Source organism: Derxia lacustris (assembly GCF_002105195.1).
In the GTDB taxonomy this organism is placed as follows: domain Bacteria; phylum Pseudomonadota; class Gammaproteobacteria; order Burkholderiales; family Burkholderiaceae_E; genus Derxia; species Derxia lacustris.
Genome location: NZ_MUHU01000026.1, coordinates 1 through 55,612, shown reverse-complemented (window position 1 = coordinate 55,612; position 55,612 = coordinate 1). Strand labels below are relative to the sequence as shown.

Below are 55,612 nucleotides of genomic sequence, written 5' to 3'. Positions count from 1 at the left end.
TGATCCCGGACACCACATTGCGCAGCAGATCGACGCCGGTCGCGCCGTCGGCCCGGTTGACCAGCAGATAGCTGGCCGCATACACGGCAAATCCGGCCAGCCCCAGGCCCCAGGCGGCATTCGACAGCCGGCGCGTGAGCCAGCCGCGCTCCTGCATCAGCCGCAGGCTGGCGCCGAGCAGAAACGCGTCGAACTGGCAGACGCTGGCGGCATACACGCCAAAGGCGCGCTCCAGCGGCGTGGGCAGCGCGTCGGCGATGGCCAGCGCATAAAGCCAGCGCAGCGCCGGTCCGCAGGCCGCCAGCAGCAGAAACACCGCCAGCCGGCGGCGCGGCGCCAGCGCCATCAGCAGCAGCGGAAACAGCAGATAGAACTGCTGCTCGACGCTCAGCGTCCACAAATGGCCAAACGCCGGCCAATCGGCCGGGCCGGGCCAGAAGGTGAAAATCATGTGCCAGTTGAAAACGAATGCCAGCAGCCAGGGCAGATTGCCGAATTGCGCCGCCTGACCTTCGGCCAGCATGAATGGCAGATTGATCGCCACATAAAGCAGATAGACCGGCACGATCCGCACAAAGCGGCGCCAGAAGAAATCGCCGACCGCAGCGGCATCGAGCGGCGCAAATCCGCTGGCATTGCGATACAGGCTGTGCGAGATCACATAGCCCGAAATGCCGAAGAAGATCCACACGCCAATCCAGCCCATCGGCAGCAGATGGCAATGCTGGGCAATCACCATGGTCATGGCCACTGCGCGCAATCCGTCGATGGCGTCGAGGCGGGAAACCGGGCCGGCTGCTGTCATGAGTTGCAATCGATCGATCGAATTGCCGGCAATTCGGCGCGCGAATGCGCACCGCCAATTGCAGGCGGCGCGATGCTGGCCCGGCCATTGGCGCGGCGCCGCTGCAATCCGTCACGCCCGGCGCCGACGGGCGGCGGAAATTCGCGATCCAGAACAAGCCCGCCCGGCGCCGCATTGCGGGACATGTCAGTGGGCGCACGCCATCGCCACCGCGCCGCGAAACCGCCAGAACCCGCCGGTCCGCCGGCCGGCACAGCACTAGTGGCTGACGGCGCCGGGCCGGCGCGCTACACCGGTGCCGAGCCATCATGCAAGCCACCGCCCACACCCCGCCCCAGAACCTCGTCCCGGTCCGCTCGGCCTGGCCGAAGCGAATTGCGCGCAGCCTGTACTGGCAATTGCTCGGGCTATTGCCCGACCGGCCCTATCTGGCGCTGCGTTACCGGCTGCGATTCGGCCAATGGCCCAATTACCGCAAGCCGGCGCATTTCAATGAATTCACCCATGCCTACATGCTGCGCGCGCGCGATCCGCGCATGCGCACGATTGCCGACAAATATCTGGTGCGCGGCTTCATCGCCGAGCGGGTCGGCGAACGCTATCTGGTGCCTTTGCTCGGCGTCTGGGATTGCCCGGCCGCGATTCCGCTGGAGCGATTGCCGCGACCGCTGGTGCTGAAGGACACGCTCGGCTCGGGCCGCAATATCGTCATCCGCAATGCCTGCCCCGAAGCCATCCGGCGCGCGCGGATTGCGCTGGCCGACTGGCAGCACGCGCCCTATTGGCATCGCGAGCGCGAATGGGCCTATGCCGGCGGCCGCTCGCGGGTGATTGCCGAACCGCTGCTCGACGACGGCGTGCATGAATTCCCCGACGATTTCAAGCTCTATCTCATCGGCGGCGAATTGCAATTCATCCAGGTGGACCGCGACCGGTTCGGCAATCACACGCGCAATCTGTATTCGCCCGATTGGCAATTGCTGCCGGTGCGCATGACCAAGCCGCAGCGCCCGGCCGATGCGCGCCCCGCCGCGCTGGCCGAGATGATCGAGGTGGCGCGCCGGCTCGCCGAGGGCTTCGAGTTCTTGCGGGTGGATTTCTATGCGCTCGGCGGGCGGCTGCTGATCGGCGAGCTCACCAACTATTCGGGCGCCGGCTGGGAGCGCTTCGATCCGCCGGAGTTCGCGCTCAGGCTGGGCGACCGCTGGCGCGCGGCGCAGGCGGCAGGCCGGTCGCCCGGGGCTTGAGCCAGCGCGCGAGCCGCCGCTCGACCGCACGATGCACGACCCAGCCGAGCGCCACCGACGCGGCGGCCAGCACCGCGACCGCCGCCCAGGCCAGCGCCGGCCGGCCCGCTCCGCTGCCGGCGCGCTTGACCGCGACCGCCGCCGCAATCATCACGAAGGGATGGCTGAGGTAGAGCGCATAGGACGCATCGCCGAGCGCCACCAGTGCCCGCCCGAGCGGCCGGCGCCTGGGCGCGATGGCCAGCCCGGCCCACAGCGCCAGCGCCGCCGGCAGGCCCCAGCCCCAGACGCGCGCGCCCGGCAGCAGCCCGGCCGTGCCGTCGGCCGGCAGCATGGCGGCGGCCAGCGCCAGTGCCGCGAGCGCCGGCAGCAGCAGCCAGCTGCGCGCGGGCCTGCCGGTGAACATGCCGGCGGCGGGCGCATCCGGCGCCGACACGCCCGGCTCGGCCGCCGGCGCCACGCGCCACAGCAGCGCCACCGCCATGCCGAAGGCGAATTCCAGCGGCATCGGCGACGCCAGCACCGACCACGGCGCCACGCCGGCCGCACCGCCAATCGCGCGCGCAATCGCAAACACCGTCAGCAGCGAAATGCCGATTCCCGCCATTGCCGCACGCCGATTGCCGAGGCCGATCCAGAGCGCGAACACGCAATAGAAATAGATTTCGAATACCAGCGTCCAGGCCACGCCCAGCACCGGATTGCCGAGCGGCAGCAGACTGAATGAGGCGGCCAGATTCCAGCCATTGGCATCGATGCTGCGAAATGCCAGTCCGCTCGCATGCAGCAGCAGAATTGCGCCGGTCACCAGCCAATAGAGCGGATACACGCGCAGCGCCCGCCGCAGCAGAAAGCGCCCGCCCGCGCCCGGCGCGCCGAACTGCGCCCAGCCGGTGTGAACCATGATGAAACCGCTGATCGCGAAGAACACGTCGACGCCGGCGGCGCCCAGCAGCGTGAGCCACACCGGCGGCGCGGCGGCACCGAACAGCGGCAGGCATTCCTCGATGGCATGGTGAATCACCACCGCCAATGCGGCGGCAAATCGCAATATCTGCACGCCGTCGAGCGTGGCATTGCGCGGCAAGGGCTTGCTATTCATTGGCGCGGCGGCTTTCAAAAAATGGCCGGCGCAAATGAAAATGCCGGCGCAATCTGCACGGCCAATTGTGCAAATCGCGCCGGCAATTCCGGCAGCGGGCTGGCGCAATTGCGCCAGAAACCGCAAACAATCAGCCGGAAATCTGCACCACCACCTTGCCGAAATGATTGCCCGAAGCCAGATGCCGATAAGCCGCCTTGGCCTCGGCAAACGGGAACACGCGGTCGATGATCGGGCGAATTCCGGCATTTGAAATGAGCCGGTTCATGTCCTCGAACATGGCGCGGCTGCCGACGAAGATGCCGGCCAGCTTCTTGGCGCCGCCGATCAGGGCCAGCGGATTGGCCGCGCCGCCAAAGCCGCTCACGCCGCCGATGATGGCAATCGTCCCGCCCATCTTGGCCGCCGCCACCGAGCGTTCGAGCGTGCCCTGGCCGCCCACTTCCACCACCAGATCGACGCCCTCGCCGCCGGTCGCGGCCAGCACCGCGTCCTGCCATTCGGGCGTGCTGCGGTAGTTGATGCCGACATCGGCGCCGAGTGCCTTGGCGCGCGCCAGCTTGTCGTCGCTGGACGAGGTGATGACGACCTTGATGCCGGCCGCCTTGGCCAGTTGCAGCGCCCAGATCGACACGCCGCCGGTGCCGAGCAGCAGCACGCTCGCGCCCGGCTTGAGGCCGGCGGCCACGAACAGCGCATTCCACGCGGTGACGGCGGCGCAGGGCAGCGTCGCGGCTTCGAGAAAGCTGAGGTGCTCGGGGATGGCGACCAGCGAGTGCTCGGGCACGACGGCCTGCTCGGCCAGCATGCCGTCGTCGGCGCCGCCAAAGGAGCCGGCGATGCCGGCCGGCGTCTGCGCGCCGCTGACCCAGTGCGGGAAGAAGTTGGCGCAGACGCGGTCGCCGAGCTTGAAGCGGGTCGCGCCCGGGCCGGTCTCGATGACTTCGCCGGCGCCGTCGGAGCAGGGGATGACCGGGGTTTCGCTGTGCGCGAAGTAGCTGCCGGTGGCGACCATCAGGTCGCGGAAGTTGAGCGAGGCGGCGTGCAGCTTGAGGCGGACTTCGCCGAGGGCGAGCGGGCGTGGGGTTTCGGTGCTCGGCGCGAGCGCGTCGATGCCGGCGGCGAAGGGGATGCGGTAGGCGTTCATGCGGTCTCCTGGAGTTCTGGCCGGCAGGCGGCGCCTGACGGCAGCGCAGGCTAGCCGGCGACGGCACCGTGGCGCCAGCCCCGCGCTCCACCCGCGCAAACGCCGGCGCTCACATCGGGTAACCAACTGCAAACCGCCGGCACAAGCGCCGCATAAATGCGAAAGCACAGCGAAATTTTTGTTTGCGCCGACCGCCGACCGACCGGCATCCCGGCGCGCCCTTCACGAGGTTCAGATGGACGATTTCGCCAGCGCCACGATGCTGCGACTGCTGCTCGGCGCGATGCGCCGCCGGGGCATGCGGCTGCCCATGATTCCGCCCGCGGGCAGCCTGGCGTCGCTGGCGTCCAAGCGCGCGGTGCTGCTGAGCGCGGTCGCGCAGAGCGGGCCGGCCATGCTGATCGAGCTGGCGCGCGACATCGACGTGGTGCGCGACGAGCCGATCCATCAGGCGCTGGCCTGTGCCGACGATCCGCTCGACCTGATCCGGCGCTGGCAGCGGCTGGAGCAGTACGTGCACTCGGCGCACCGGGTGGCGGTGCTCGACTTCGACCGCAGCCAGGCCGAGCTGGCGCATGTGCCGCGCACGGCGGCGGGCGCGGCGCCGCATCCGTTCGAGAACCTGGTGGTGCTGGGCGTGCTGATCGGCGCGGTCGAGAGCCTGGGGCTGGGCCCGGTGCAGGCCGAGATCGATGGCGTGCCGGTGCATCCGCAGCCCGATGCCGCGCGGCTGTCGGATCTGGTCGGCGCCGCCCGCACCGGCCGCTGGCGGCTGCGCTGGGACGACCGGCCGGCGGACCGGCGCGGCGCGGCGCGCCAGGCCCAGTGCCCGCCGCCCGACCTGTGCGACACCCTGCCCTGGCCCGAGCTGGCCCGGCGCATCGCGCGCAGCGTGCTGGCCGATCCGGGCGCGCCGCAGCGGCTGGCCGATACCGCGCGCACGCTGGCGCTCGCCCCGCGCTCGCTCCAGCGCACGCTGGCGCGGTACCGGCTCAGCTTTACCGCCGTGGTGGCCGAGGCGCGCACCCGCGCCGCCGCCTGGTGGCTCATCAATTCGTCGATCGAGCTGGCCGAGGTGGGCTTCGTCTGCGGCTTCAGCGACCAGCCGCATTTCACGCGCGACTTCCAGCGCCGCACCGGCATCACGCCGGCGCGCTACCGCCAGATGGGCAACGGCCGCGGCGACCGCATGCCGGTGCGCGAATCGGCCGGGCTGGCGCTGGCCTGGTGAGCCGGCGCGCCCGCTCCGGCCTCAGTCCTCGCGCAGCCACACCTGGGTGCGGCCGAGCAGCGCAAAGCCGATGAAGCCGCGCACCTCCAGCCGCCGGCCGTCCGCGCTCTCGGTGAGCCGCAGCGAATAGACCTTGCCCGACTTCGGGTCGAGGATGTCGCCGCCGCTCCAGGCCGCGCCGTCGGCATCGCGGCGCAGGTTGCGGATGATGGTCAGTCCCTCCAGCGGCTGGTCGCGGCGCTCGTCGGCGCACTTGATGCAGACCGGGCTGACCGGCGCGACCAGCAGCTTCTCGATGCGGCCCGACAGCCGGCCGTCGGCCTCGGTGATGCGCACCAGCGAGCGCGGCTGGCCGGTCTCGTCGTCGATGGTCTTCCACAGCCCCACCGGCGTGGCCTGCGCCGCCGTGGCGGCCATGAGCAGCGCGGCCAGCGCGGCCGTCCTTCGCATCGCGTTCACCATGTCTTCAGCACCCGGTAGACCACCGACGGCGCGACCCGCGCCATCACCTTGAGCAGCCGCGTCTTGCCGATGTAGATCTCGTCCTCGTCGGCTTCCAGCCCGGCCACGATGGCGTCGGCCACGTCGGCCGGCGCGATCTTGCCGCTGCCGCGCCCGGCGGTCATGCGCGTGGCCACCAGCGGCGGCAGCGCCTCCACCACGCGCACCTGCGGCGATACCGACTCGACCTGATAGCGGAACGAGCGCGTGAACGAGCGCAGCGCCGCCTTGGTCGCGCAGTACACCGGCGAGCTCTTCTTGGGCGCCAGCGCCAACCCGGTGGTGATGTTGACGAAGGCGGCGCTGTTCTGGCGCTGGAGCAGCGGCAGCAGCGCCGCGCACAGCAGCAGCGGCGCCTGGAAGTTGAGCGCGATCTCGTCCTGGCTGGTCAGCTCGATCTGCGGCACCGGCGTGGTCGGGAAATCGACCAGATGCTGCACGCCGGCGTTGTTGATGACGATCGACAGGTCGGGATGGCGTGCCTGCACCTCGGCCACCAGCTGGGCCCGGCCGGTCGGCGTGGCCAGGTCGCAGGCCAGGAAGTGCAGGCGCGGCAGGGCCGGTGGCCGGACCGGCGCATGGCGCGCGCAGGACAGCACCTCGCAATCCAGGTCGAGGAATTTCTCGACCAGCGCCTGGCCGATGCCGGTGGTGCCGCCGGTGACCAGCACCTTGCGTCCGTCAATTCGCATGCAGGGTCTCTTTCATTCGTTTCATCACCAGTTCGCAGACATAGCCCGATGAGCGCACCGCCGCGCCGGCATGCTCGCCGGGCGGATGGGCGGCGGCGCCGGCGTAGTAGATGCCGGTGCGGGCGCAATGGTTGGCCGGCTTGGCGAAGCCGGCCGGCGTGATGACCGGCGTCACCCGCGAGTCGAGCCCGTGGCGGGCGCGGAAATCGGCCGGCGCCAGCAGCGTGGCGCCGCGCAGCTGGCCGGTGATGCCGGGCAGCAGGGTTTCGAGCCGCAGCAGCACGAAGGCACGCGCCAGCTGCTGCACGCGCGGATCGTCCTCGCGGCCGGCCGGCAGGTAGAAGTAGACGTTGGCGGTGCGCACGCCGCCCTGGTCGCCCAGGTCGCTCGAAAAGAAATGGAAGCCGAACTCGGTCGGCAGCCGGCCTTCGTAAAGGTCGCGGAACCAGTGGCGGATGTCGGGCGGGTAGTAGACGTGGGTGTGGATGCCGGCCGGCAGCGCATGGCGCGAGTCGATGCGCAGCAGCAGCATCGACAGCGCCAGTCCGGGCGCGAACCGCTCGGGATGGTGGCCCGGCTTGGGCAGGGTCGACACGACGATGTCGGCGGCCAGCGGCCCGCCGGTGGTCTGCACCAGGTTGCGGCTCGCGTTCTGGTCGATGCCGAGCATCTCGCAGCCGAGCAGCAGCTGGCCGCCCAGCGCCAGGAAGCGGTCGCGGAAGGCATCGGCCAGCGCCTGCGGTCCGCCGACCGGCGTGATCGGCGTGGCATAGCCGTAGCCGTAGTGGAACTCGTCGTCGAGCGCATCGAGCCGGAAGCGGTCGGGCGCGACGCCCATCAGATAGGCCGGCAGCATCAGCAGGTCGGCGGCGCGCCCCGAGATGCGGCAGTCGTCGATCAGCTCGACCAGGCTGCCCGGCCGCAGATGGCCCGCCGCGCGGGCCCGGCGCAGGCCGCGCACATAACGCAGGATCGCGCCGGCATGCGGCAGCAGTCCGGCCACGGTGCGCAGGTCGGGCGGCAGGCGGTAGTTGCGCTCGCCGGTGAAGATGCGCGTGGCGCTGCGCTCGAAGCGATGCTCGATGCCGAGCTGGGCCAGGTCGCCCAGCAGGCCCTTGCCGAAGTCGTTGCAGGCGATGACGTAGCGATAGCCGTCGTCATGCAGAAAGCTGCCGCACAGGCCGCCCACGCGGTCGAGCCGCTCGATCAGCACCACCGCCAGGCCGTGCTGCTGCAGGCGGATCGCGGTGGCCAGACCGCCCAGTCCGGCGCCGATCACCACCGCGTCGGCGCTGGCCGGCATGCCGCTCTCGGCGCGCTTCATGACGCCAGCCCGAAGCGCTCGACCAGATGGTCGGCGGTGCGCAGCGCCAGCGCATACAGCGTCAGCGTGGGGTTGACCGAGCTGCCGGTCACGAACTGCGAGGCGCCACCCACGTAGACGTTGTTCAGCCCGTGCACCTTGCCCCAGCGGTCCACCACCGAGCTGCGCGGGTCGTCGCCCATGCGCATGCTGCCGGCCAGATGGGCCTCGAACGGCGTCGGATTGAGCCGCACCGTGCCGGCGCCGGCGGCGCGGAACACGCCGGTCAGCGTGGTACGCGCGGCATCGAAGATGCGCAGATCGTTGGCATGCCACTCGTAATGGATGCGCGCCTGGGCCTGGCCGTTGGCATCGCGCCGCGTGGCCGACAGCGCGACCCGGTTGTCGCGTACCGGCAGCCCCTCGCCGAACACCACCGCGAACAGGCTGCGGTCGTAGTCGCGCATGGCGTCCTTGAGCGCCTGCCCCCAGAGCCCGCGCAGCGGATCGACCGCCATCACGCCGGCGCCCGAGCCGTTGAGCGACTCGATCGCATAGCCGCCCACATAGCCCGCGCCGGGCGCCGGATAGGCCCGGTCGAGCGACACCACGTTGCCCATGTTGTAGCCGACGCCCGCATTCACGCAGTCGGCGGTCACGCCCATGCCCACCAGCCCCACATGGCTGAACAGGTTGCGGCCGACCTGGTCGCGGTCGTTGCCCAGGCCGCGCGGATGGAAGGCGTTGGCCGAGTTGAGGAACAGCCGCGGCGTTTCGAGCGGGTTGTTGCAGACGAGGAACAGCCGGCCCTGCACCGAGCGCCGGTTGCCGCTGGCCAGATCGAGATAGTCGACGCCGGTCACGCTGGCGCCGTCGCGGCCCTGGGTCAGCCGCAGCACCTCGGCCTGCGCCACCAGCTCGATCCGGCCGCGCGCCAGCAGCGGCGCCAGCAGCGCGCGATCGGCCTGGAACTTGGCATCGATGCGGCAGGACGAGCGGCAGTAGCCGCAATGCACGCAGGCGGCACGGCCGCCGCCGGCGCGCGACGCGACCGCCACCGGCCCCGCGCCCGAGCGCAGCGACTGGCGCCGCAGCCCGAGCCGCAGCAGCCGCGACGAGCGATAGAAATCGAAGGCCGGATTGGGATAGGCGCGCCGGCGCTGCTCGGCCCAGGGCAGCGGTGCGCCGGCCACGCCGATCTGCTCCTCGGCGCGGTCGTAGTAGGGCGCCAGATCGTCGTAGCCGATCGGCCAGTCGGCCAGGCTGGCGCCCGGCACCGCGCCGAAGGTGGAGCGCATGCGGAAGTCGTGGCGCATGAAGCGCAGGCAGACCGAGGTCCAGACCAGCGAGCCGCCGCCCACGCCCTGGCCGAAGTTGGGCGCGCCGCCAAAGGCATTGCCGGTCACCTCGTACTGCGAGTTGGGCCAGGCGCGCTCCCACAGCGCCAGCTCGTTCTCGACGAACTGGGTCGCATGGCGGGTGAAATGCCGGCCCTTCTCCAGCAGCAGGATGCGCAGGCCGCGACCGGCGAGCCGGTCGGCGAACACGGCGCCGGCAATCCCGGCGCCGACGATGACCACGTCGTAGACGGGGCGCCCGCCGGCGCTGGCGGCGACGGGCTGGAAACGATCGAACTGGGTCAGCGATTCCGACATGAATGACCTCGGATGACAGGCATCAGCCGGCGCTCGGCGCGCGGCACGGAACTGAATCGGGATCGGGATGGCCGCCGCTGTCGACGCTCGGGCCGGGCAGGCCGATGTCGAGATAGGCGGCCGGCTGGGCGTAGTAGTGCAGGACGGTCAGCGCGCGGATGCCGCCCCACAGCGGCGCGAATGCGGCCTCGGTGGCGACGACCTCGGTCAGCGCCGTCTGGCGCGCCGCGTCGAGCGCGGCGAAGCCGATGCCGAAGGTCTGCAAGGCCAGCGCATCGACGGCGGCCAGGCCCTGGCTCACGGCGCCGCCGCCGTCGGCGGACCGGGCCAGCAGGCCCGCCGCCACGTAGTCGGCCGAGCCGAGCGCGAGCGCCGACGGCGACCGGTCGGCCGGCACGATGCGCCCGACCAGCGCCGCGACGATGGCGTACTCGGCGGCAGTCAGCGCAGTGGTGGCGGTGGCGGCCGCCGTCGGCAGGGCCGGCAGCACCGCGCCCAGGCCGCCGGCCAGCAGAAAGCCGCGGCGCGCGAGTCTTGTGCTCATGTCAGGCCTCCTGTGCCGCGAGCTGGCGTCCGGCATCGACTGCCACCGGATCGAACCGCCGCGCCACCGCGAGGTAACTCGAACGCAACTTGACGCGCTGCACCTTGCCGCTCGGCGTGACCGGGATCGACTTGGGCTCCAGCGGCACGATCTGCCGCACCGTCAGCCCGAGCCGGGCGATCAGCGCCTGGCGGATGCGCTCGTCGCGCGGCCCGTCCTCGGGCGCCTCGACGGCGCGGCGCTCGTAGAACACGACCAGGCCGGCATCGTCGGCGGCTGACTCGGTATCGATCTGCACGCAGGCCACGCGCGCCACGCCGTCGCAGGTCTCGCGCACCACCGCCTCGATGTCGTAGGGAAAGCGGTTCTCGCCGTTGAGCACGAACATCTCGTCGGTGCGGCCGAGGATGACGAGCCGGTCGCCGACCAGCTCGACCACGTCGCGGGTGTCGTAGAAGCCGTCGGCATCGACCAGCGACACCACCTGGCCGCCGACCAGCGCGGTCTGCGCCACCGAGTCGCCCCGGATCAGCAGCGCGCCGTCCTCCGGCCGCACCCGCGCCTCGATGCCATCGACCAGCGGCCCGCAGGTCACATGGATCGCGTCGCCGCGGCAGACGCGGGTGTAGCCGGCCAGCGGCGGCTCGATCGACACCGCGAGCGTGGCCTCGGCCAGCCCGTAGCACGGCGACACCACGCCGGCGCGCAGCCCGTGCGGCGCCAGCGCCCGCTCGAAGGCGGCGATGCTGGCCGGGCGCACCGGCTCGGCGCCGACGCCGAACCATTTCATCGACGACAGATCGGGCACGGCGCGGCCCGGATGCAGCCGCCGCACGATCATCTCGTAGGCGAAGTTGGGCATGCTGCACACGGTGCCGGCGTGCTTTTCGATGAGCGTCAGCAGCTGTACCGGGCGGCGCACGAACATCGCCGGCGGCATCAGCACCAGCGGCATCGCGTTGTACAGCGAGAGCAGGAATTTCCCGATCAGCCCCATGTCGTGATAGAGCGGCAGCCAGCTCACCATGCAGTCGCGGCGCGCATCGATGTCGAGCCGGCTGCCGATCGCGGCGAGGTTGGCGAGCAGATTGGCGTAGCTCACGCGGATGCCCTTCGGCGCGCTGGTACTGCCCGAGGTGAACTGGATGAAGGCGATGTCCTCGGCGTCGAGCGGCGCCGGCTCGGCCCAGTCGGCGCCGGGCTCGGCCGGCAGCAGGCGCAGCAGCCCGGCGCTTTCCACCAGCCACAGATGCGGCGCCCGCACCTCGGCCAGCGCGCGCACCGCCGCCGCCTCGCCGCTGCCGTGCAGGTAGTGGCGGAAGTGCGGCAGGATCGGGCCGATGCGCTCGTCGAAGCGCGCCGGGCTGGCCAGCGCATGGCGTGGCGGCAGCGGCACCGGCGTGGCACCGAGCCACATCAGGCCCAGCCACACCAGCGGGAAATGCGACGTGGTCTCGGCGCTCAGCAGCACCGCCTCGCCGCGCCGGATGCCGAGCGAGGCCAGCACGGTGGCCATGCGCGGCGCGGCGGCGGCCAGCTCGCGGTAGCCGAGCACGGCCGGATTGGCGTCGCGGTCGGTCTGCACATGCACGCCGCGCTCGCCGGCGTCATGCAGGCGGCGCCAGAAATCGGCCAGTTCAGCACGCGGCGGCATTGGCTTCTCCGGTGGCATGCAGCGGCGCCAGGGTGTCGAGATGCAGGCCGACGGCATCGACCAGATCGCCCACGCTGCGAATGTGGGTGGCCGAATCGAGCGAAATGATCATGTCGAATTCATCCTCGATGGCGGCCATCAGTTCGATCAGTCCGATCGAATCGAAACCCAATTCGTCGACCAGCAGTTTCGACGGCGTGACCGTCTTGCGGACGCGCATGGCGCCGGCAACGATTTCGATGACGCGATTCTGGAAAGCCATGATTCGAGTCTCCTCAGGAACGAAAGTCGGGGAAATGCCGGCGGAATACGTCGAGCGCGCGATCGAGGTCCTGCTGGCGGTGCGTGGCGATATAGCTGGTGCGAAAGCCGGCGGCCGATTCGGGCACGGCGGGCGGCCCGACCGGATTGACATAGACGCCGGCCTGCATGAATCGCTTGTAGGCCGACAGCGCCAGCGTGTAATTGCCGAAGATGACCGGCACGATTTGCGCGCCATGAAACGGCGCGTTGTAGCCGATGGCCCGCAATGCGCCGGCCATGTAGGCGGCCTTTTCCAGCACCGCGGCGCGGCGCTCCGGTTCGCGCCGGACGATGTCGAGCGCCGCCAGCACCGTGGCGATCACCGAGGGCGGCAGGCTGGCCGAGAAGATGTGGCCGCCACCGTTGTGCTTGAGGTACTCGATCACCGCGCGCGAGCCGGCGACATAGCCGCCGAGCGCGGCAAAGGCCTTGCTGAAGGTGCCCATCACCAGATCGACCTCGGCCTCGACGCCCTGCAACTCGGCCACGCCACGCCCGGTCGGTCCGAGCACGCCGACCGCATGCGATTCGTCGACGAACAGCCGCGCGCCGTGCTGGCGCGCCAGCGCCGCGATGCCGCGCAGATCGGCGATCGTGCCCTCCATGCTGAACACCGAGTCGGTGACGATCATCCGGCGCCGGCCGGCCGTGCGTTCGAGCAGCTTGCCCAGGTGGGCCAGCTCGGCATGGCGGTAGATGAGGCAGTCGGCGCCCGACAGCCGCACGCCGTCGAACAGGCTGCGGTGGTTGCGCGCATCCATCAGAACCACGTCGCCCGGGCCGCACAGCGCCGACAGCGCGGTGAGATTGGTCTGGTAGCCGGTGCTGCACAGCGCCACCGCCTCGCGGCCGAGGAAGCCGGCCAGCTCATCCTCAAGCTGGTTGTGGATGTCGAGCGTGCCGTTGAGCAGCGGCGAGCCTGAGCAGCCGCTGCCGTAGCGGTCGATCGCCGCCTTGGCGGCGCGCTTGACGCGGCTGTCGTCGGCCAGCCCCAGATAGGAATTGGTGCCGAGCAGCACCCGCTCGCGCTGATCGGAAAAGGTGATGACCGAATCCTGCGCGCAATTGAATTCGGGATAGAGCCCGTAAATGCCGCCGAGCCGCATGGCATTGACGCGCTGGTAATTGCCGACGCGCTGGAAGATGTCGGACGACGGCGCCGGATTCTGATGCTCGCGAATCATGCGTTCGAATGCCGGCAGATCGGGGCAATGCGTGCCGAGGCGATTGCCGGCACTGTGCAGCGTGTTGTCGGGCAATTCGATGGCATCGGTGAGCAACCGGGCCAGAGTGGCGCCAAAGCGCGCATCGCGGCAATGGCGCACGAAATAGGCGAGCGGCCTGATTTCGGCGCCGAGCGTCATCTTGGGCGTGTAGTTGGTAATGCCCAGCTCGAGCCGCGAGCGCCCGAGCGCGATTGCGCGCGCCACCGACAGCACGCTGGCGGCGCGATACAGATTGGCCTCGCGGTAATGCTCGAAGTCGTAATCGACGCCCCAGTCGAGCATGGTGTAGTCGTCGGCGCCGATCAGATTGAGCATGAAGCCGATCAGTTTTCCGCGCTGCCGGAAGACGATGGTTTCGCTGGCGCCGCGCAATTGGCTGGCGCATTCGGCAAAGAAGGCCGGCGTGAGCTGCTCGCGGCTGTAATCGGCGGCACGCGCATTCACATTGCTCCAGAGCCGGCCGAATTCCTCGGCCAGATGGCCGTAATCGCCGAGCACTTCATGGGTGATGCCGAATTTCTCGTCGAGCCGCAGGGCGTTGCGGAATTTCAGCCGGGTCTTGCCGTCGAGGCAGGCCAGGTAATCGTCGAGCGAATCCCAGCGCAACGGCAGCACGGCATTGGGAAAGCCCACGCTCGGCGCATAACCGAGTGGCGCGAGCGCGGCGCGGTATTGCGCATAGCGTGCCAGCGGAATGTCGCGGATCAGGATGAAATCGGCGCCGTGATGGGCGGCGAGATTGCCGAGTTCATGGTCGAGCTGGTCGATCACGCTGTCGAGCAGCGCATCGCTGGCCAGCGCCAGGCCCTCGCCAATCATGGTGAAGTAGCCCAGTTCGACGATCCGGAACTTCATGAAGTCCGGAAACCATTGCTTGACGGTGGTGCGCGCCAGCGCCGGCAGCTTGGGATCGAAAGTGGAAAAGTCGGTATCGCAGACATAGGCATTGGCATGCGCCACGACCACGCCGCCAAACCGGAAAGTCAGGTAATAGGGCGTGATGTCGTTGACCCGGGCGCGCTCGACCACGGCAAGAAACTCGGGCCGCATCGGCGTGGGAATCGGAAATGCCTCGCCCCAATGGGCCGGTATCAATTCCTCCTCGCCCACATGCAATTCCACCTGGAGACGGCTTTTTTCTGTCATGGAACTCCCCTTTCTCGCACGGTCCGGCGCATGAATCGATGCCGGGCAATTGCCCGATCGCCGGATTGCGGATCGATTGCGATCGCCGGTCGATTGCAGGCCATGCTGAGTGGGGAATGGCGGGCTGTCTTGAATAACCGCGCCAGTTCGCGCGGCCTGCGATCTGGCGCAAGAGCGCGGCGATGCGGCCGGCACAAAAGCGAAAAGGCCGGCCAGCGCTCACGCGCTGGCCGGCCTCGGCAAACGGCCGCGTAACGCGGCGCTCAGGTCTGGCGCGACTGCGCCTGCGTGACCACGCTGCCCGGCGGCAGGCTTTGCGTGACCCAGACATTGCCGCCGATGGTCGAGCCCTTGCCGATGACGATGCGGCCCAGCACGGTGGCGCCGGCGTAGATCACCACGTCGTCCTCCACGATGGGATGGCGCGCATTGCCCTTGACCAGCGAGCCGTCGTCGGCGGTCTCGAAGCGCTTGGCGCCGAGCGTGACCGCCTGATACAGCCGTACCCGCTCGCCGAGGATGGCGGTCTCGCCGATCACCACGCCGGTGCCGTGGTCGATGAAGAAGCTGCCGCCGATGCTGGCGCCCGGATGGATGTCGACCCCGGTCTGCGAATGCGCGATCTCGGCGATCACGCGGGCCAGCAGCTTGGCGCCGAGCGTGTAGAGCGCATGCGCGACGCGGTGATGGATGATGGCCCGCATGCCGGGATAGCTCAGCAGGATCTCGGCAGTGCAGGTGGCGGCCGGATCGCCCTGGTAGGCGGCATGCAGGTCGCTGACCAGCAGGCCGCGAATCTCGGGCAGGCGCGCGGCGAAGGTGGCGGTCACGCGGGCCGCGTCGCGGGCGATGGCGTCGTCGGCCACGTCTTCATGGCCGGCGTCGAACATCAGGCCGCGCCGCACCTGCTCGCGCAGCAGGCTCAGCGTCTCGTTGAGCGTGTGGCCGACGAAGAAATCGATGCTCGCGTCGGTGAGCACGCGACGGCCGAAATGCGTGGGGAAGAGCGCGCAGGCCAGGCCGTCGAGCACGCGGATCAGCGCTTCGCGCGACGGGTATTCGCGGATGCGGCCACGGTGGCGGATGTTGTGCGTGACTTCGCGCGAGTCGCGCAGCCGGGCGACGATGTCGCTCAGGTCCCATTGCGGGAAGTCGGTTCCGTTCGAATCGGTCGGCGTATCCATCGGCATCTTCTTGTGCTCTTGCGTGGGTCGGAGGTGCGGTCGCGCACGGCGCCGGCAGGCCCGGCGCCGGGGCATGACTTTACGCCGCGTCGGCGCCCCGCCCGGCCTGCGCGCCGCGTTCGCGCCATGCGGCCAGTTCGCCCAGATCGACGATGGTGAGCAGCGCACCGAGCGGCTCGCCGCCGGCATCGAGCGGCAGCGGGCGACGCCGCAGCGCGACCAGCCGGCTGCGGCCGGCCGGCAGCGCGGCGCGATACACGCCGCCCTCGTAGCGCGGATCGGCGATGCGGCGCGCCGGCTGGGCCTCGGGCGGCAGCGGCTGGCCGTCGGCATCGAGCAGGCTGAACTCGCCGGCGGCCAGCCGCGCCTCGTCGCAGCCGAGCAGCAGCGGCGCGGCGCGGTTGCCGGCCAGCACGCCGCCGGCCGAGTCGAACATCACCAGGCCTTCGGGCACGGCGTCGAACAGCGCGCGGTAGCGCGCCTCGCCGGCGCGCAGCAGGGTTTCGAGCCGCATCCGCTCGGTCACGTCGTGGACGATGGCGTAGAGCAGCGGCCGGCCGTGCATCTCCAGCGCGCCGGAGTAGACCTCGACCTCGCGCGTGCGGCCGCTGGCGAGCCGGTGCACCAGCCGCAGATGGTTGCGCCGCTCGCGCCGGGCGGCGTCGAGCTCGCGCGCCATCGCCTCGGGCGTGAGCGGATTGAGCGCGGCGATGTTCATGGTTTCGAGCGTCGCGCGCGGATAGCCGTAGAACTCGGCGGCGGCCGGATTGGCGGCGACGATGGCGCCGTCGACCGGATCGATCAGCAGCTTGACCGAGCGGTTCTTCTCGAACAGGTTGCGATAGCTGGCTTCGCTCTCGGCCAGTCGCAGCTGCTGGGTGCGCATGCTCAGCAGCAGCGTGACGACCACGACCAGCAGCACCAGCGTGAGCCCGGAACCGGCCAGGGCGCTGCCGCGCGCGCGCTGGGTGGCGGCATCGGCGAGCGCGAGCGCGCTCGATTCGGACAGCGCGACCACGGCGGTGAGCGGCAGGCCGTCGAGCCGGCGCCAGGCAAAGATGCGCCGGTCCGGATCGACCGTGCTGGGGCCGGCATACACGCCGCCGGCCGGCGCGCCGGGCAGCAGATAGGGCCGGTCGGGCGGCAGCGTCTGGCCGAGCACCGCATCGAGATCGACGCTGCGCGCCATGAAGGCGCCGTCGTCGCGGATCAGGCCGGCCGAGCCGTCGCCGTCGAGCCCGAGCTCGGCCATGCGCGCCGACAGAAAGCGCGGCGAGACCGACAGCACCAGCACGCCCGCCAGCTGGCCGTCGCGGCGCCAGGGGCGCGAGAACTGGATGCTCCATTGCCCGGTGGCGCGGCCGCGTATCGGCGCGCTCATGAACATGGCGTCGTGCCCGGGATCGAGATGCACGCGGAAATACTCGCGGTCGGCCAGATCGACCATGGGCGCGTCGGGCAGCGTGGTGTAGAGCAGCCGGCCGCGCGCATCGATCACGCCGATCTGGTGGATCGCGCCGGGCGGGAACATGGCGCCGACCACGCTGGCGGCGGCGGCGAATTCGCGCCGGTTGGCCAGGGTGCGGTCGCGCAGAAAGCCGAGCGCGAAATCGACGCCGCCGAGCGTCGCGCCGAGCTGGCCGGCGATGGCATTGGCGAGCCGCTGGGCGCCGGCCTCGGTCTGCGCCAGCGCTGCGGCGCGCAGCCGCTGCGACGAGGTTTCGAGCAGGCTCCAGTACAGCCCGATCAGCAGCAGCGTGACCGCCACCACCGCCGCGATGGCCAGATTGAAGCGGCCCGGCGTCAGTCGCGCGAGCCGGGCCAGCGGCGGCGGTGACGCGGCTCTCATGGATGCCGCTCGCCGGCGCGGCGCGGGCCGGCCAGCGGCAGCTCGACGCGGAAGGTGGTGCCGGCGCCGGGCTGGCTTTGCACGCAGATGCGCCCGCCGTGGGCCTCGACGATCTGGCGCACGATGAACAGCCCCAGCCCCAGTCCGCCGGTGCCGCCGTCGCCGGTGGCACGCTCGAACGGCTCGAAGATGCGCGCGCTGTCCTCGGCGCGGATGCCGATGCCGTGGTCGCGCACGCTGAGCACGGCGCACTCGCCCTGGCGCTCGAGCGCGATGGCGACCGGCTGGCCGGCGCCGTAGCGCAGCGCATTGGTCAGCAGATTGGTCGCCACCTGCTCCAGCCGCATCGCATCCCAGTGGCCGACGATGCCCTCGGGCGCCAGCAGCGTGCAGCCGCCGACGCCACGCAGCGGCTCGGCGAAGCGCTCGACCACGCGGCGCAGCAGCGCGCCCAGATCGGTGGCGGCCGGCTCGATCGACAGCCGGCCCGAGCGGATGCGGGTGATGTCGAGCATGTCGTCGATCAGCCGCGCCAGGCCGTCGACCAGCTCGGCATCGCTGGCCAGCATGCGTTGCAGCTTGTCGGGCGTGAAGGCGGCGAGATTGCCGCGTTCGAGATGGCGCGCGCGCAGCTGGCCTTGCAGCCGCAGCGCGGTCAGCGGCGACTTCAGCTCGTGCGAGGCCATCGCCATGAAGTCGTCGCGGATGCGCACCGCGAGCTTGAGCTGCTCCTGGGTCTCGCGCAGCTCGGCCAGCAGCGCTTCCTGCTCGGCCTGGCTGCGCCGCAGCGCCTCCAGCTGCTCGCGCAGCGCCAGCCGCTGGCGGTACAGCTCGATGAAGACATTGACCTTGCTGCGCACCGCATGCGCATCGAGCGGCTTGTGCAGGAAGTCGACCGCGCCGGTCTCGTAGCCCTTGAAGGCGGCATTCAGCTCGCGCCCACCGGCGGTGACGAAGACGATCGGAATGTGCTTGCTGCGCTCGGCGCCGCGCATCAGCTCGGCCAGCTCGAAGCCGTTCATGCCCGGCATCTGCACATCGAGCATGGCGAGCGCGAAGTCGTGCCGCAGCAGCAGCTCCAGCGCCTCGTCGCCGGAGCGCGCACGCAGCACCTCCAGGTCGTCGCGGCGGATCGTCGCCTCGAGCGCGACCAGGTTCTCGATGCGGTCGTCGACCAGCAGCACGCGGGCGCGCGCCGCCGGTGGCGCGGCGAACAGGTGGGCAGACGGTGGGGCGTTCATCGCATCACTCCAGCGCCGCCAGATAGCGGCCGATGTCGGCGGCGGGCAGCACCGCCGCGGGCGTGAACCGCGCGAGCGCGGACTGGGGCATGACCGGCATGCGCGCATCGGCGGGCGCCTGCACCACGGTCAGGCCGCCGGCGCGCCAGACCGCTTCGAGGCCGGCGGCGCCGTCGTCGTTGGCGCCCGACAGCAGCACGCCGATGGCATCGGCGCCGAGCGCGCTGGCGGCCGAGGCGAACAGCACGTCGATCGACGGCCGCGAGAAATGCACCGGCGCGTCCAGGTCGAAGGCGAGGCAGCCGTCGCGCCCGATCAGCAGGTGGTAGCCGGGCGGCGCAAAGCGCAGCGCGCCGGCGCGCAGCGGCTCCTTGTCGAGCGCCTCGGCCACGTCGAGCGCGACGCGCGGCGCGAACACCTCGGCCAGCAGGCTCGGCTGGTCGGCCGGCAGATGCACGACCACCGCCACCGCCAGCGTCGCCGGCAGCTCGGGCAGCAGCGCGCCGAGCGCCTCGATGGCGCCGGCCGAGCCGCCGAGCACCACGGTGCGCGGCACGCCGGGCAGCGCATGGCGCGGCACGCGCGGGCGGTGGGTCAGACGATGCGGCGCCATCGTCGTCACACCCGCCGAAAGATGCGCGCCGGCGCGTCGAAGGTTTCGAAGGCGCTGGCGAGCGCGGTGAACTGCACCGTCTCGCGCGCGCCCAGGCCGAGAAAGCCGCGATGCACGAGCGAATCGCGGAACAGCCCGAGCGCACGCTCCTGCAACGGCCGGTTGAAGTAGATGAGCACGTTGCGGCAGGAGATGTAGTGCAGCTCGGAGAACACGCTGTCGGTGGCCAGACTGTGGTCGGCAAAGGTGATGTTGCGGCGCAAGGCCGGATCTAGCCGGGCCGCGTCGTAGGCGGCGGTGTAGTAGCTGGCGAAGTCGGCGCCGCCGCCCGAGGCGCGGTAGTTGGCGGTGAACAGCTTGATGCTCTCCAGCGCATAGATGCCGGCTTCGGCGCGCTTGAGGCTTTCGGGATTGATGTCGGTGGCATAGAGGATGGCGCGGTCGAGCAGGCCTTCCTCCTTGAGCACGATGGCGAGCGAATACACCTCCTCGCCGGTGCTGCAACCGGCCACCCACAGCTTGATCGACGGCCAGGTGCGCAGCAGCGGCACCACCTCCTGCCGGAAGGCGCGGAAGTAGGCCGGGTCGCGGAACATCTCGCTCACCGGCACGGTGAGGAATTGCAGCAGCCGCGCAAAGCAGCCGGCCTCGTGCAGCACCCGCTCCTGCAGGCCCGACACGGTGCGGCAGCCGAAGGCCAGCAGCGCCTGCCGCACGCGGCGCCGCAGCGAGGCCGGCGAGTAGTTGCGGAAGTCGTGGTTGAACTTGCGGTAGATGGCCTCGACCAGCAGTTGCAGCTCGATGTCGAAATCGTCCTCCGGATAGACGAAATCGTCGGCGCTGGGCGGGGCGGTCTGGCGCGTCACAGCCGGTCCACCTTGGGCATCCACACGCGGATCAGCGAGATCAGCTTGTCGAGATCGACCGGCTTGCTGAGGTAGTCGTTGGCGCCGGCGGCAATGCACTTTTCCTGGTCGTCGCGCATGGCCTTGGCGGTCACGCCGATGATCGGCAGACGGGCAAAGCGCGGCTGCTGGCGGATTTCGCGCATGGCTTCGTAGCCGTCCATCACCGGCATCATGATGTCCATCAGCACCAGATCGAGGTCGGGCTGGGCGTCGAGCCGGTCGAGCGCCTCGCGGCCGTTGCGCGCAATCACCACGCTGGCGCCCTTGTGCTCGAGCGCGCTCGTCAGCGCAAAGATGTTGCGCACGTCATCGTCGACCAGCAGCACGCGCCGGCCCTCGAAGGCCTGCTCGCGGTTGCGCACCGCGCGCAGCATCTGCTGGCGCTCGGGCGGCAGGGTCTTTTCCACGCGATGCAGGAACAGCGTCACCTCGTCGAGCAGCCGCTCCGGCGAGCGCGCGCCCTTGATGATGATCGAGCGCGAGTAGCGCCGCAGATCGTCCTCCTCCTCGCGCGTGAGCACGCGGCCGGTGTAGACGATGACCGGCGGGAAGGAGCAGATGTCGCCCTCGGCCATGCGGCGCAGCAGCTCGCGGCCGGCCATGTCGGGCAGCGTCAGGTCGACCACCATGCAGTCGAACACGGTGTCGCGCAGCGCCGCCAGCGCTTCCTCGGCGAGCGCGACGGCGGTGATCTGCACCTCGTCGTCGCCGATCAGCCGGGCCATCGCGTCGCGCTGGGTGGCGTCGTCCTCGACCACCAGCACATGCTTGATCTTCTGCGCCAGCTTGCCCTCGATGCGGGTGAACATGCCCTTGAGCGCGTCCCGGTCGGTCGGCTTGAGCACATGGCCGATGGCGCCCATCTGCAAGGCGGTCTGGGCATTGTCGAGCGCCGACACCACATGCACCGGAATGTGCCGGGTGGCGCCGTCGTGCTTGAGCTGCTCCAGCACCGTGAGGCCGGAGTGGTCGGGCAGCTTCATGTCGAGCAGCACGGCGTCGGGCAGATGCTCGCGCGCATCGGCGATGCCGTCGTCGGCGGTCTCGGCCAGCAGGCAGTTGAAGCGCATCTCGTGCGCCAGATCGAACAGGATGCGGCCGAAGGCCGGATCGTCCTCGATGACCAGCACGGTGCGGGCGCCGGCGTCGAGCCGGTCGCGGTCGTCGACGGGGCGCGCGCGCGGCGTCGTGTCGAGTGCCGGCGCGGGGGTATCGCCATGCGCGCGGCCGAGCCGGGCGGACGGCGCGGTGGCAGCGTCGCTCGCGGGGGCCGCCGCGGCGCCGGCGGGCGCGGTGCCGAGCGCCTCGGTCAGCGCGGCCAGCTGCCCGGTGCGCAGCAGCGGATCGGCCGGAACGGCGTCGGCAAGGTCGAGCGGCAGCGTGAGCGTGAAACGGCTGCCCTGCCCCGGCGCGCTCTCCACGCCGAGGCGCGCGCCGAGCAGCCCGGCCAGCTCGCGCGAGATCGACAGCCCCAGGCCGGTGCCGCCGTACTTGCGGCTCACCGTGCCGTCGGCCTGGCGGAAGGCCTCGAACACCGCCGCCTGCTGCTCGGGCGGAATGCCGATGCCGCTGTCCTCCACCGTCAGCGCGATGCGGCCGTCGGGCGCCGGCGCCGCCACCAGCCGCACGCTGCCGGCGTCGGTGAACTTGCAGGCGTTGGCGAGCAGGTTCTTGAGGATTTGCTGGAGCCGCAACGGATCGGTCACCAGGCTTTCGGGCAGGCCGGCGCGCAGCTCCAGTTCGAAGGCCAGCCCCTTGGCATCGGCGATCGGCCGGAACAACTGTTCGAGCTCGCCCAGCAGTCCGGCCAGCGCCACCCGCTCGGGCCGGATGTCGAGCTTGCCGGCCTCGACCTTGGACAGGTCGAGGATGTCGTTGATGAGATTGAGCAGGTCATTGCCGGCGGTCACGATCGACTCGGCGAAGCGCACCTGCTCCTCGTCCAGATTGCCGCGCGGATTGTCGGCCAGCAGCCGCGCCAGGATCAGCGTGCTGTTGAGCGGCGTGCGCAGTTCATGGCTCATGTTGGCGAGGAACTCGCTCTTGTAGCGGCTCGCGCGTTGCAGCTCCTCGGCGCGCGCCAGCAGCTGGGCCTGGGCCTCGCGCAGCGCGGCATTGCGCTCGTCGAGCTGGCGCTTCTGCGCATCGAGCAGCTGGTTGCGCTGGTCGAGCTGCTCGTTGTTCTGCTCCAGCTCGGCCTGCTGGTTCTCCATGCGCGCCTGCGATTCGCGCAGCACCCGCGACTGCTCCTCCAGCTCCTCGTTGGCGACCTTCAGCTCCTCCTGCTGGGCCTGCAATTCCTCGTTGAGCCGCTGGGTTTCGGTGAGCACGTCGTGCAGCCGCTCGCGGTAGATCGCGGCGTCGATGGCGCGGCCGATGCGGCCTTCCACCGTCTGCACGAATTCGTCGAAGGCCTCGTGCGGCGGCTGCATGAAGCCCAGCTCGATCACCGCGTTGACGCCGCGGTCGCCGTGCGCCGCAAACAGCCGCAGATGGCGCGGCGCCGCGCCGCCGAGCGCCGAGGTCACGCGCAGATAGTCGTCGGGCAGCGCATCGAGCGCGCGCGGTCGGCCGTCGGCGGCGGTCTGGCCGATCAGCCCGGCATTGCGCACGATGCGCGCCGGATGCGCCGCGTCGGGCGTGAAGGCATGCACCGCCACGCGGTCGAAGTGGACCAGATCGCGGCTGAGATAGGCCGCGCCCAGCGTCGCGCCAAAGCGCCGTGCAAAGAAGGTCAGCACCTCGGCGGCGACGGATTCGGCCGTGCGCTCGCCGGCCTTGGCGGCGGCCAGCTCGGTCTCGCCGCCGCTCATCCAGGCATCGCGCTCCAGCGCCCGGGCATGGCGCGCGGCTGCGTCGAGGCTGGCGCCGTAAAGCTCGGCCAGGCTGCGGATCTGGCGCCGGCCATTGAGCGCCAGCCCGACGCCCGACAGCAGGCCGATCAGCAGCGTGGCCGCCACCGCATAGGTGATGGTGGCCGAGGCCTGGGCATTGCGTTGCTCGCGCATCGCCTCCTCGGCGCCGATGAGGCCGGCGAACTCGGTGCGCATCGCATCCATCATCGTCTTGCCGCGCTCCGACCGGACGAACTCGGCGATGCCGTCGAAGGTGGCGCCGTCGCGGCGCTGCGCCACCACCTCCTCGGCATACACGACCCAGCGCCGGTGCAGGTCGGCGATGCGGTCGATGCGCGCCGCCTGCTCGGCATCGCCCACGGTGAATTCGCGCAGCGCCGCCAGCTGGCCGTCGAAGCCGGCGCTCGACAGCGCATACGGCTCCAGAAAGTTGCCGACGCCCGTCAGCAGATAGCCGCGCATGCCGGTCTCCGCATCGATCAGCAGCTTCTGCGCCGCATTGGCGCGCGCGATGGTCAGGTCGGCATGCTCGACCCAGCGCGCCATCGACAGCATGTAGAACACGATGCCGAGGAAGACCGCCGAGGTGAGCGCCGAGACCAGCAGCGGCAGCCCGACGTTGCGCGCCAGCACGCGGGCAAACGCCGCCTGGTGCAGCGCGGGAAGGGAAGATGAAGTGGACGTCATGGGCCTGAAGCGGCAGGTGGCTGCATCCGGCATTTCAGCCCGGTTCGGGCAAACGTCATCGAGTGTTGCAAATGGCGTTGCAGCAGTGCGCATCGCGTTTGCAACTCTTTTTCGGGCCGGATGCCGATGGGATAAACCGGCGCATCGCTCCAACGCAGCCCCGCATCCCCCATGGCATCTGTCAGCGCAACCAGTCCCTTTCCCGCTGCCGCGCCCGCACCGGCCCGCACGCCGGGCGACCTCGCGCTCGTCGTCATGGCGCGGCTGGCGCCGGTGCTGCGGCACGACCTCAACAACCTGATGACGGTGCTCAAGCTCGACCTGAGCGGCGCGCGCGCGCGGGCCCGCCGCGCCGCGCTCGACACTGCCCGCGTGACCGTGCTGCTCGACTCGCTGCACGACGGCCTGGCCCGGCTCGCCGAGGCCCAGGCGCGGCTGGTGGCCTGGCTCGATGCCGCGCCGGCGCCGGTGGCCGTCGGCCCCACGCTGGCCGAGCTGGCCGAGCTGTTGCAGGGCGCCTGCTCGCTGCGCGGCCGCAGCCTCGGCGTGGCGGCGCACGCACTCGAACGCAATGCCGGCGCCGAGCGCCATGCGCTGCGGCTGCTGACGGCGGCGGCGGTGCTCGCCATCGTCGACGGCGCCTGGGCCGATGGCGGCATCGAGCTGGATGCCGACAGCCGCGATGCGCGCATCGTCGTGGTGCTGCGCCGGGTCGCCGACGGCGCCGCGCGCGCCTTGCCGCTGGCACCGCCGCCGCGCGAACTGCGGCTGCTGCTCGACGATGTGGCGGCGCTCGCGCGCGACTGCGGCTGGAGCCTGGCCGCCAGCGCCGACGAGCTGCGTCTGACCGGTCCGCAGGGCTGACGCGACGGCGCGTTTCTCCGCGCGTACCGCAGGGTTTTTCGCGCGCATTCCGTGCCAGCCGGCGCCGGTTCGCGCCTGTGGAAAACGCCGATGGCAGCGCGCCGGCGATCCCCCCAATCTCGCCGTTCGCACAGGGCGGGACCGCTTGGTTTCCGCCGTCAAATCGCTACGTGCCCGGCGTGCGCCCGGGCCAGGGGCCGCCGGCATGGCCGGCACCGATAGCGGCGTGCGCTTCCCCCATCCCCAGCGTTTTCACCCCCGCCCGACCGCTCGGCCCGGCCGGCGGCTGCGGGCATTCCTGATCGGGAGACAGCCATGATTCGAGACGTGCAGGACATCCTCGACCTTTACGCGCACCACGGCTCCGCCCCTTATGGCGCCGAGACAGTCAGCCACCTTCAGCACGCCTTGCAGACCGCCACCCTGGCAGAAGAGGCAGGTGAAATGCCGGAAATCGTCGCCGCCTGCTTCCTGCACGACATCGCCTCGCTGCAACGTCTGCTGCCCGACGGCGCCCGCTCGGCCGAGGCCACCTTCGAGCAGCTCGCCGAGCTGTTCGAGCCGGCGGTGCTGGAGCCGATCCGGCTGCATGTGGCGGCCAAGCGCTACCTCTGCCTGGTCGAGCCCGACTACCGGCATCAGCTGTCGATGCCATCGCAGATGAGCCTCGACGAACAGGGCGGCCCGATGACCGCCAGCGAGGCCGAACGCTTCCTGCATGAAGAGTTCGCCTATGACGCGGTGCGCCTGCGCCGCTACGACGATCAGGCGCGCAAGCCCGACATGCAGACGCTGTCGCTGCATCACTTCGGTCGCGTGCTCGACTCGCTCGCCACGGTGGCGATGCGCTGAGGCCGGGGGCGGCGCGCTGCGCCGCCCAACCGGTAACAAGCTTCAACTTGTGCGTCGCCGCCGCTGCGGCGAGCATCGCGCGCTCGGCGGGCCGGTCCTCGGCCCGCCACCGACGACAGGTTGCGCCACGACGCAGCCGCCGGAGACGAGCCATGCCCGATGCGACGGCCAACGCGCCCGCGCACTTCACCACGCCGCGCGCCCTGCCCGGCATCTTCATCGTCCTCTGGAGCACCGGCTACATCGCCGGCAAGCTGAGCCTGGCGCATGCCGGTCCGCTCACCGTGTGCGGCCTGCGGTTCGCGCTGGTGGCGCTGATCCTGGGCGTGGCGGCGGTCGTCACCCGGGCGCGCTGGCCGCGCGGCCGCGAGCTGCTGCATCTGGCCGTCACCGGGCTGCTGGCGCAGGCGGTGCATTTCAACGCGCTGTACTACGGGCTGACGCTGGGCGTGTCGGTCGGCGTGTCGGCGCTCATCATGGGGATGATGCCGATCGCCACCACCGTGCTGGCCGCGCCGCTGCTGGGCGAGCGCACCACGCCGCGCCAGTGGCTGGGGCTGGTGGCCGGGCTGGCCGGCGTGGGGCTGGTGGTGGCCAACAAGATCGACACCGGCCATGCGCCGGTGGCCGCCTATGGCGTGATCGTGCTGGCGCTGGCCGGCTTGTCGCTCGGCACGCTCTACCAGAAGCGCTTCTGTGCCCGCATGGACCTGCGCAGCGGCGCCTGCGTGCAGTACGTGGCCGCCGCGCTGGCCACGCTGCCGCTGGCGCTCGGCCACGAGGGGCTGCAGATCGACGGATCGGCCGGCATGGCGGGCACGCTGGGCTGGCTGGTGGCGGTCAACTCGCTGCTGGGCGCGACGATGCTGTCGATGCTGATTCGCGCCGGCAGCGCGGCCCGGGTGGCGAGCCTGTTCTATCTGGTGCCGGGCGTGGCGGCGGCGATGGGGCTGGCGGTGTTCGGTGAACGGCTGGCGCCGCTGGCGCTGGCCGGCTTTGCGGTGACGACCGGCGCCGTGTGGCTGTGCACGCGGGTGAAGCTGCCGGCGCGCTGAGGCGACCGCGCTGGCGGGCCGGCGGCGCAACGACGGCACGACACCGACCCGCACGAACCGGCCCGGGCTTGATTGCGCGCAACGGCACCGCGCCCGCGCGCGCGGATGCTGCGCGCTCCTCCGCATTCCCGCCGCCGAGCCGCCGCCATGACCTACTTCTGCAACCTGGACGACCGCCAGAAATGGAACTTCGTCGCGATGCGCGTGCGTTGCGCGCTGCATCCCGAGCATCCCGAAATGATCGACCAGTACGTGCAGGTCGCCGGGCTGATGGTGCGGTTCGGCAAGCTCGACCCGTGGGAAGCCGCCGCCACCGCGACCCGGGTGCTGCTCGATACCGCGGTCGACCGCGAGCTGCCCGCGCACTGGCGCGCCCGCTGCCGCGCCAACCTGCCCGAGCAGCTCGACCGCATGGCCGCCATCGCGCTCACGCCCGGCCAGCGGCAGCTGGCGCATGGCCTGCGCGAGCGCGCCGGCGTGGTGCTCAACTGAGCACGGTCGGCGCCGGCAGGCCGGCCATCCAGCCTTCCACCGGATCGACCCGCGCCGGCAGGCCCCAGTCGGGCCGCAGCGTGGCTTCGGCGGCTTGCAGCGCGCACAGCAGCGCATCGAGCCGGTCGCCGCTGCCGTCCTCGATCAGCGCCGCCGCCTCGGCCGCCGGCAACCTCAAGCGCACCGCCAGCCCCAGCCCGCCGGCGCAGGCCGCCGCCAGCAGCTGAGCCCGCACGCCGGCGCGCTCGGCCGTGTGCCGGCGCCGGTCGTCGCTCTTGTAGCTGGCGCGCGTGAGATGGCGCGCCAGCACGCCCGGATAGGCCTCCAGCGCCACTCGCGCCGGATCGCCGCCGTCCAGCCCGAGGCCGGGCAGGCTCACGCCGGCCGCCATCAGCCTTGGCACGCCGGCATGCAGCATCCAGGCAACCGGCGGATTGACCCATTTCATCGACGGACTCGATCCGGCCACGCGGTCGACCGCGCGGTGCGCGAACTTGCCGCCGGCCGGCCGCGCGGCGCAGAACGCGCGAAAGCGCTCGCGCAGCTGGGCGCGCGGAATCGCGCAGCTGTGTGCCATGAGCGCGCGCCAGTCGCCCTCGGCGGCGCCGGGCCAGCCTTCGGCCAGCGCCAGTTCGCGCGGCCAGCCAAACGGAAAGTCGAAGCCGCCGACCCAGGGCCCGGGCGTCGCCAGCAGCTGCTCGAAGCCGTCGAGCGTGGGCAGTTCGTCGATGCGCTCCAGCACGAACAAACCGCCCGCGCCGAGCCGGCCGCGCGCCGCGACGATGGGCTTGCGGCGGCTCGGCGCCGAGCTGAAATCGACGCCAAGAAGCAGAGGAGCGGAACTGGAATCGGTCATGGCGGCGAAAGGCGGAATCGGCCGGGGCGGCTTCGACTTGGGTGCGGCGCGGGCCACAAGTTCCCGCGCGGGCGGCGCGCGGGCCGGCGGCGCAATTCTCGCCGGCCGCAGCGCCGGGCTGGCTGGGCAATTGCCCGCAGCCCTGCGCGCGGCCTGATGTCGGTCGGCCGGGCCGACACGTCGTGTTACTTTTGGCCGATGCCCTTTCGCTCCGTCAGCGCCCTGCGGCGCCTCGCCCTCGGTCTCGCCTGCCTGGCGATGCTGATGGCGGCGCTCGCGCCGACGGTGTCGCGCTGGCTCGCGGCGCAGGCCGAGGCGCCGCTGCTGGTGGAGGTCTGCCGCGCCGACGGCAGCCGCAGCGAGCCGGTCTGGCTGCGCGCCGCGCCGGCCGAGGCCGACCACTCGCACGACAGCCACGGCGCGCTCCAGCTCGATCATTGCGGCTATTGCGTCAACCCCGCCGGCGGTCACGGTCTGCTGCCGCCCGCGCCCGTCTTCGCCCTGTTCGGCCCGGCCAGCCATGCGCTGCCGGCGCTGTTTCTGCACTCGGCCCAGCCGCTGCCCATCTGGCGCTCGGCCAATCCGCGCGCCCCGCCCCTCCTCGCCTGATCCGCTCCCGTCCGTCGTAGTGCGCCCGGCCTGAAGGCCCCGGCGCGCCACGACTGTTCGCGTCCGCTTTCAGTCGAGGTTTTCCATGTCCGTCATCTCCGGCCGCAAGGCCGCGCAGGCGCTCGTCGCCGGCGCGCTGCTGGCCACTGCATCGCTGGTTGTCCATGCCGGCGGCGGCTTCGCGTCCGCCGCCTTTCCGCCCGACGAACCCTTGCGGCTGGCCGCCGCCGGCACGTCCGCGGTCGCGCCCGGCGGCACCGCCTCGGCCGCCGCCGCGCACATCGCCGTCACCGACGCCTGGGTGCGCGCCAGCGTGCCGGGCCTGACCGCCACCGGCGCCTTCCTCACCCTCACCTCGGCCACGCCGGCGCGGCTGGTCGGTGCCGCTTCGCCGGCCGCCGCCAGCGTCGAGCTGCATGAATCGATCGAGGAAGCCGGCGTGAAGAAGATGCGCCCGGTCGCCGCCATCGACCTGCCGGCTGGCACGCCGGTCAGCCTCGCGCCGGGCGGCTTTCACCTGATGCTCAACGGCCTCAAGGCGCCCGCCGCCGAGGGCGCGACACTGCCGCTGACCCTGCTGATCGACGACGGCAGCACCCGGCGCCAGATCGAGGTGACGGCCACCGTGCGCGCGCTCACCACGCCCGCCACCGATTCCCCGCATCAGCATCGCCACTGAGAGTTCCCATGAATCTGCGTCATTCCCTGGCCGCCAGCCTTGCGCTGGCCGGCCTGCTCGCCGTGCCCGTCGCGCAGGCGTCCTGCGGCTCGGCGTTCTGCCTAGTCAACACCGATTTTGCCGTCCAGGGCGCCTGGCTCGACCACGGCTGGCGCGGCGATCTGCGCTACGAACTGGTGCAGCAGAACCGGCTGCAACGCGGCGCGTCGACCATCGCGCCGTCCGATCTGGAAGACAGCAGCGAGGTCGAGCAGCGCACCCGCACCCAGCGCGTGACCGCCAGCCTCGACTACGGCTTCGACGCCCACTGGGGGCTGTCGCTGCAACTGCCCTTCATCGACCGGGTGCACGACCACCTGGCCGACGGCGCGCCGGTGAACTGGCATTTCCGCAAGCCCGGCGATGCGCGGGTGACCGGCCGCTGGCAGTCGGCGCTGCTGGGCGACACCGCCAGCGCCGGCAGCCTCGGGCTGATTGCCGGCGTCAAGCTGCCCACCGGCAGCACCGATGTGCGCAATGGCGACAACACGCCGGCCGAGCGCGCGCTGCAACCCGGCACCGGCACGACCGACCTGATCCTGGGCGGCTACTGGCGCGGCCTGCTGCCGCAGACCGGCCTGAGCTGGTTTGCGCAAGCCCAGCTGGAGCAGGCGCTGAACCGGCATGACGAGTTCAAGCCCGGCCACAAGCTCGGCCTCGATCTGGGCCTGCGCGCCGACCTGGGCGCGGTCGCGCCGATGGTCCAGCTCAACTGGCAGCAGCGCGCCCGCGATGCCGGCGCCGCCGCCGAACCCGACAACTCGGGCGGCCGCACGCTGGCCCTGAGTCCCGGCCTGTCGGCGCCGCTCGCGCCCGGCCTTCAGGGCTACGGCTTCGTGCAGATCCCCGTCGCCAGCAATGTCAACGGCGTGCAGCTCGCGCCGCGCTGGGCGCTGTCGCTCGGGCTGAGCCAGCGCTTCTGACACCGCACATCACATCGAATCAGGAACACCGCATGAACACCCTTCGCCACGCCAGTCTCGTTCTCGCCACCACCACGCTCGCCAGCCTGCTCGCCGCCTGCGGCGGTGGCGGCGACGGCGGCAGCGTCTCAAGCGGGCCGCAGACCGTGACCATCGCCTTCGACGCCATCGCCAACGGCAGCCCGGCGCGCTGCGGCAGCACGCTCGGCTCGCTCGGCAGCCCGGCGGTCGCGGCCACGCTGCGCGACCTGCGCTTCTACGTGTCCAACGTCAGGCTGGTGACCGCCAGCGGCACAACCGCGCCGCTCACGCTCGCCGGCAACAGCTTCCAGGGCAGCGGCGTCGCGCTGCTCAATTTCAACGACGGCAGCACCGCCGTGTGCGGCGGCAGCGCCATGACGCTCAACGCCAGCATCACCGGCACGGTGGCGGCCGGCAGCTATACCGGCATCGAGTTCGAGGTCGGCGTGCCCGAGTCGGTCAACCACACCGACTACGCCGCCGCCGCCGCGCCGCTGAACGTGGTGGCGATGGCCTGGTCGTGGCAGTACGGCCGCAAGTTCCTCAAGATCGAAGTCGATCCGGCCGGCGGCATCGCGCGCCCGAGCGGCACCGCCACCACCTGGTACACCCACCTCGGCTCGACCGGCTGCGCGGCCGACAGCGCCAGCAGCACCGGCTACACCTGCACCAACAGCAACCGCATGCCGGTCAAGCTCGCGAGCTTCAACCTCGACTCGCAGAAGGTGGTGCTGAACCTGAATGCGCTGTTCGCCAACACCAATCTGGCGCTGGATCAGGGCGGCGCCGCCGGCTGCATGTCGGGCAGCACCGATCTCGACTGCGTGCCGATCTTCGCCAACATGAAGATCGACCTGGCGACCGGCGCCCCGGTCGCCGGCGGCAGCACGAGCCAGGCGCTGTTCATCGCGGCGAGCAAGTGATGGGCGGCGCGCATCCCGACATCCGGGCGCGCGCCGGCAGGCCGGCCGCGCAGCTTGCTGCGGCCGGCGCGCTGGCGCTGCTGCTGGCCGCGTGCAGCGCCGGCGGCTCGGGCGGCAACGGCGTCGCCCACAGCCATGCCACGCCCTCGATCCCGGCCGCCGCCGGCCTGCCGCAGATGGTGGTGCCGGCCGACAACCCCTACACCGAAGCCAAGTTCGAACTCGGTCGCGCGCTGTTCCACGACACCCGGCTGTCGGGCAACGGCACGCAGAGCTGCGCGAGCTGCCACGAGCAGGCGCGCGCCTTCACCGACGGCCGGCCGCAGGCGATCGGCTCGACCGGCCAGACCCATCCGCGCAATGCCCAGCCGCTCGGCAATGCGGCCTTCCATGCCACGCTCACCTGGGCCAATCCCACGCTGGTCACGCTCGAACACCAGATGGAAGTGCCGCTGTTCGGCACCGATCCGGTCGAGCTCGGCATCACCGACGCCAACCTGGCCGAGGTGCTGGGCCGCTTTGCCGCCGACGCGCGCTATGTGCAGCTGTTTGCCGCCGCCTTCGGTGGCGGCAGCGAGCAGATCGGCATCGGCAACATCATCAAGGCCATCGCCAGCTTCGAGCGCGGCCTGACCAGCGCCGACTCGCGCTACGACCGCTATCTGGCCGGCAAGGCCACGCTGAGCGCGGCCGAGCTGCGCGGCATGCAGCTGTTCATGGGCGAGAAGGCCGAGTGCTTCCACTGCCACGGCAGCTTCAACTTCAACGACCAGATCCGCTACGTGGGCCAGGGCTCGGTCGAGACGCCGTTCCACAACACCGGCCTGTACAACCTCGGCGGCACCGGCGCCTTCCCCTATCCCAACCGGGGGCTGTTCGAGTTCACGAGCAAGGCCGCCGACATGGGCGCCTTCCGCGCCGCCAGCCTGCGCAATGTGGCGCTCACCGCGCCCTACATGCATGACGGCAGCATCGCCACGCTGGAGGAAGTGCTCGACTTCTATGCCGCCGGCGGTCGCAACATCGCCAGCGGCGCCCATGCCGGCGATGGCCGACTCAATCCGTACAAGAGCGACCTGATCGGCAACATCGATCTCACCGCGCAGGACAAGGCCGATCTCGTCGCCTTCCTGCGCACGCTCAGCGACGACACGCTGGTGACCAGCGCGCGCTTTGCCAAGCCGGCCTGGCTGCCCTGAACGCCGCCGCGCCGGCCCGACTCGCGGCCGGCGCGGCGGCATTCAGCCCCGATGCAGCAGCACCTGCAACACGAAGCTCGATCCGATATAGCCGAGGAACAGCAGCGCGAAGCCGGCCAGCACCTGACGCATCGCCACCCGGCCGCGCCAGCCGAAACGCCAGCGCCCGAGCAGCAGCACCGCGAACACCGCCCACGACAGCAGCGAGAACACGAACTTGTGATCGAGCCGGAATGGCTGGGCAAACATCTGTTCGTAGAACACCAGCCCGGTGACGATGCTGGCCGTAAGCAGGCCGAAGCCGACGAAGATGCTGCCGAACAGGATGCCTTCGAGTTGCAGCAGCGGCGGCGCCAGCCGCAGCAGCGCCTCGAAGCGGCGGCCGCCCGGCGCCACATGCAGCAGCCGGTCGAGCACGAAGATGCCGCAGGCATAGATGGCCGACACGCACAGCACGCCATAGGCCAGCATCGCCAGCAGAAAGTGGATGCCGAGCAGCGGCGTATAGCCGGCCTCCAGCCGCAGCACCGGCGGCGGAAAGGCCAGCAGCAGCAGCGTCGACGCCAGCCCGAGCGGGAACATCACCACGCCAAACAGGTTGACCGGCAGGAACAGCTGGTTGACCAGCTGGGCCGCGCAGCCGACCAGCACCATGAACGAGATGGCGGCGGCAAAGTTGAACCACAGCTGATGGCCGGCCAGCATCACGGCGAACAGCACATAGCCGTGGCCCAGCACCACGGCCAGCTCGGCCAGCCGCAGCCCGATACCCAGGCGCGGCGGCGGCGGCAGCGCGGCCAGGACGGCGGCGGGCTCGGCCGCGCCGGCGCGCGCCACGAAGCGCCACAGCAGCACGGTCAGCAGCAGATAAAGCAGCGCGACGAGGGAGAGTTCGGCGATCGGCATGCCAGGGGCTCGATGAAGTCCGGTGAGGGAAAAATGCCGGCGCCGCAGCTGCCGCGCCGGAGAAGCGCCGAGTTTGACACCGACCGCCGCCGACGCCCCGGCACCGGTCGCAGACGCCGGCCGCAGACGCGACAACGGCGCACCGTGCCGAAACACGGTGCGCCGTTGCGCAATGCGCCGACCCGACGGGCCGGCCGGCGGAAGGCTTACTCGACGCCGTTGTCGCGCTGGCGCGCGAACACGGCCTTGCGGATGCGCTCGTTGATCGACACCGGATCGGCATCGACCTTGCGCTTGGCAGCCGTCAGCGCGGCGTTGGCGATCGCGGCCTCGTCGTGGCGCAGCGGAATGCGGCCAGCGACATGGGTCGCGCCCGGAACGGCGGCACGGATCGCCTGACGGTTCGGGTGCTCGCCGATCTCGACCAGCGCGCCCGCTTCGGGCACGCCATTGAGACAGACGAAATCACCGATGACCTCGACCTTGCGGCCGTCGGCCGTCAACTTCACGAACGTGGCTTCGCCGCTGATGGGCATCGGCGTGATTTCGGTCGGGGTCGTCATGATTTACGCCTTTTCGCTGTACTTGGCCCAGAACTCGGCCTGGTTGACATAGGCACCGATGGCCAAGGCCTTGAACTTGTTGGACACGCCGCACTTGTAGCACTTGCCGCTCATGCTGAAGCCCTGGTCCGAGCAGAGATGGTCCTTGGTCTGCTGGCAGCCGGTGGCGCCGCATTCGCACTGGAACACCGTGCCGCGGCAGGTGTCGTTGTAGCTGCCCTTGCGCGTGCCTTCGCACACGACGAGGGCCGCGCCCTCGGGGGTGGTCCTGGTATCGACCAGCGTCTTGTAGGTGGTGGTGGCCATCTTCGTGCTCCCGGGATGCCTGAGTGAGTTGAATCGGAGTTCGCGCCATGTCGCGATGTCGCTGCATCGCGCTGTTTCCGGCGGCGGCGCCGTGCTGTAGGTTTTGAAGCCAACCCGACAAATCCCGGCGCCGCCTGCCGTTTGCAGCCGGTTTCAGCGAAAACCGTGCCGTCGCATCGCGCCTCCTTGATCCGCCTCAAGCCATGACCGCCCCGCCTGTGCCGCCGCACCCGCCCGCCGAGGGCCTCGACGAGGCCGCCTGGGTCGATGTCATCCACAAGATGGACGAGGTGTATTCGCGCCTGATCGAGGATGAGATCGCGCTCGAGCAGAAGAACGCCGAGCTGGAGGAATCGCACCGCTTCATCTTCAGCGTGCTGAGCGCGATGAGCGATCTGGTGCTGGCCTGCGCCGAGAACGGCGAGATCCAGGACAGCAACGATGCGCTGCGCGATCTGGTCGGCCGCAGCGAGGCCGAGCTGCGCGGCCGGCGCATGGCCGAGCTGCTGGCGCGGCCCGACGACGAGGCCGCCGTGCGCGCGCTCACGCACAGCGCGGCGCTGGCCGGGCCGCGCGCGGCGCGCGAGCCCGTCGAACTGCATCTGCGCGATGCCGCCGGCAATGCGGTGCCGGTCGAGGTGCATTGCTCGTCGCGCTTCGACGCCAACGGCCAGCGCTCGGGCTTCGTGTTCGTCGGCCGGCCGGTCGGCGAGCTGCGCCGCGCCTATCAGCAGTTGCAGGATGCGCACAACGCGCTCAAGCAGACCCAGGCCCAGCTGCTGCACTCCGAAAAGATGGCCTCGCTCGGCCGGCTGGTGGCCGGCGTGGCGCATGAGCTGAACAATCCGATCAGCTTCGTGCTCGGCAATGTGCATGCGCTCAAGCGCTATTGCGAACGGCTCGGCGACTACCTGGCGGCGCTGCATGCCGAGGTGCCGCCCGCCGAGGCCGAACGGCTGCGCGCCCATCTCAAGATCGACCGGACGCTGGCCGATTTCCCGTCGCTGATCGAGGGCACGCTCGAAGGCGCGACCCGCACCGCCGAGATCGTCGCCGGGCTCAAGCGCTTCTCGGCGATGGACCGCGAGGAGGCACGCGCGGTCGATCTGGCCGACGTGGTGGCGCGCGCGGTGCTGTGGGTCGGCAAGGGCACGGGCGGGCGGTTTGCGGTCACCCAGCGCGGCTTCGACGGCTGCCTGGTGCATGGCTCGGCCGGCCAGCTGATGCAGGTATTCATGAACCTGATCCAGAACGCCTGGGATGCGACCAGCGCCGCCGGCGTCGAGGCGCCGGCGCTCGACATCGCCGCCAGCCGGCTCGATGCCGGCACGGTGAGCGTGCGCTTTGCCGACAACGGGCCGGGCATTCCGGCGCCGCTGCTCGGTCGCATCTTCGATCCCTTCTACACGACCAAGCCGGTCGGCAAGGGCACGGGACTGGGACTGTCGATCAGCTACGGCATCGTCGAGCAGCACGGCGGACGGCTGCTGGCGGCCAGCGCGCCGGGCGGCGGCGCGGTATTCACGGTCGAGCTGCCGCTCGAAAAAATCGCGCCGATGTTGCCGCTGCAACCCTCGTGAAAGCCGTATGGCGGAAATTGCTGCGGCGCCGCACGAAATTGCACGCTCGAGTCGTCACTGACCCGAAGCTATACGGACAATCCGGCACGCACGCCGTCCCGATCTGCCAAGCCGGGAACGATCACTCCCCCGAACCCGCCCGGCAATGACTCACTTACAACTGGTGCTTTACGTCAGCAGCGCCACCCAGCCCATGACGGAAGCCGACATTGCCGCCTTGCTGGTGCAAAGCCGCGACCGCAATGCGCAGCTCGGCATCACCGGCCTGCTGCTCTACCGCGACGGCAACTTCATGCAGGCCATCGAAGGGCCGTCCGACGCCATCGTGGCGGTGTACGGCTCCATCTGCCGCGACCCGCGCCACACCAATGTCATCACCCTCATCGACACGCCGGTGCCCACGCGCAGCTTTGCCGCCTGGTCGCTCGGCCTGATCCATCTCGACGGCCTCGGAGAGCCGGTGGTGCTCTGCCGCGACGAATGCCCGCCGGTGACGCTGGACACGCTGACCGACAACTATGGCGCGGTCGCATTGCTGCGCGGTTTCTGCGAGCAGTTCAGCGTCGGCAAGCGCCACTGACGACGGCCTCAGTTGCCGGTGCGGCGCGGTTGCAGCGCACCAAATTCATGGGCTAGCAGCGCCTCGCCATGCTCAAGCACGTAGTAGCGGAAGGCCTCGGCCACCGGCGACAGGGTGCGGCTCTGCACATGCACCAGGTTCCAGCTGCGCACGATCGGCGTGCCTTCCACCTCGATGACCGCGATGCGGCCGGCGTCCAGCTCCAGCCCCAGCGTGTGCAGCGACAGCACGCTGAGCCCGATGCCGGCCATGACCGCCTGCTTGATGACCTCGTTGCCGGCCACTTCCATCGCCACGTTGGGCGTGAAGCGCGCCTCCTCGAAGAAATGCTCCATCGCCGCGCGCGTGCCCGAGCCGCGCTCGCGCACGATGAAGTTGTAGGGCGCCAGCGCATGCACCGGCGGATGACCGACGTTGAGCGACGGATGATCTGGCGGCGCAACAAAAACATGCGGATGCGCGGCGAAGGGCTCGGCGCGCGTCGCCACCTCCTTGGGCGGCCGGCCCATGATGGCCAGCTCGACCTCGTTGCGCGTCATCATCGCCATCAGCTGCTCGCGGTTGCCGACGCTGATGCGCACTTCCACGCCCGGATGCTCGCGCGTGAAATCGGCCAGCAGGCGCGGCACGAAATGGCTCGCCGTGCTCACCATGCCGATGTGCAGCAGACCCACGTCGATGCGCTGCAAGCGCGCCAGCAAGTCCTCGGCGTCGCGCAGCGTGCCGAGCAGTTTGCGGGCGTAGACCAGCACGTATTCGCCCACGGTCGTGAGCGACACGGTGCGGCCGCTGCGGTCGAACAGCGGCATGCCGACGTTCTCTTCCAGCTCCTTCACCTGCATCGACACCGCCGGCGGCGTGAGATGCAGCTCCTCGGCGGCGCGCGCAAAGCTCAGATGCCGCGCCACCTCGTTGAACACGCGCAGTTGGCGGAAGGTGACGTTCTTCATCGGCGATTGGCGGATTGATTCATCAGCCAAAGCTTACGTCAGCGGTAAGCAAGTTTGACTTTTCCTGAACGGATGTCACGCCGAGACTTCCTCTCAACGAACGACAACCACCGCTCGACGAGAGGAGACAGCATGAACACTGCCGTGGACCAAGGCGTCATCACCGACGCGAAGAAGCGCTACAGCGCCGGTGTCCTGAAGTACCGCCAGATGGGCTACTGGGATGCCGACTACGTGCCGAAGGACACCGACACGCTGTGCCTGTTCCGCATCACGCCGCAGGATGGCGTCGATCCGATCGAGGCCGCCGCAGCGGTCGCCGGCGAATCGAGCACCGCCACCTGGACCGTCGTCTGGACCGACCGCCTGACCGCCTGCGACAGCTACCGCGCCAAGGCCTACAAGGTCGAGCCGGTGCCCAACAATCCCGGCCAGTACTTCGCCTGGGTCGCCTACGACATCATCCTGTTCGAGGAAGGCTCGATCGCCAACATGACGGCGAGCCTGATCGGCAACGTGTTCAGCTTCAAGCCGCTCAAGGCCGCGCGGCTCGAAGACATCCGCATCCCGGTTGCCTACGTCAAGACCTTCAAGGGCCCGCCGACCGGCCTGGTGGTCGAACGCGAACGGCTCGACAAGTTCGGCCGTCCGCTGCTCGGCGCCACCACCAAGCCCAAGCTCGGCCTGAGCGGTCGCAACTACGGCCGCGTGGTGTACGAAGGCCTCAAGGGCGGCCTCGACTTCATGAAGGACGACGAGAACATCAACTCGCAGCCGTTCATGCACTGGCGCGACCGCTTCCTGTACGTGATGGACGCGGTCAACAAGGCCAGCGCCGCCACGGGCGAGGTGAAGGGCTCGTACCTCAACATCACCGGCGCGACGATGGAAGACATGTACGAGCGCGCCGAATTCGCCAAGGAACTCGGCTCGGTCGTGATCATGGTCGACCTCGTGATCGGCTGGACCGCGATCCAGAGCATGGCCAACTGGTGCCGCAAGAACGACATGATCATGCACATGCACCGTGCCGGTCATGGCACCTACACCCGGCAGAAGAGCCACGGCGTGAGCTTCCGCGTGATTGCCAAGTGGCTGCGCCTGGCCGGCTGCGATCACCTTCACACCGGCACGGCGGTCGGCAAGCTCGAAGGCGACCCGATGACGGTGCAGGGCTACTACAACGTCTGCCGCGACTCGTTCACCAAGCAGGATCTGCCGCGCGGTCTGTACTTCGACCAGGACTGGGCCGACCTCAAGAAGATCATGCCGGTCGCCTCGGGCGGCATTCATGCAGGGCAAATGCATCAATTGATCGACCTGTTCGGCGACGACGTGATTCTCCAGTTCGGCGGCGGCACGATCGGCCATCCGCAGGGCATCCAGGCCGGCGCGACCGCCAACCGCGTGGCGCTCGAAGTCATGGTCAAGGCGCGCAACGAAGGCCGCGACATCAAGAACGAAGGCCCGGAAATCCTCCGCGCCGCCGCGCAATGGTGTTCGCCGCTCAAGCAGGCGCTCGATACCTGGGGCGAGATCAGCTTCAACTACACGTCCACCGACACCAGCGATTACGCCGTGACGCCGAGCGTGGCCTGAACGACGCCCGAGCCCGCCGCGACCGCCACGCCATCGGCCATGCGAGCCGCGCGGGCAGCCCACCGAATCCGAGGAGACACGACCATGATGACCAACCCGACCGGCCGCCTCACGCAAGGCCAGTTCAGCTTTCTGCCCGACCTGACCGACGAGGAAATCTCGGCCCAGATCGAATACGGCCTTGAGAAGGGCTATGCCTGGAGCGTCGAGTACACCGACGATCCGCACCCGCGCAACACCTACTGGGAAATGTTCGGCCACCCGATGTTCGATCTGCATGACGCCGCCGGCGTGATGCTGGAACTGAAGGCCTGCCGCGAAACCTTCCCGAGCCACTACATCCGCATGATGGCCTTCGACTCCACGCGCAACGTCGAGACGATCACGATGAGCTTCATCGTCAATCGTCCGGCGGTCGAGCCCGGCTTCCAGCTCGAACGCATGGACACGGTCGGCCGCACGATGCGCTACTCGGTGCGCTCCTACGCCACCAACCAGCCCGAACGCGAGCGCTACGGCGCCAAGGGCTGACGCGCGGACGGCGCGGCACCGCCCGCGCAGGCGCCGGCCCCGGCACTGCCCGACGCCTGCGCGGCCTCCCTCGCGCTGACCGGCGGCGTTCCCTCCGCCTCCGGCCCGCGCAGCGGCGCCGCACCGTCCGCCTCCGTCAGGCCTGACCGTTTCTGCGAGCCCGATCGCGGCTGGCTGCATTGCCTCGCGGCCCAGCCCCGCGCGCCCGCAGTTTTTCCTTCCGCACCGCCCTTCGCCCGCTCCTGCCGGGCGTCGTGGCGGAGCCCTTGCCGGATGAAACGCCATGTCGAAGTTCCGCATCGCCCCCAGCCTGCTGTCGGCCGATTTCGCCCGTCTCGGCGATGAGACCCGCGAAGTCATCGCGGCCGGCGCCGACTGGATCCATTTCGACGTGATGGACAACCATTACGTCCCCAATCTCACCGTGGGCCCGATGGTCTGCGAGGCGCTCAAGCGCCACACCCGGCGCGCCGACGGCAGCTCGGCGCCGATGGATGTGCATCTGATGACCACGCCGGTCGATTCGCTCGCGGCAGCGTTTGCAGCCGCCGGCGCCGACTACATCAGCTTCCATCCCGAGGCCACCCAGCATGTGGACCGCACGCTGCAATCGATCCGCGCGGCGGGCTGCAAGGCCGGGCTGGCCTTCAATCCCGGCTCGCCGCTCGACCTGCTGGAATGGGTGGTCGAGAAGGTCGATCTGGTGCTCATCATGAGCGTCAATCCGGGCTTCGGCGGCCAGAGCTTCATCGATGCATCGCTGCGCAAGATCGAACGCGCGCGCCGCATCGTCGAGGCCAGCGGCCGCAGCATCCGCATCGAGGTCGACGGCGGCATCACGGCCGAGAACATCGGCCGCGCGGCCAGCGCCGGCGCCGACACCTTCGTGGCGGGTTCGGCGATCTTCAAGCCGGCCGACCGCTTCGAGGCGATCCGCCAGCTGCGCAATGCGCTCGCGCCCTTCGACAGCCAGCCCCAGCCGCTCGGCGACGACACCATCTCGCTGCCGGCGGCCGGCCCGCGCCAGCTGGTGGGGAGCCTTGCATGAATGCGCGCACCGACCTGCCCTACGGCACCGCGCCCTTCCTGCAGGCCACGCGCAATACCGCTGCGGCCGGCGCCGCCCAGCCGGCCACGGCCGCAGCGAAGCCGGCCGCCGCCGAGCCGGCCGCGCAACCCGCGCCGCCCAACACCGTGGCCGGCGTGCTCGCCGAGACCCGCATCGAGGACACGCTCGACGAACTCGACCGCGACCTCGTCGGCCTGGTGCCGGTCAAGACCCGCGTGCGCGAGATCGCCGCGCTGCTCGTCATCGACCGGCTGCGCCGCAACCTCGGGCTGGAGGCCGAAACGCCGTCGCTGCACATGTGCTTTACCGGCAACCCCGGCACCGGCAAGACCACGGTGGCGATGCGCATGGCCGAAATCCTTCATCGCCTCGGCCATGTGCGGAAGGGTCATCTGGTGGCGGTGACGCGCGACGACCTCGTGGGCCAGTACATCGGCCACACCGCGCCCAAGACCAAGGAAATCCTCAAGAAGGCGATGGGCGGCGTGCTGTTCATCGACGAGGCCTACTACCTGTACCGGCCCGAGAACGAGCGCGACTACGGCCAAGAGGCCATCGAAATACTGCTTCAGGTGATGGAGAACAACCGCGACGACCTGGTGGTGATCCTGGCCGGCTATGCCGACCGCATGAACACCTTCTTCGAGAGCAATCCGGGCATGTCGTCGCGCATCGCGCATCACCTCGACTTTCCCGACTACGGCCGCGACGAGCTGCTGACCATCGGCGAAACCATGCTGTCGCAGCGGCACTACCGCTTCGACGACGGCGCGCGCGAAGCCTTCTCGCGCTATCTCGACAAGCGCATCGGCCAGCCGCATTTCGCCAATGCCCGCAGCGTGCGCAATGCGCTCGACCGGGCCCGGCTGCGCCAGGCCGGCCGGCTGTTTGCCGACCGCGACCGCGTACTCAGCGCGGACGACCTCACCACGCTCACCGCCGCCGATGTGCTCGCCAGCCGCGTTTTCGCGGGCGACGCCGGCAGCGCTGCGGCCAACGAATTCGACGACAACCAGAGGGAAACAGCATGAGCGACGAACTGAAGGACTGGCTCGACCGGCATGGCGGCGACAGCGGCCTGACCGAGACCGTGCTGGCGATTGCCGGCGGCTGCCAGCTGATCGCCGAGGCCACGCGGCAAGGTCCGCTGATCGGCCTGGTGGGCAGCGCCGGCAGCAGCAATGTGCAGGGCGAGACGCAACAGCGGCTCGACGTCTACACCAACGAGCTGCTGTCGACCGCGATGGAAGGCTGCCGCAGCGTGGCCGGCTATGCGAGCGAGGAGCTGGAAGAAGCCATCGTCTCGGCGCGCCATTCGTCGGACGGCTGGCATCTGGTGCTGTTCGATCCGCTCGACGGCTCCAGCAACATCGACGCCAACATCTCGATCGGCACGATCTTCTCGGTGCTGCCGCATCCCGAGCCAGGTCGCGAACCGGCGGCCGACGACTTTCTGCAAGCCGGTCGCAACCAGCTCGCCGCCGGCTATGCGGTGTACGGCCCGGCCACGGCGCTGGTGGTGGCGGTCGCGGGGCGCGCAGCCAGCTTCACGCTCAACCCGGCCGACGGCGAATGGGTGCTGACGCGCGACGAGATCCGCGTGCCGACCGCCACCCGCGAGTTCGCGATCAACGCGTCGAACGAACGCTTCTGGGAAGCGCCGGTGCAGCGCTATGTGGCCGAGTGCGTGGCCGGTGTCGAAGGCCCGCGCAGCCGCGACTTCAACATGCGCTGGGTCGCCAGCATGGTCGCCGAGGCGCACCGGATCATCACGCGCGGCGGCGTCTTCCTCTATCCGCGCGACAACAAGGAACCGCGCAAGGCCGGCCGGCTGCGCCTGATGTACGAGGCCAATCCGGTCGCCTTCGTGATGGCCCAGGCCGGCGCGCATGCGGTGACCGGCTGCCATCCCATCCTCGACGTGAAGCCCGACGGCCTGCATCAGCGCGTGCCGCTCATCTTCGGCTCGGCGGAGGAAGTGGCGCGCATCGTCGACTACCACGCCGACACCAGCGCCAACGTGTCGCTGCAACTCTTCAAGACCCGATCGCTGTACGTGAACGCGCACGCCTGAAGGCGCGGCACGGAGGAGACAAGAACATGAGCAAGAAGCATCCGATCATCGTCGTGACCGGCTCCAGCGGCGCGGGCACCACCACCGTCAAGCGCACCTTCGACAACATCTTTCGCCGCGAGGGCGTGAAGGCCGCCGTGGTCGAGGGCGACGCCTTCCACCGCTACGGCCGCGTGGAAATGAAGGCCGAGGTCGCCAAGGCCGAAGCCGAGCACCGGCCGTTCAGCCACTTCGGCCCGGACGGCAATGTGTGGGATGAGCTGGAGCGCCAGTTCGCCGCCTTTGGCCGCACCGGCCGCGCCCAGACCCGCTACTACCTGCACAACGACAACGAGGCCGCGCCCTACAACCAGCCGGCCGGCACCTTCACCGGCTGGATCGACACGCCAGCCGATGCCGACCTGCTGTTCTACGAAGGCCTGCACGGCTGCGTGAAGACCGAGACCGTCGATCTGGCGCGCCATGTGGACCTGAAGATCGGCGTGGTGCCGATCATCAACCTGGAGTGGATCCAGAAGCTGCACCGCGACCAGAAGGAACGCGGCTACAGCACCGAGGCGGTGACCGACACCATCCTGCGCCGCATGCACGACTACGTGCATTACGTCTGCCCGCAGTTCGCCGAGACCGACATCAACTTTCAGCGCGTGCCGGTGGTCGATACGTCCAACCCGTTCATTGCGCGCGACATCCCGACGGCGGGCGAAAGCATGACCGTCATCCGCTTCAAGAATCCGCGCGGCATCGACTTTCCCTATCTGCTGTCGATGATCGACGGCTCCTTCATGAGCCGGGCCAACACCATCGTCGTGCCCGGCGGAAAGATGGAGATTGCGATGCAGCTGATCCTGACCCCGATGATCCTGCGGCTCATGGAAATCCGCCGCGCCCAGCTTTCGTGAAGGACGAGCGATGACCTCCACCTCCAGCGGCTTCGGCCATTCGGGCTGTCACTTCGCGGCGTCGGCCGATGCGGCGACCGGCGGCAGCGTGACCCAGTTGCGCTTCACCAAGGATGCACCGGCAGTGCGGGTTCATCGCCCGTCGCGGCTCGATGCGAAGACCATGGCCGGCGCGATCCGCGCGCTCGCCATGGACGCGGTGCAGAAGGCCAAGTCGGGCCACCCCGGCGCGCCGATGGGCATGGCCGAGATGGCCGTCGCGCTCTGGGACCGGCATCTGCAACACAACCCGGCCAATCCGCACTGGCCCGACCGCGACCGCTTCGTGCTGAGCAACGGCCATGCGTCGATGCTGATGTATTCGCTGCTGCACCTGACCGGCTACGACCTGCCGCTCGACGAGCTGAAGCAGTTCCGCCAGCTGCACAGCCGCACCGCCGGCCATCCCGAATACGGCATCACGCCCGGCGTGGAAACCACCACCGGCCCGCTCGGCCAGGGGCTGGCCAATGCGGTCGGCATGGCGCTGGCCGAAAAGCTGATGGCCGACGAATTCAACCGGCCCGGCCACACGGTCGTCGATCACCGCACCTACGTCTTCCTCGGCGACGGCTGCCTGATGGAAGGCATCAGTCATGAAGCCTGCTCGCTCGCCGGCGCGCTCGGCCTGGGCAAGCTGGTCGCGCTCTATGACGACAACGGCATCAGCATCGACGGCAAGGTCACGCCCTGGTTCGACGACGACACGCCGGCGCGCTTTCGCGCCTATGGCTGGGAGGTGATCGGCCCGGTCGACGGCCAGGATGCGGATGCGGTCGATGCGGCCCTCGTCGCCGCGCGCGCCGATGCCTCGAAGCCGACGCTCATCGTCTGCCGCACCGCGATTGGCGCCGGCTCGCCCAACCGCTCGGGCAGCGCCAAGGCCCACGGCGAACCGCTCGGCGACGAGGAAATCCGCCTGACGCGCGAAGCCATCGGCTGGCCGCATGCGCCGTTCGACATCCCGGCCGAGGTGCGCGCCGCCTGGGATGCGCGCGAGCACGGCGCGGTGGCCGAAGCCGACTGGCAGGCGCGCTTCGCGCTGTACGAGGCCGCCCATCCCGAGCTGGCGGCCGAGTTCCGCCGCCGCATCGCCGGCAAGCTGCCCGAGGACTTCCGCGAGACGGCATTCAAGCTGCTCGCGCAATCGGCGCAAAGCGATGCGGCGGTCGCCACGCGCAAGGCGTCGCAGATCGCGCTCGCCACGCTCGGCCCCGCGCTGCCCGAACTGCTCGGCGGATCGGCCGACCTGACCGGCTCGGTGCTGACCGACTTTCCGGGCTGCGGCGCGGTGCGCAAGGGTCAGCCGGGCGGGCGGCATGTGAACTACGGCGTGCGCGAATTCGCGATGGCGGCGGTGATGAACGGCATCGCGCTGCACGGCGGCCACATCCCCTACGCCGGCACCTTCCTCGCGTTTGCCGACTATTCGCGCAATGCCATCCGCATGGCGGCGCTGATGAAGATTCGCGTCGTCCACATCTTCACGCACGATTCCATCGGCCTCGGCGAGGACGGCCCGACGCATCAGCCGGTCGAGCATGCGCTGGCGCTGCGCGCGATTCCGGGTCTGGACGTGTGGCGGCCCTGCGATCAGGCCGAGACCAGCGGCGCCTGGATCACCGCGCTCCAGCAGTCCGACCGGCCGAGCGCGCTGCTGCTGTCGCGCCAGGCGCTGCCGGCCTGCTCGCGCTCGCCCGAGCAGGTGGTGGAGATTTCGCGCGGCGGCTATGTGCTGAGCGAAGCCGGCAAGCCGACGCCCGATGCCATCGTCATCGCCACCGGCTCGGAAGTGAAGCTGGCGCTCGAAGCGCAACGCGCACTCGCCGCCGAAGGCATTGCGCTGCGCGTGGTGTCGATGCCGAGCACCAGCGTGTTCGACCGCCAGCCGCCCGAGTGGCGCCGCAGCGTGCTGCCGGCCGACGTGCCCAAGCTCGCCATCGAGGCCGGCATCACGCTCGGCTGGTGGAAGTACGTGGGCCTCGACGGCGCGGTGATCGGCCTCGACCGCTTCGGCGATTCGGCGCCGGCCGAGGCGCTGTACGAAGCCTTCGGCATCACCGCCCGCGCCGTGGCCGACGGCGTGCGCGGGCTGCTGCAACAGCGCGCCGGAGCGGCGGCATGAAGAAGCTCGTCACCTTCGACCTGGACGGCACGCTGGTGCAGAGCGCCGGCGAAATCGCCGCCGCCTGCAATCTCACGCTGCGCGAGCTGAACCTGCCGCAGCAGCCCGAGGCGCTCATCACCGCGATGATCGGCCACGGCACCAGCGAGCTGTTGCTGCAACTGCTGGCCCAGGCCCGGCCCTGGCTCGGCCGCAGCGGCATCGCCGACTGGCATCGCCATGTGCTGCCACTGTTCCAGGTGAACTACCGGCTCACCTGCGGCACGAGCGCCACGCTCTACCCGGGCGCGCTGGAGGCGCTGGCGCTGCTGGATGCGGCCGGCGTCAAGCTGGCGCTGGTCACCAACAAGGAGGAGCGCTATGCCCGCGTGCTGCTGCGCGCGCTGGCGCTCGAAGGCCGCTTTGCCATCGTGATCGGCGGCGACAGCCTGCCGCGCCGCAAGCCCGATGCGCTGCCGATCGACTACTGCCTGCGCCAGTTCGGCATCGCGCCCAAAGACGCGGCGCATGTCGGCGACTCGTTCATCGACGTGGAAACCGCGCGCGCCGCCGGCGTGGCGGCCTGGGTGCTGCCGCATGGCTACAACCGTGGCCGCGACATCGCCGAGGCCAAGCCCGACCGCGTGTTCCACAACCTGCTCGACATCGCCCATCACGTACTGGCCGAGCGCTGCACCGCGCTTGCCGCCTGAACCGGCACTGCGCCGGCGGCCCGCAAGCCGGCGCCGGCGCGCCCTCGCATAACCCGCATTTCCGGTGCCGCTTTGGCGGCGCTCATCACATCCAGGAGACAAGCATGGCTCTCGTGTCATTGCGCCAGGTGCTCGACCACGCCGCCGAGTTCGGCTACGGCGTGCCGGCCTTCAACGTGAACAACCTCGAACAGATCCACGCCATCATGGAAGCCGCGCAGGAGACCGACAGCCCGGTCATCCTGCAGGCCAGCGCCGGCGCGCGCCAGTACGCGGGCGAGCCTTACCTGCGCCACATGGTGCTGGCCGCCGCCGAGATGCATCCCGACATTCCCATCGTGCTGCACCAGGATCACGGCGCCACGCCGGCCGTGTGCCAGCAGTCGATCCGCTCGGGCTTTACCAGCGTGATGATGGACGGCTCGCTGCGCGAGGACGCCAAGACGCCGGCCGACTACGACTACAACCTGCGCGTCACGCGGCTGGTCAGCGACTTTGCGCATGCGGTCGGCGTGTCGGTCGAAGGCGAACTCGGCTGCCTCGGCTCGCTCGAAACCGGCGAGGCCGGCGAGGAAGACGGTGTGGGCGCGGTCGGCAAGCTCGACCATTCGCAGCTGCTCACCGATCCCGATCAGGCGCGCGATTTCGTCGAGCGCACCGGCGTCGATGCGCTCGCCATCGCCATCGGCACCAGCCACGGCGCCTACAAGTTCACGCGCCAGCCCACGGGGGACATCCTCGCCATCGACCGCATCGCGGCCATTCATGCCGCCGTGCCCGACACGCATCTGGTGATGCACGGCAGCTCCAGCGTGCCGCAGGAATGGCTCGCGATCATCCGCGCCAACGGTGGCGAGATTGCCGAGACCTATGGCGTGCCGGTCGAGGAAATCATCCGCGGCATCAAGAGCGGCGTGCGCAAGGTGAACATCGATACCGACATCCGGCTGGCGATGACCGGCGCGATGCGCCAGCTGCTGAACGAGAAGCGCAGCGAGTTCGATCCGCGCAAGGCGCTGGCCGCCGCCAAGAAGGCCGCGCGCGGCATCTGCAAGCAGCGCTTCGAGGCGTTTGGCTGCGCCGGTCAGGCGTCGCGCATCAAGCCGCTGTCGCTCGACCGCATGGCCGAGCGCTATGCGGTGCGCGGCTTCGATTTGAAGGCAGTGGTCGCGGCCTGAGGCCCGATCCGGCGCGCGCCCGACCCTGCCGTGCGCAGGGTCGGAGCGTGCGGCGCGCCGCCCGGCAGAAGCGGCGCGCCGTCTGCCTCTTTTGTTGGCGACGCTGGCACGGCGCGTGCGATAGCGCCCCGGCCGCGCCGCCGGCGCACCGTTTCGATGCCGCCTTGCGCGACGCGCGGCCAAGCCAATCCCCGCCCCGCCGCCCGCGCCCCACCCGGGCCTGCGCGGCTCGACCTCATCAGGAAAATCCCATGCTCAAGGCTCTGATCTTCGATGTGGACGGCACCCTCGCCGAGACCGAACGCGACGGACATCGCGTGGCCTTCAACGCGGCCTTCCGCGACGTGGGCCTGGACTGGGAATGGGACGAGCAGCTTTACGGCGAGCTGCTGCGCGTGCCCGGCGGGCGCGAGCGCATCCGGCATTACATCGAGCACTACGCGCCGCCGATCGAGTGCGAGTTCGGCGAGATCCGCTCGATCGACCGGCTGATCGCCGACATCCACGGCACCAAGACCGCGCATTACGCCGGGCTGGTGGCGGGCGGCCAGATCAAGCTGCGCCCGCCGGTGGCCGAGCTGCTGCGCGCCGCGCGCCGCGCCGGCCTGCGCGTGGCCATCGCCACCACCACCACGCGCTCCAACGTCACCACGCTGCTGGAGCAGCTGATGCCGAAGGCGCGCGATGCGTTCTCGCCCATCGTCACCGCCGACGAGGTCGCCGCCAAGAAGCCGAATCCGGCGGTCTATCTCGAAGCGCTCGCGCGCCTCGGTCTCGACGCCGACGAAGTGATGGCGGTGGAGGACAGCGAAGCCGGCGTGCGCGCCGCGCTGGCCGCCGGACTGCGCGTGCTGCACACGCCGAGCGCCTACTTCCCGCAGCGCGTCGACGGCGTGACCGCGCGACTGGCCGGCTGCGGCCCGAATGACGACGCGGCCGATTGCCTGGTGGTGGCCGGGCTGGCCGAGCTGCGCGCGGTGGAACAGGCGATCGCGGCCTGAAGCCCCGGCGCCGGGCGGGCGCAACCCCGCCCGAACCCCAAAAGAAGCTTGGCAAAACACTCGGTTACCGGCCCTATGGCGGGCTGCCCGAGGGCTCAGGGTTGACTGCAAGCCAACGTCGCTCGCGCCAGTGCGAGCGACAGGCGCCAGAAACCCGCGCCGACCGCCACGGTCGGCTCCGCCAAGCCAAACCCGGGCCCTCAACCACCATGAATCTTCTCGCCAGCCTGAGCATCGCCAAGCGGCTCTATCTCGTCTCGTTTGCGCTGATTGCAGCGCTGACCGGCCTAGCCTTCGCCTCCTGGGCCCAGCTCAGCCGCGTCGGCGAGCTGGCTCAGCGCACCGCCGCCGTGCGCGTGCTGCAACTCGAACGCATCGCCAGCACCGAACTGTGCGTCACCCAGGTGCTGCTCCAGATCCGCCAGGCCATGCTGGTGAAGACGCCGCAGGACGTGGCCGCCGCCTCGGCCGACATTTCCGCCAAGCGGAAGCAGATTTCAAAGAACGATGACGACTTCCTCGCCGACCTGCCGACGGCCCAGGAGAAGGAATCGTTCCGCCAGCTCTGGCTCCAGCTCCAGTCGGTGACCTGGCCGGTGGCCGAGGAAAACATGCGACTGGTCGAGGCCGACCGCCGCAACGAGGCCTTCGAGATGCTGGCCAGCAAGACCATCCCGGCGTTCGCGCGCATGCAGGACTGGCTGGCCACGGCGCGCAAGGGCCAGAGCGAGCTGCTGACGACCGAGGTCAACGACATCGAGAAGTCGGCCACGCAGATCCGCATGCAGCTGACCGCGCTGGTCGCCGCGATCACCGTCGGCCTGATGGCCTTCTCCTGGTACCTGGCCGGCGTGCTGCGCCGCCGGGTCGCCGATTCGCAGGCGGTGGCCGAGCGGGTGCGCGACGGCAACTTCACGGTGCAGGTGGTCGATGAAGTGCGCGACGAGTTCTCGCCGCTGCTGGCCACGCTGAGCGAAATGCAAGGCTCGCTGACCGACGTGGTGGGCAGCGTGCGCCGCAATGCCGAAAGCGTGGCGACCGCCAGCCTCGAGATTGCCCAGGGCAACAGCGACCTGTCGCGCCGCACCGAAAGCCAGGCCGGCGCGCTCGAAGAAACCGCCGCCTCGATGGAAGAGCTGGGCACGACCGTCAAGCAGAACGCCGACAACGCGCGGCAAGCCAATCAGCTGGCCATGGGCGCCACCGAAGTGGCCGAAAAGGGCGGCGGCGTGGTGGCCGAAGTGGTCGAGACGATGAAGGGCATCAACGACAGCTCGAAGAAGATCGCCGACATCATCACGGTGATCGACGGCATCGCCTTCCAGACCAACATCCTGGCGCTGAATGCCGCGGTCGAAGCGGCGCGCGCCGGCGAACAGGGCCGCGGCTTTGCGGTGGTGGCGAGCGAAGTGCGCAACCTCGCGCAACGCAGTGCCGATGCCGCCAAGGAGATCAAGGGCCTCATCACCACCAGCGTCGAGCGCGTGGAACAGGGCTCGGCCCTGGTGGATCGCGCCGGCGCGACCATGAGCGAGATCGTCACCGCCATCAAGCGCGTGACCGACATCATGGGCGACATCAGCTCGGCCAGCGCCGAGCAGAGCGCCGGCGTCGAGCAGGTGGGCGAAGCGGTGCGCCAGATGGACCAGAGCACGCAGCAGAACGCCGCGCTGGTCGAGCAAAGCTCGGCCGCCGCCGAAAGCCTCAAGCAGCAGGCCGCGCAACTGGTCAGCGCGGTGGCGGTGTTCCGGCTCAGCCACAACTGATCGCAGCCGCTCCGGCCAACGAGCCCGCCTTGCGCGGGCTTGTTTTTGCGCTTCATTTCGATGATTATCGAATCATGGAAGAACAAGACGTCATCAAGGCCCTCGCGGCACTGGCCCAGCCGGTGCGACTGCGGGTGTTTCGCGCGCTGATCGTGGCCGGGCCCGAAGGGCTCACGCCCGGCGTGCTCGGCGAGCAGCTGGAGGTGGCCGCCGCCACCCTCTCCTTTCATCTCAAGGAGCTGATGAACGCCGGGCTGGTCTCGCAGGAGCGCGACGGCCGCTTTCTCATCTACCGCGCCGCCTATGCGCGCATGAACGACCTGCTCGGCTATCTCACCGCGCATTGCTGTGCCGGCCAGCCTTGCGAAACCACCACCCCGCCCGCCTGCGATTGCTGATTTCCACCAGCCCCAAGGAGCTGACCATGAAGCGCTTTCACGTTCACCTCAAGGTCGAGGACCTCGACCGCAGCATCGGCTTCTACACGCGGCTGTTCGCCGCCGAGCCGGCCCGCATCGAAGGCGACTACGCCAAGTGGATGCTGACCGATCCGCCAGTCAACTTCGCCATCTCCACCCGCGGCGCGGGCAGCGGGCTCGACCATTTCGGCATCCAGACCGACAACGCCGACGACCTGGCCGAACTCAAGTCGCGCGCCGAGGCCGCCGATCTGCCGCTGGCCGACGACGGCCTGACCACCTGCTGCTACGCCCGCAGCGAGAAGCACTGGATCACCGATCCGCAAGGCATCGCCTGGGAGCATTTCCATACGCTGGACAGCATTCCCGTCTTCCGCGAAGACGCCGCGCCGGCCAGCGTGTGCTGCGCACCCAAGGCGCCGGCGGGCAAGCCGGTCGGCATTCCGGTGCAAGCCGCGTCTTCCTGCTGCTGAGGGCGGTCATGACCACCAGCGTTCACAACGTGCTGTTCATCTGCACCGGCAATTCGGCGCGCTCGATCCTGGCCGAGGGCATGCTCAATCACATGGGGGCCGGCCGCTTCCAGGCCTGGTCGGCCGGCAGCCATCCGCTGGCGATCCAGCAGCAGGTACGCGAGATCGGCCGGCAATGACGACCCACGTCCTCATCCTCTGCACCCACAACTCGGCGCGCAGCGTGCTCGCCGAAGGCATGCTCAATCACCTCGCGCAGGCGGGCGGGCACGACGTGCGCGCCCATAGCGCCGGCAGCGCGCCGAGCGGTCGCGTGAACCCGTTCGCGCTCGAAGCGCTCGGCAATGCCGGCGTCGATGTGAGCGGCGCCGCCAGCAAGAGCTGGGACGCCTTCACTGCGCCCGATGCGCCGGTCATGCGCATCGTCATCACCGTCTGCGACAACGCCGCCAGCGAGACCTGCCCGTTCTGGCCCGGCAGCCCGGTGCAGGTTCACTGGGGCTATCCCGATCCGTCGAATGCCGACGGCGGCGACGCCGGCAAGCGGCGCGCGTTCGAGCTGACGCGCCAGGCCATCGGCTACCGGATGCTCCAGCTGCTGCAACTGCCGCTGGACCGACTCGACGACAGCGCGCTGCGCGCCGAACTGCTGCGCATCGCGCGCAGCTGACACACCCTCCTCCGACCAGAAGAACACCGGACCGCCCATGAATGCCATTGCCCCACCCCAGGCCGCGCCCGCGCCGATGAACCTGTTCGAGCGCTGGCTCACGCTGTGGGTGGCGCTCGCCATCGTCGCCGGCGTTGCGCTCGGCCAGCTCGCGCCCGCGCCGTTCCAGGCGCTCGGCGCGATGGAGGTGGCGCGCGTCAACCTGCCGGTCGGCGTGCTGATCTGGGTGATGGTCATCCCGATGCTGATGAAGATCGACTTCGGCGCGCTCGGTCAGGTGCGCCGGCACTGGCGCGGCATCGGCGTGACGCTGCTGGTCAACTGGGCCGTCAAGCCGTTCTCGATGGCGCTGCTCGGCGCGGTGTTCATCCACGGGCTGTTCGCCCGCTGGCTGCCGGCCGACCAGCTCGACAGCTATGTGGCCGGGCTGATCCTGCTGGCCGCCGCGCCCTGCACCGCGATGGTCTTCGTGTGGAGCCGGCTCACCGACGGCGACCCGTATTTCACGCTCTCGCAGGTGGCGCTCAACGATCTCATCATGGTGTTCGCGTTCGCGCCGCTGGTCGGGCTGCTGCTCGGGCTGTCGTCCATCGCCGTGCCTTGGGCCACGCTGCTGACCTCGGTGGGGCTGTACATCGTGGTGCCGGTGCTGCTGGCGCAGGCGGCGCGCAAGACGCTGCTGGCGCGCGGGCCGGCGGCCTTCGACGCTGCCATGGCAAGGCTCGGCCCGGCGTCGATGGCGGCGCTGCTGCTCACGCTGGTGCTGCTGTTCGCGTTTCAGGGCGAGGCCATCCTGGCCCAGCCGCTGGTGATTGCGCTGCTGGCCGTGCCCATCCTGATCCAGGTGTTCTTCAACTCGGGGCTGGCCTATCTGCTCAACCGGCTGGCCGGCGAGAAGCACAGCGTGGCCTGCCCGTCGGCGCTGATCGGCGCCAGCAATTTCTTCGAACTGGCGGTGGCGGCGGCGATCAGCCTGTTCGGCTTTCGCTCGGGCGCGGCGCTGGCCACCGTGGTCGGCGTGCTGATCGAGGTGCCGGTGATGCTGCTGGTGGTGCGGCTCGTCAACCGCTCGCGCGGCTGGTACGAGACGCGCTGCTGAAACTGCATTCGCAATTCATCTTCAAACGGAGACCGCGATGGTCACGATCTATCACAACCCCAAGTGCGGCACCTCGCGCAACACGCTGGCGCTGATCCGCAATGCCGGCATCGAGCCGACCGTCATCGAATACCTCAAGACGCCGCCGGCACGCGAGACGCTGGTGCAGCTGATCGCCGCCACCGGCAAGCCGGTGCGCGACATCATGCGCAGCAAGGAAGCAGTGTTCACCGAGCTGGGCCTCGACAATCCCGAGCTGACCGACGACGCCCTCGTCGACGCGATGCTGGCCACGCCCATCCTCATCAACCGGCCCATCGTCGTCACGCCGCTCGGCACGCGGCTGTGCCGGCCGTCCGAAGAAGTGCTCGACCTGCTGCCGGCGCCGCAGCAAGGCGCCTTCACCAAGGAAGACGGCGAGGTCGTCATCGACGCGGAGGGCCGCCGTGTCGCCCGCTGAGCACATGCGCCCCGGGCTGGCGCTGCCGGGCGGCAGCCCGGCGCCCGCGCCGGCTCCCGGCGTCGTACCCGACCTGGCCGATCTGCCCAATGTCGCGCCGGAGCTGTTCCGCCGGTCGTCGCCGGCCGATCTGGCGGTTGCGCCGCCCACGCATGCGCCGCGCATCGCCCTGCTCTACGGCTCGCTGCGCGAACGCTCGTTCAGCCGCCTGCTCACCGAGGAAGCCGCGCGCCTGCTGCAGGCGCTCGGCGCCGAGACGCGCATCTTCGATCCGCGCGGCCTGCCGCTGCCCGATGCCGAGCCCGACAGCCATCCCAAGGTGGTCGAGCTGCGCGCGCTGGCGCAATGGAGCGAAGGCATGGTCTGGTGCTCGCCCGAGCGGCATGGCGCGATGACCGCCATCCTCAAGGCGCAGATCGACTGGCTGCCGCTCAACAGCGGCGCGATCCGGCCGACGCAGGGCAAGACGCTGGCGGTGATGCAGGTGTCGGGCGGCTCGCAGTCGTTCAACGCCGTGAATCAGATGCGTGTGCTCGGCCGCTGGATGCGCATGCTGACCATTCCCAACCAGTCGTCGGTGCCCAAGGCCTTCCTCGAATTCGACGAGGCCGGCCGCATGAAGCCGTCGGCGCTCTACGACCGCGTGGTCGACGTGATGGAAGAGCTGGTGAAGTTCACGCTGCTCACGCGCCACCTGGGCGACTGGCTTGTGGACCGCTACAGCGAGCGCAAGGAAAGCGCCGAGGAGCTGTCGAAGCGCGTCAACCAGCGCGCGCTGTAAGCCCGGCTCAGTCGCTGGCGATGCGGCTCACCGCCGTGCCGTCGCGATAGCCGACGCCGGCCTCGTACTCGTTGTAGACGATGCGGAAATGCCGCTCCATGTCCTCGGGCAGCGGCAGCGTCGGCGCCAGTTGCGGCTGCTGGGCGAGCACGCCGTCGCGCTGCACCTTCCAGGCCGCCAGCAGCGCCAGCCGCGCTTCCTCGCGCGTGCGGCCGGCGCCGCGAAAGATGTATTGCACAGTCAGCATTTCGGCGACGACGAGGGTCGTGGTGGCGGTCAAGGCTCAGCTCCCGGGGCGAAGGTGGACATGCGGCGCGGCGCCATCGGCCTCGTCGTCATGGGGGTGCGGGTGGTCGTGCGGATGGTCGTGATCGTGGCCGTGGGCATGCACATGCGGATGGCCGGCTTCGACCAGCGGCACGACGTGAATGTTTCCGTGCCGCACGCCGCGCTCGGCCACGATGCGCTCGGCGCAGCCGCGCACCGCCGCCGTCGGCCCCTTGAGCAGCAGCGTCTCGATGCAGTGCTCATGGTCGAGATGGGCGTGCAGGCTGGCCACGGTGAGGTCGTGATGCTCGTGCTGGACGTTCATCAGCCGGTCGGACGCGGTGCGCTCATGGTGGTTGTAGACATAGCTCACGCTCGCCACGCATTGCGGCGCCTCGGCGCGCGCAAGCCGGTCGGCCTCGACCGCGCGCCGGATCAGGTCGCGCATGGCTTCGGAGCGGTTGCCATAGCCCTGGCGCGCGATCAGGCGGTCGAAGGCGGTGGCGAGGTCTTCGGGGAGGGAGATGGTCAGGCGGTCCATGTTTTCTCGTTGTCGTGAGAACGGCGAGTTTGCGCTGTCGGCTTGCTGGCGCGGGCGCCCCGGCGGCGGGCGGCTGACGCGGGTGGCCGCCGCTGGACGCGGCGGCTGCCCTTCGCTCCTTCGGTAGCCCGCGGGCCGGCAATCCAACTCAGCCCGACAGGCCGGGCTTCAGACAGGATTGCCTGAGCGCTGCGCGCTCACCCGCGTCTACCTCGTCGCTCGGCACCCTCGACAGCCGCCCGCCGCCGGGGCGCCCGCGCCAGCTATCTGTTCAACGGCCGATGCCGGCGCTGCGCGCCGGTATTCGAAGCTTCCGTGCGCAGGGCGCAAAACCACCACCAAACGTCGCATCCCCAACCCGGCAAGGACGTGCGCAAGACAGCCCGACCTAACCCACCTCCTCGTGCCACAGCGCAGTGCAAGGCGCCGGACGGGACTGGGGGCCGGGCGCGCCGTCGGCCGCGCCGAGCGCAGGGGCCGGACGTCGGCGAGCCGCGCAGCGGCTCAGGTCCGCATGTCTGAGCGACCCGCAAGGGTCGCGAGTTGGCGGACCGGCCGGCGTCCGGCCCCGGAGCGAGGGCAGTCGGCCGCAGGCCGACCGCGTCCGTCGGCGCGCCCGGCCCCCAGTCCCGTCCG

General features: G+C 70.1%; 55 protein-coding genes and 1 pseudogene (1 of these 56 cut by a window edge). 31 read left to right on the top strand and 25 right to left on the bottom strand.

Going from position 1 to position 55,612, the window contains the following annotated elements:
• Positions 1–805 carry the 5' portion of an acyltransferase family protein gene (locus tag B9P64_RS18185; protein ID WP_085317536.1) on the bottom strand. The gene continues 371 nt to the left of window position 1, outside the view, so 805 of the gene's 1,176 nt are visible here — the first part of the coding sequence; it begins with the start codon at positions 803–805; its stop codon lies beyond the left edge, outside the window.
• Positions 802–990 (bottom strand): hypothetical protein, encoded by a 189-nt coding sequence (locus B9P64_RS24585; RefSeq protein WP_139826383.1) that lies wholly within the window; start codon positions 988–990, stop codon positions 802–804. The genes B9P64_RS18185 and B9P64_RS24585 overlap by 4 nt, the downstream gene beginning before the upstream one ends.
• Positions 991–1,113: 123 nt before the next feature.
• Here B9P64_RS24585 and B9P64_RS18180 point away from each other — a divergent pair, with 123 nt between their 5' ends.
• Positions 1,114–2,052: an ATP-grasp fold amidoligase family protein gene (locus B9P64_RS18180; protein WP_085317534.1), complete on the top strand. Its 939-nt coding sequence runs from the start codon at positions 1,114–1,116 to the stop codon at positions 2,050–2,052.
• Here the strand turns inward: B9P64_RS18180 and B9P64_RS18175 are convergent.
• Both B9P64_RS18175 and B9P64_RS18170 read right to left on the bottom strand, forming a co-directional pair.
• Complete coding sequence (locus B9P64_RS18175) at positions 1,994–3,154, bottom strand: acyltransferase family protein (protein ID WP_085317533.1); 1,161 nt, start codon at positions 3,152–3,154, stop codon at positions 1,994–1,996. The genes B9P64_RS18180 and B9P64_RS18175 overlap by 59 nt on opposite strands.
• A 130-nt stretch (positions 3,155–3,284) precedes the next feature.
• Positions 3,285–4,301, bottom strand: a complete 1,017-nt coding sequence (locus tag B9P64_RS18170; RefSeq protein ID WP_085317531.1) for a zinc-dependent alcohol dehydrogenase family protein — start codon at positions 4,299–4,301, stop codon at positions 3,285–3,287.
• Positions 4,302–4,536: 235 nt separating this feature from the next.
• On the opposite strand from B9P64_RS18170, the gene B9P64_RS18165 reads away from it, so the two are divergent.
• Positions 4,537–5,532: a helix-turn-helix transcriptional regulator gene (locus tag B9P64_RS18165; protein ID WP_176256877.1), complete on the top strand. Its 996-nt coding sequence runs from the start codon at positions 4,537–4,539 to the stop codon at positions 5,530–5,532.
• A 21-nt stretch (positions 5,533–5,553) separates the two neighbouring features.
• Here B9P64_RS18165 and B9P64_RS18160 read toward each other — a convergent pair whose 3' ends face one another.
• From B9P64_RS18160 to B9P64_RS18095, 14 genes are all read right to left on the bottom strand, one after another.
• Positions 5,554–5,982, bottom strand: a complete 429-nt coding sequence (locus B9P64_RS18160; protein ID WP_085317703.1) for a DUF2147 domain-containing protein — start codon at positions 5,980–5,982, stop codon at positions 5,554–5,556.
• 5 nt (positions 5,983–5,987) lie between these two features.
• The gene (locus B9P64_RS18155; RefSeq protein WP_085317527.1) at positions 5,988–6,725 is read right to left on the bottom strand and encodes an SDR family oxidoreductase; all 738 of its coding nucleotides are present in this window, start codon (positions 6,723–6,725) and stop codon (positions 5,988–5,990) included.
• A complete protein-coding gene (locus tag B9P64_RS18150; RefSeq protein ID WP_085317525.1) occupies positions 6,715–8,049 on the bottom strand; it encodes a phytoene desaturase family protein in 1,335 nt (444 codons plus the stop codon). The genes B9P64_RS18155 and B9P64_RS18150 overlap by 11 nt, the downstream gene beginning before the upstream one ends.
• Positions 8,046–9,683: a GMC family oxidoreductase gene (locus B9P64_RS18145; protein ID WP_085317523.1), complete on the bottom strand. Its 1,638-nt coding sequence runs from the start codon at positions 9,681–9,683 to the stop codon at positions 8,046–8,048. Before B9P64_RS18145 ends, B9P64_RS18150 begins: the two co-directional genes overlap by 4 nt.
• A 22-nt stretch (positions 9,684–9,705) precedes the next feature.
• A complete protein-coding gene (locus B9P64_RS18140; RefSeq protein WP_176256876.1) occupies positions 9,706–10,227 on the bottom strand; it encodes a gluconate 2-dehydrogenase subunit 3 family protein in 522 nt (173 codons plus the stop codon).
• 1 nt (position 10,228) lies between these two features.
• The gene (locus tag B9P64_RS18135) at positions 10,229–11,881 is read right to left on the bottom strand and encodes an AMP-binding protein (protein WP_176256875.1); all 1,653 of its coding nucleotides are present in this window, start codon (positions 11,879–11,881) and stop codon (positions 10,229–10,231) included.
• Positions 11,865–12,143, bottom strand: coding sequence for an acyl carrier protein (locus B9P64_RS25775; protein ID WP_176256874.1), 279 nt, complete (start codon positions 12,141–12,143; stop codon positions 11,865–11,867). Before B9P64_RS25775 ends, B9P64_RS18135 begins: the two co-directional genes overlap by 17 nt.
• A gap of 13 nt (positions 12,144–12,156) precedes the next feature.
• On the bottom strand, positions 12,157–14,556 hold the full coding sequence (locus B9P64_RS18125) for an aminotransferase class I/II-fold pyridoxal phosphate-dependent enzyme (RefSeq protein ID WP_217808711.1): 2,400 nt from the start codon (positions 14,554–14,556) through the stop codon (positions 12,157–12,159).
• A gap of 263 nt (positions 14,557–14,819) precedes the next feature.
• Complete coding sequence (gene epsC, locus B9P64_RS18120) at positions 14,820–15,746, bottom strand: serine O-acetyltransferase EpsC (RefSeq protein WP_085317516.1); 927 nt, start codon at positions 15,744–15,746, stop codon at positions 14,820–14,822.
• A 73-nt stretch (positions 15,747–15,819) separates the two neighbouring features.
• Positions 15,820–17,589, bottom strand: a complete 1,770-nt coding sequence (locus tag B9P64_RS18115) for a PAS domain S-box protein (RefSeq protein WP_085317514.1) — start codon at positions 17,587–17,589, stop codon at positions 15,820–15,822.
• Positions 17,586–18,830: a hybrid sensor histidine kinase/response regulator gene (locus tag B9P64_RS18110; protein WP_085317512.1), complete on the bottom strand. Its 1,245-nt coding sequence runs from the start codon at positions 18,828–18,830 to the stop codon at positions 17,586–17,588. Before B9P64_RS18110 ends, B9P64_RS18115 begins: the two co-directional genes overlap by 4 nt.
• A 4-nt stretch (positions 18,831–18,834) precedes the next feature.
• Complete coding sequence (locus B9P64_RS18105; RefSeq protein WP_085317510.1) at positions 18,835–19,443, bottom strand: chemotaxis protein CheB; 609 nt, start codon at positions 19,441–19,443, stop codon at positions 18,835–18,837.
• A gap of 5 nt (positions 19,444–19,448) precedes the next feature.
• A complete protein-coding gene (locus tag B9P64_RS18100) occupies positions 19,449–20,309 on the bottom strand; it encodes a CheR family methyltransferase (RefSeq protein ID WP_085317508.1) in 861 nt (286 codons plus the stop codon).
• Positions 20,306–23,893: a response regulator gene (locus B9P64_RS18095; protein ID WP_085317506.1), complete on the bottom strand. Its 3,588-nt coding sequence runs from the start codon at positions 23,891–23,893 to the stop codon at positions 20,306–20,308. Before B9P64_RS18095 ends, B9P64_RS18100 begins: the two co-directional genes overlap by 4 nt.
• 171 nt (positions 23,894–24,064) lie before the next feature.
• On the opposite strand from B9P64_RS18095, the gene B9P64_RS18090 reads away from it, so the two are divergent.
• From B9P64_RS18090 to B9P64_RS18075, 4 genes are all read left to right on the top strand, one after another.
• Complete coding sequence (locus B9P64_RS18090) at positions 24,065–24,757, top strand: hypothetical protein (protein WP_085317504.1); 693 nt, start codon at positions 24,065–24,067, stop codon at positions 24,755–24,757.
• A gap of 315 nt (positions 24,758–25,072) precedes the next feature.
• Positions 25,073–25,609: an HD domain-containing protein gene (locus B9P64_RS18085; RefSeq protein ID WP_139826379.1), complete on the top strand. Its 537-nt coding sequence runs from the start codon at positions 25,073–25,075 to the stop codon at positions 25,607–25,609.
• Positions 25,610–25,761: 152 nt separating this feature from the next.
• Positions 25,762–26,664, top strand: coding sequence for a DMT family transporter (locus B9P64_RS18080; RefSeq protein ID WP_085317500.1), 903 nt, complete (start codon positions 25,762–25,764; stop codon positions 26,662–26,664).
• A gap of 147 nt (positions 26,665–26,811) precedes the next feature.
• Positions 26,812–27,156 (top strand): hypothetical protein, encoded by a 345-nt coding sequence (locus B9P64_RS18075; protein WP_085317498.1) that lies wholly within the window; start codon positions 26,812–26,814, stop codon positions 27,154–27,156.
• Here the strand turns inward: B9P64_RS18075 and B9P64_RS18070 are convergent.
• Positions 27,149–28,012: a DUF429 domain-containing protein gene (locus B9P64_RS18070; RefSeq protein WP_085317496.1), complete on the bottom strand. Its 864-nt coding sequence runs from the start codon at positions 28,010–28,012 to the stop codon at positions 27,149–27,151. The genes B9P64_RS18075 and B9P64_RS18070 overlap by 8 nt on opposite strands.
• A 198-nt stretch (positions 28,013–28,210) precedes the next feature.
• Between B9P64_RS18070 and B9P64_RS18065 the strand changes: the two genes are divergently transcribed.
• The 5 genes from B9P64_RS18065 (at position 28,211) to B9P64_RS18045 (ending at position 32,405) form a co-directional block, all read left to right on the top strand.
• Positions 28,211–28,621, top strand: coding sequence for a DUF2946 domain-containing protein (locus B9P64_RS18065; RefSeq protein WP_176256873.1), 411 nt, complete (start codon positions 28,211–28,213; stop codon positions 28,619–28,621).
• An 85-nt stretch (positions 28,622–28,706) separates the two neighbouring features.
• A complete protein-coding gene (locus B9P64_RS18060; protein WP_085317492.1) occupies positions 28,707–29,300 on the top strand; it encodes a copper chaperone PCu(A)C in 594 nt (197 codons plus the stop codon).
• 8 nt (positions 29,301–29,308) lie between these two features.
• Positions 29,309–30,262 carry a hypothetical protein gene (locus B9P64_RS18055; RefSeq protein WP_085317490.1) on the top strand — a complete coding sequence of 318 codons (954 nt, stop codon included), beginning with the start codon at positions 29,309–29,311 and terminating at the stop codon, positions 30,260–30,262.
• A gap of 32 nt (positions 30,263–30,294) precedes the next feature.
• A complete protein-coding gene (locus B9P64_RS18050; protein ID WP_085317488.1) occupies positions 30,295–31,206 on the top strand; it encodes an MbnP family copper-binding protein in 912 nt (303 codons plus the stop codon).
• Positions 31,206–32,405, top strand: coding sequence for a methanobactin export MATE transporter MbnM (locus B9P64_RS18045; protein WP_085317486.1), 1,200 nt, complete (start codon positions 31,206–31,208; stop codon positions 32,403–32,405). Before B9P64_RS18050 ends, B9P64_RS18045 begins: the two co-directional genes overlap by 1 nt.
• A 42-nt stretch (positions 32,406–32,447) precedes the next feature.
• Here B9P64_RS18045 and B9P64_RS18040 read toward each other — a convergent pair whose 3' ends face one another.
• The 3 genes from B9P64_RS18040 to B9P64_RS18030 form a co-directional block, all read right to left on the bottom strand.
• Positions 32,448–33,311, bottom strand: a complete 864-nt coding sequence (locus tag B9P64_RS18040) for a cytochrome C assembly family protein (RefSeq protein WP_085317484.1) — start codon at positions 33,309–33,311, stop codon at positions 32,448–32,450.
• A gap of 206 nt (positions 33,312–33,517) precedes the next feature.
• Complete coding sequence (locus tag B9P64_RS18035; RefSeq protein ID WP_235840034.1) at positions 33,518–33,874, bottom strand: hypothetical protein; 357 nt, start codon at positions 33,872–33,874, stop codon at positions 33,518–33,520.
• A gap of 3 nt (positions 33,875–33,877) precedes the next feature.
• A complete protein-coding gene (locus B9P64_RS18030; protein ID WP_085317480.1) occupies positions 33,878–34,180 on the bottom strand; it encodes a hypothetical protein in 303 nt (100 codons plus the stop codon).
• A 203-nt stretch (positions 34,181–34,383) separates the two neighbouring features.
• Between B9P64_RS18030 and B9P64_RS18025 the strand changes: the two genes are divergently transcribed.
• Entirely contained in the window at positions 34,384–35,760 is a 1,377-nt protein-coding gene (locus tag B9P64_RS18025; RefSeq protein WP_085317478.1) for a PAS domain-containing sensor histidine kinase, read from the top strand.
• A gap of 145 nt (positions 35,761–35,905) precedes the next feature.
• The gene (locus B9P64_RS18020) at positions 35,906–36,340 is read left to right on the top strand and encodes a BLUF domain-containing protein (protein WP_085317476.1); all 435 of its coding nucleotides are present in this window, start codon (positions 35,906–35,908) and stop codon (positions 36,338–36,340) included.
• A gap of 8 nt (positions 36,341–36,348) precedes the next feature.
• On the opposite strand, the gene B9P64_RS18015 is transcribed toward B9P64_RS18020, so the two are convergent.
• On the bottom strand, positions 36,349–37,290 hold the full coding sequence (locus tag B9P64_RS18015; RefSeq protein ID WP_085317474.1) for a LysR family transcriptional regulator: 942 nt from the start codon (positions 37,288–37,290) through the stop codon (positions 36,349–36,351).
• A 132-nt stretch (positions 37,291–37,422) separates the two neighbouring features.
• Between B9P64_RS18015 and B9P64_RS18010 the strand changes: the two genes are divergently transcribed.
• The 18 genes and pseudogenes from B9P64_RS18010 (at position 37,423) to arsH (ending at position 54,168) form a co-directional block, all read left to right on the top strand.
• Positions 37,423–38,889, top strand: a complete 1,467-nt coding sequence (locus B9P64_RS18010; RefSeq protein ID WP_085317472.1) for a form I ribulose bisphosphate carboxylase large subunit — start codon at positions 37,423–37,425, stop codon at positions 38,887–38,889.
• An 84-nt stretch (positions 38,890–38,973) separates the two neighbouring features.
• Entirely contained in the window at positions 38,974–39,420 is a 447-nt protein-coding gene (locus B9P64_RS18005; protein WP_085317470.1) for a ribulose bisphosphate carboxylase small subunit, read from the top strand.
• A 283-nt stretch (positions 39,421–39,703) separates the two neighbouring features.
• Positions 39,704–40,468, top strand: coding sequence for a ribulose-phosphate 3-epimerase (gene rpe, locus B9P64_RS18000; RefSeq protein WP_085317468.1), 765 nt, complete (start codon positions 39,704–39,706; stop codon positions 40,466–40,468).
• A complete protein-coding gene (cbbX, locus tag B9P64_RS17995; RefSeq protein ID WP_085317466.1) occupies positions 40,465–41,520 on the top strand; it encodes a CbbX protein in 1,056 nt (351 codons plus the stop codon). Before rpe ends, cbbX begins: the two co-directional genes overlap by 4 nt.
• A complete protein-coding gene (locus tag B9P64_RS17990; protein ID WP_085317464.1) occupies positions 41,517–42,563 on the top strand; it encodes a class 1 fructose-bisphosphatase in 1,047 nt (348 codons plus the stop codon). The genes cbbX and B9P64_RS17990 overlap by 4 nt, the downstream gene beginning before the upstream one ends.
• Positions 42,564–42,589: 26 nt before the next feature.
• Positions 42,590–43,465, top strand: a complete 876-nt coding sequence (locus B9P64_RS17985; protein WP_085317462.1) for a phosphoribulokinase — start codon at positions 42,590–42,592, stop codon at positions 43,463–43,465.
• 163 nt (positions 43,466–43,628) lie between these two features.
• On the top strand, positions 43,629–45,629 hold the full coding sequence (tkt, locus tag B9P64_RS17980; RefSeq protein WP_085317701.1) for a transketolase: 2,001 nt from the start codon (positions 43,629–43,631) through the stop codon (positions 45,627–45,629).
• Positions 45,626–46,321, top strand: a complete 696-nt coding sequence (locus B9P64_RS17975; protein WP_085317460.1) for an HAD-IA family hydrolase — start codon at positions 45,626–45,628, stop codon at positions 46,319–46,321. The genes tkt and B9P64_RS17975 overlap by 4 nt, the downstream gene beginning before the upstream one ends.
• Positions 46,322–46,425: 104 nt before the next feature.
• Positions 46,426–47,499 (top strand): class II fructose-bisphosphate aldolase, encoded by a 1,074-nt coding sequence (gene fba / locus B9P64_RS17970; protein ID WP_085317458.1) that lies wholly within the window; start codon positions 46,426–46,428, stop codon positions 47,497–47,499.
• 251 nt (positions 47,500–47,750) lie between these two features.
• Positions 47,751–48,500 carry an HAD-IA family hydrolase gene (locus B9P64_RS17965; protein WP_085317456.1) on the top strand — a complete coding sequence of 250 codons (750 nt, stop codon included), beginning with the start codon at positions 47,751–47,753 and terminating at the stop codon, positions 48,498–48,500.
• 209 nt (positions 48,501–48,709) lie between these two features.
• Positions 48,710–50,266 carry a methyl-accepting chemotaxis protein gene (locus B9P64_RS17960; protein WP_085317454.1) on the top strand — a complete coding sequence of 519 codons (1,557 nt, stop codon included), beginning with the start codon at positions 48,710–48,712 and terminating at the stop codon, positions 50,264–50,266.
• 74 nt (positions 50,267–50,340) lie between these two features.
• Positions 50,341–50,664 (top strand): ArsR/SmtB family transcription factor, encoded by a 324-nt coding sequence (locus tag B9P64_RS17955; protein WP_085317452.1) that lies wholly within the window; start codon positions 50,341–50,343, stop codon positions 50,662–50,664.
• A gap of 26 nt (positions 50,665–50,690) precedes the next feature.
• Complete coding sequence (locus B9P64_RS17950; RefSeq protein WP_085317450.1) at positions 50,691–51,158, top strand: ArsI/CadI family heavy metal resistance metalloenzyme; 468 nt, start codon at positions 50,691–50,693, stop codon at positions 51,156–51,158.
• 8 nt (positions 51,159–51,166) lie between these two features.
• Positions 51,167–51,304 (top strand): annotated as a pseudogene (locus B9P64_RS17945) (arsenate reductase/protein-tyrosine-phosphatase family protein); the annotation flags it as partial.
• Between the two features lie 29 nt (positions 51,305–51,333).
• Positions 51,334–51,828, top strand: coding sequence for an arsenate reductase ArsC (locus B9P64_RS17940; RefSeq protein ID WP_085317445.1), 495 nt, complete (start codon positions 51,334–51,336; stop codon positions 51,826–51,828).
• A 37-nt stretch (positions 51,829–51,865) separates the two neighbouring features.
• Complete coding sequence (arsB, locus tag B9P64_RS17935) at positions 51,866–52,927, top strand: ACR3 family arsenite efflux transporter (protein WP_085317443.1); 1,062 nt, start codon at positions 51,866–51,868, stop codon at positions 52,925–52,927.
• A 37-nt stretch (positions 52,928–52,964) separates the two neighbouring features.
• Positions 52,965–53,387 carry an arsenate reductase (glutaredoxin) gene (gene arsC, locus B9P64_RS17930; protein ID WP_085317442.1) on the top strand — a complete coding sequence of 141 codons (423 nt, stop codon included), beginning with the start codon at positions 52,965–52,967 and terminating at the stop codon, positions 53,385–53,387.
• A complete protein-coding gene (gene arsH / locus B9P64_RS17925) occupies positions 53,374–54,168 on the top strand; it encodes an arsenical resistance protein ArsH (protein ID WP_407919691.1) in 795 nt (264 codons plus the stop codon). Before arsC ends, arsH begins: the two co-directional genes overlap by 14 nt.
• 7 nt (positions 54,169–54,175) lie before the next feature.
• Here arsH and B9P64_RS17920 read toward each other — a convergent pair whose 3' ends face one another.
• Positions 54,176–54,448, bottom strand: coding sequence for a hypothetical protein (locus tag B9P64_RS17920; RefSeq protein ID WP_085317438.1), 273 nt, complete (start codon positions 54,446–54,448; stop codon positions 54,176–54,178).
• Positions 54,449–54,451: 3 nt separating this feature from the next.
• Positions 54,452–54,976 (bottom strand): nickel-responsive transcriptional regulator NikR, encoded by a 525-nt coding sequence (nikR, locus tag B9P64_RS17915; protein WP_085317436.1) that lies wholly within the window; start codon positions 54,974–54,976, stop codon positions 54,452–54,454.
• Between the last annotated feature and the right edge of the window lie 636 nt (positions 54,977–55,612).

Bases quoted from the DNA above. Each gene is read 5' to 3' on its own strand.
- B9P64_RS25775 (WP_176256874.1), bottom strand. From the start codon at position 12,143: ATGGCTTTCCAGAATCGCGTCATCGAAATCGTTGCCGGCGCCATGCGC.
- B9P64_RS18155 (WP_085317527.1), bottom strand. From the start codon at position 6,725: ATGCGAATTGACGGACGCAAGGTGCTGGTCACCGGCGGCACCACCGGC.
- B9P64_RS18095 (WP_085317506.1), bottom strand. From the start codon at position 23,893: ATGACGTCCACTTCATCTTCCCTTCCCGCGCTGCACCAGGCGGCGTTT.
- B9P64_RS18070 (WP_085317496.1), bottom strand. From the start codon at position 28,012: ATGACCGATTCCAGTTCCGCTCCTCTGCTTCTTGGCGTCGATTTCAGC.
- B9P64_RS18160 (WP_085317703.1), bottom strand. From the start codon at position 5,982: ATGCGAAGGACGGCCGCGCTGGCCGCGCTGCTCATGGCCGCCACGGCG.
- rpe (WP_085317468.1), top strand. From the start codon at position 39,704: ATGTCGAAGTTCCGCATCGCCCCCAGCCTGCTGTCGGCCGATTTCGCC.
- B9P64_RS17955 (WP_085317452.1), top strand. From the start codon at position 50,341: ATGGAAGAACAAGACGTCATCAAGGCCCTCGCGGCACTGGCCCAGCCG.
- B9P64_RS24585 (WP_139826383.1), bottom strand. From the start codon at position 990: ATGTCCCGCAATGCGGCGCCGGGCGGGCTTGTTCTGGATCGCGAATTT.
- B9P64_RS17940 (WP_085317445.1), top strand. From the start codon at position 51,334: ATGACGACCCACGTCCTCATCCTCTGCACCCACAACTCGGCGCGCAGC.
- B9P64_RS18115 (WP_085317514.1), bottom strand. From the start codon at position 17,589: ATGAGAGCCGCGTCACCGCCGCCGCTGGCCCGGCTCGCGCGACTGACG.
- B9P64_RS18035 (WP_235840034.1), bottom strand. From the start codon at position 33,874: ATGACGACCCCGACCGAAATCACGCCGATGCCCATCAGCGGCGAAGCC.
- B9P64_RS18030 (WP_085317480.1), bottom strand. From the start codon at position 34,180: ATGGCCACCACCACCTACAAGACGCTGGTCGATACCAGGACCACCCCC.
- cbbX (WP_085317466.1), top strand. From the start codon at position 40,465: ATGAATGCGCGCACCGACCTGCCCTACGGCACCGCGCCCTTCCTGCAG.
- B9P64_RS18090 (WP_085317504.1), top strand. From the start codon at position 24,065: ATGGCATCTGTCAGCGCAACCAGTCCCTTTCCCGCTGCCGCGCCCGCA.
- B9P64_RS18065 (WP_176256873.1), top strand. From the start codon at position 28,211: ATGCCCTTTCGCTCCGTCAGCGCCCTGCGGCGCCTCGCCCTCGGTCTC.
- B9P64_RS18020 (WP_085317476.1), top strand. From the start codon at position 35,906: ATGACTCACTTACAACTGGTGCTTTACGTCAGCAGCGCCACCCAGCCC.
- B9P64_RS18145 (WP_085317523.1), bottom strand. From the start codon at position 9,683: ATGTCGGAATCGCTGACCCAGTTCGATCGTTTCCAGCCCGTCGCCGCC.
- B9P64_RS18080 (WP_085317500.1), top strand. From the start codon at position 25,762: ATGCCCGATGCGACGGCCAACGCGCCCGCGCACTTCACCACGCCGCGC.
- epsC (WP_085317516.1), bottom strand. From the start codon at position 15,746: ATGCCGATGGATACGCCGACCGATTCGAACGGAACCGACTTCCCGCAA.
- arsC (WP_085317442.1), top strand. From the start codon at position 52,965: ATGGTCACGATCTATCACAACCCCAAGTGCGGCACCTCGCGCAACACG.
- B9P64_RS18180 (WP_085317534.1), top strand. From the start codon at position 1,114: ATGCAAGCCACCGCCCACACCCCGCCCCAGAACCTCGTCCCGGTCCGC.
- B9P64_RS18175 (WP_085317533.1), bottom strand. From the start codon at position 3,154: ATGAATAGCAAGCCCTTGCCGCGCAATGCCACGCTCGACGGCGTGCAG.
- B9P64_RS18125 (WP_217808711.1), bottom strand. From the start codon at position 14,556: ATGACAGAAAAAAGCCGTCTCCAGGTGGAATTGCATGTGGGCGAGGAG.
- B9P64_RS18055 (WP_085317490.1), top strand. From the start codon at position 29,309: ATGAATCTGCGTCATTCCCTGGCCGCCAGCCTTGCGCTGGCCGGCCTG.
- B9P64_RS18050 (WP_085317488.1), top strand. From the start codon at position 30,295: ATGAACACCCTTCGCCACGCCAGTCTCGTTCTCGCCACCACCACGCTC.
- B9P64_RS17985 (WP_085317462.1), top strand. From the start codon at position 42,590: ATGAGCAAGAAGCATCCGATCATCGTCGTGACCGGCTCCAGCGGCGCG.
- B9P64_RS18110 (WP_085317512.1), bottom strand. From the start codon at position 18,830: ATGAACGCCCCACCGTCTGCCCACCTGTTCGCCGCGCCACCGGCGGCG.
- B9P64_RS18075 (WP_085317498.1), top strand. From the start codon at position 26,812: ATGACCTACTTCTGCAACCTGGACGACCGCCAGAAATGGAACTTCGTC.
- B9P64_RS17950 (WP_085317450.1), top strand. From the start codon at position 50,691: ATGAAGCGCTTTCACGTTCACCTCAAGGTCGAGGACCTCGACCGCAGC.
- B9P64_RS18085 (WP_139826379.1), top strand. From the start codon at position 25,073: ATGATTCGAGACGTGCAGGACATCCTCGACCTTTACGCGCACCACGGC.
- B9P64_RS18010 (WP_085317472.1), top strand. From the start codon at position 37,423: ATGAACACTGCCGTGGACCAAGGCGTCATCACCGACGCGAAGAAGCGC.
- tkt (WP_085317701.1), top strand. From the start codon at position 43,629: ATGGCCGGCGCGATCCGCGCGCTCGCCATGGACGCGGTGCAGAAGGCC.
- B9P64_RS18170 (WP_085317531.1), bottom strand. From the start codon at position 4,301: ATGAACGCCTACCGCATCCCCTTCGCCGCCGGCATCGACGCGCTCGCG.
- B9P64_RS18150 (WP_085317525.1), bottom strand. From the start codon at position 8,049: ATGAAGCGCGCCGAGAGCGGCATGCCGGCCAGCGCCGACGCGGTGGTG.
- B9P64_RS18060 (WP_085317492.1), top strand. From the start codon at position 28,707: ATGTCCGTCATCTCCGGCCGCAAGGCCGCGCAGGCGCTCGTCGCCGGC.
- B9P64_RS17990 (WP_085317464.1), top strand. From the start codon at position 41,517: ATGAGCGACGAACTGAAGGACTGGCTCGACCGGCATGGCGGCGACAGC.
- B9P64_RS18040 (WP_085317484.1), bottom strand. From the start codon at position 33,311: ATGCCGATCGCCGAACTCTCCCTCGTCGCGCTGCTTTATCTGCTGCTG.
- B9P64_RS18105 (WP_085317510.1), bottom strand. From the start codon at position 19,443: ATGGCGCCGCATCGTCTGACCCACCGCCCGCGCGTGCCGCGCCATGCG.
- B9P64_RS18165 (WP_176256877.1), top strand. From the start codon at position 4,537: ATGGACGATTTCGCCAGCGCCACGATGCTGCGACTGCTGCTCGGCGCG.
- B9P64_RS18140 (WP_176256876.1), bottom strand. From the start codon at position 10,227: ATGAGCACAAGACTCGCGCGCCGCGGCTTTCTGCTGGCCGGCGGCCTG.
- B9P64_RS17960 (WP_085317454.1), top strand. From the start codon at position 48,710: ATGAATCTTCTCGCCAGCCTGAGCATCGCCAAGCGGCTCTATCTCGTC.
- B9P64_RS18025 (WP_085317478.1), top strand. From the start codon at position 34,384: ATGACCGCCCCGCCTGTGCCGCCGCACCCGCCCGCCGAGGGCCTCGAC.
- B9P64_RS18135 (WP_176256875.1), bottom strand. From the start codon at position 11,881: ATGCCGCCGCGTGCTGAACTGGCCGATTTCTGGCGCCGCCTGCATGAC.
- B9P64_RS18045 (WP_085317486.1), top strand. From the start codon at position 31,206: ATGGGCGGCGCGCATCCCGACATCCGGGCGCGCGCCGGCAGGCCGGCC.
- nikR (WP_085317436.1), bottom strand. From the start codon at position 54,976: ATGGACCGCCTGACCATCTCCCTCCCCGAAGACCTCGCCACCGCCTTC.
- B9P64_RS17975 (WP_085317460.1), top strand. From the start codon at position 45,626: ATGAAGAAGCTCGTCACCTTCGACCTGGACGGCACGCTGGTGCAGAGC.
- fba (WP_085317458.1), top strand. From the start codon at position 46,426: ATGGCTCTCGTGTCATTGCGCCAGGTGCTCGACCACGCCGCCGAGTTC.
- arsB (WP_085317443.1), top strand. From the start codon at position 51,866: ATGAATGCCATTGCCCCACCCCAGGCCGCGCCCGCGCCGATGAACCTG.
- B9P64_RS17965 (WP_085317456.1), top strand. From the start codon at position 47,751: ATGCTCAAGGCTCTGATCTTCGATGTGGACGGCACCCTCGCCGAGACC.
- B9P64_RS18005 (WP_085317470.1), top strand. From the start codon at position 38,974: ATGATGACCAACCCGACCGGCCGCCTCACGCAAGGCCAGTTCAGCTTT.
- B9P64_RS18015 (WP_085317474.1), bottom strand. From the start codon at position 37,290: ATGAAGAACGTCACCTTCCGCCAACTGCGCGTGTTCAACGAGGTGGCG.